The 56,504-nt window shown below is 68.6% G+C and carries 56 protein-coding genes (2 of these 56 only partly in view); 22 read left to right on the top strand and 34 right to left on the bottom strand.

What is annotated here, in order from left to right; genetic code table 11:
• On the top strand, positions 1–533 hold the 3' portion of the coding sequence (locus K2R93_13395; GenBank protein MBY0490830.1) for an Ig-like domain-containing protein. 2,413 nt of this gene lie to the left of the window's left edge; only the last 533 of its 2,946 coding nucleotides appear in the window; its start codon lies beyond the left edge, outside the window; the stop codon is at positions 531–533.
• A gap of 6 nt (positions 534–539) precedes the next feature.
• Here the strand turns inward: K2R93_13395 and K2R93_13400 are convergent, their stop codons facing one another.
• From K2R93_13400 to K2R93_13420, 5 genes are all read right to left on the bottom strand, one after another.
• Positions 540–1,190, bottom strand: coding sequence for a hypothetical protein (locus tag K2R93_13400; protein MBY0490831.1), 651 nt, complete (start codon positions 1,188–1,190; stop codon positions 540–542).
• Positions 1,191–1,273: 83 nt separating this feature from the next.
• The gene (locus tag K2R93_13405) at positions 1,274–1,888 is read right to left on the bottom strand and encodes a UbiX family flavin prenyltransferase (protein MBY0490832.1); all 615 of its coding nucleotides are present in this window, start codon (positions 1,886–1,888) and stop codon (positions 1,274–1,276) included.
• Positions 1,885–2,853 (bottom strand): putative 4-hydroxybenzoate polyprenyltransferase, encoded by a 969-nt coding sequence (gene ubiA, locus K2R93_13410; protein ID MBY0490833.1) that lies wholly within the window; start codon positions 2,851–2,853, stop codon positions 1,885–1,887. Before ubiA ends, K2R93_13405 begins: the two co-directional genes overlap by 4 nt.
• Positions 2,850–4,340 (bottom strand): menaquinone biosynthesis decarboxylase, encoded by a 1,491-nt coding sequence (locus K2R93_13415; GenBank protein MBY0490834.1) that lies wholly within the window; start codon positions 4,338–4,340, stop codon positions 2,850–2,852. The genes ubiA and K2R93_13415 overlap by 4 nt, the downstream gene beginning before the upstream one ends.
• A 28-nt stretch (positions 4,341–4,368) precedes the next feature.
• The gene (locus K2R93_13420; protein MBY0490835.1) at positions 4,369–5,157 is read right to left on the bottom strand and encodes a ubiquinone/menaquinone biosynthesis methyltransferase; all 789 of its coding nucleotides are present in this window, start codon (positions 5,155–5,157) and stop codon (positions 4,369–4,371) included.
• 120 nt (positions 5,158–5,277) lie between these two features.
• Here K2R93_13420 and K2R93_13425 point away from each other — a divergent pair, with 120 nt between their 5' ends.
• The 4 genes from K2R93_13425 (at position 5,278) to K2R93_13440 (ending at position 7,261) form a co-directional block, all read left to right on the top strand.
• A complete protein-coding gene (locus tag K2R93_13425) occupies positions 5,278–5,514 on the top strand; it encodes a hypothetical protein (GenBank protein MBY0490836.1) in 237 nt (78 codons plus the stop codon).
• Positions 5,515–5,880, top strand: coding sequence for a sigma-70 family RNA polymerase sigma factor (locus K2R93_13430; GenBank protein MBY0490837.1), 366 nt, complete (start codon positions 5,515–5,517; stop codon positions 5,878–5,880).
• A 72-nt stretch (positions 5,881–5,952) separates the two neighbouring features.
• Entirely contained in the window at positions 5,953–6,540 is a 588-nt protein-coding gene (locus K2R93_13435) for a hypothetical protein (protein ID MBY0490838.1), read from the top strand.
• Between the two features lie 13 nt (positions 6,541–6,553).
• On the top strand, positions 6,554–7,261 hold the full coding sequence (locus K2R93_13440; GenBank protein ID MBY0490839.1) for a hypothetical protein: 708 nt from the start codon (positions 6,554–6,556) through the stop codon (positions 7,259–7,261).
• 23 nt (positions 7,262–7,284) lie between these two features.
• On the opposite strand, the gene K2R93_13445 is transcribed toward K2R93_13440, so the two are convergent.
• From K2R93_13445 to K2R93_13455, 3 genes are read right to left on the bottom strand one after another with little or no spacing between them, the layout of a single operon-like run.
• Complete coding sequence (locus tag K2R93_13445) at positions 7,285–8,037, bottom strand: SAM-dependent chlorinase/fluorinase (GenBank protein ID MBY0490840.1); 753 nt, start codon at positions 8,035–8,037, stop codon at positions 7,285–7,287.
• Positions 8,038–8,051: 14 nt separating this feature from the next.
• Positions 8,052–9,413, bottom strand: coding sequence for an MATE family efflux transporter (locus tag K2R93_13450; protein ID MBY0490841.1), 1,362 nt, complete (start codon positions 9,411–9,413; stop codon positions 8,052–8,054).
• The gene (locus K2R93_13455; GenBank protein ID MBY0490842.1) at positions 9,394–10,542 is read right to left on the bottom strand and encodes an Mrp/NBP35 family ATP-binding protein; all 1,149 of its coding nucleotides are present in this window, start codon (positions 10,540–10,542) and stop codon (positions 9,394–9,396) included. The genes K2R93_13450 and K2R93_13455 overlap by 20 nt, the downstream gene beginning before the upstream one ends.
• A gap of 238 nt (positions 10,543–10,780) precedes the next feature.
• Here K2R93_13455 and K2R93_13460 point away from each other — a divergent pair, with 238 nt between their 5' ends.
• Genes K2R93_13460 through K2R93_13470 form a run of 3 tightly spaced genes read left to right on the top strand, consistent with a single transcriptional unit; the run spans position 10,781 to position 12,849 of the window.
• On the top strand, positions 10,781–11,146 hold the full coding sequence (locus K2R93_13460; protein ID MBY0490843.1) for a hypothetical protein: 366 nt from the start codon (positions 10,781–10,783) through the stop codon (positions 11,144–11,146).
• Positions 11,147–11,152: 6 nt separating this feature from the next.
• Positions 11,153–11,662 (top strand): hypothetical protein, encoded by a 510-nt coding sequence (locus K2R93_13465; GenBank protein ID MBY0490844.1) that lies wholly within the window; start codon positions 11,153–11,155, stop codon positions 11,660–11,662.
• A 32-nt stretch (positions 11,663–11,694) separates the two neighbouring features.
• Positions 11,695–12,849: a hypothetical protein gene (locus K2R93_13470; protein ID MBY0490845.1), complete on the top strand. Its 1,155-nt coding sequence runs from the start codon at positions 11,695–11,697 to the stop codon at positions 12,847–12,849.
• On the opposite strand, the gene K2R93_13475 is transcribed toward K2R93_13470, so the two are convergent.
• From K2R93_13475 to K2R93_13515, 9 genes are all read right to left on the bottom strand, one after another.
• Positions 12,776–13,810 carry a bifunctional oligoribonuclease/PAP phosphatase NrnA gene (locus K2R93_13475; protein ID MBY0490846.1) on the bottom strand — a complete coding sequence of 345 codons (1,035 nt, stop codon included), beginning with the start codon at positions 13,808–13,810 and terminating at the stop codon, positions 12,776–12,778. The genes K2R93_13470 and K2R93_13475 overlap by 74 nt on opposite strands.
• Entirely contained in the window at positions 13,810–15,375 is a 1,566-nt protein-coding gene (locus tag K2R93_13480) for an amino acid permease (protein MBY0490847.1), read from the bottom strand. The genes K2R93_13475 and K2R93_13480 overlap by 1 nt, the downstream gene beginning before the upstream one ends.
• 268 nt (positions 15,376–15,643) lie before the next feature.
• A complete protein-coding gene (gene guaB, locus K2R93_13485; GenBank protein MBY0490848.1) occupies positions 15,644–17,131 on the bottom strand; it encodes an IMP dehydrogenase in 1,488 nt (495 codons plus the stop codon).
• A gap of 88 nt (positions 17,132–17,219) precedes the next feature.
• Complete coding sequence (locus tag K2R93_13490; GenBank protein MBY0490849.1) at positions 17,220–17,618, bottom strand: DUF1232 domain-containing protein; 399 nt, start codon at positions 17,616–17,618, stop codon at positions 17,220–17,222.
• Positions 17,608–18,063 (bottom strand): DUF2281 domain-containing protein, encoded by a 456-nt coding sequence (locus tag K2R93_13495; GenBank protein ID MBY0490850.1) that lies wholly within the window; start codon positions 18,061–18,063, stop codon positions 17,608–17,610. Before K2R93_13495 ends, K2R93_13490 begins: the two co-directional genes overlap by 11 nt.
• A gap of 30 nt (positions 18,064–18,093) precedes the next feature.
• On the bottom strand, positions 18,094–19,092 hold the full coding sequence (locus tag K2R93_13500) for a hypothetical protein (GenBank protein MBY0490851.1): 999 nt from the start codon (positions 19,090–19,092) through the stop codon (positions 18,094–18,096).
• Between the two features lie 7 nt (positions 19,093–19,099).
• Positions 19,100–20,017, bottom strand: a complete 918-nt coding sequence (locus K2R93_13505) for a hypothetical protein (GenBank protein MBY0490852.1) — start codon at positions 20,015–20,017, stop codon at positions 19,100–19,102.
• Positions 20,018–20,252: 235 nt separating this feature from the next.
• Positions 20,253–21,131, bottom strand: coding sequence for a L,D-transpeptidase (locus K2R93_13510; protein ID MBY0490853.1), 879 nt, complete (start codon positions 21,129–21,131; stop codon positions 20,253–20,255).
• On the bottom strand, positions 21,131–21,799 hold the full coding sequence (locus K2R93_13515) for a hypothetical protein (protein MBY0490854.1): 669 nt from the start codon (positions 21,797–21,799) through the stop codon (positions 21,131–21,133). Before K2R93_13515 ends, K2R93_13510 begins: the two co-directional genes overlap by 1 nt.
• 100 nt (positions 21,800–21,899) lie before the next feature.
• Between K2R93_13515 and gpmI the strand changes: the two genes are divergently transcribed.
• The 8 genes from gpmI to K2R93_13555 all read left to right on the top strand — a co-directional run bounded on the left by gpmI (position 21,900) and on the right by K2R93_13555 (position 31,576).
• Complete coding sequence (gene gpmI, locus K2R93_13520) at positions 21,900–23,471, top strand: 2,3-bisphosphoglycerate-independent phosphoglycerate mutase (GenBank protein ID MBY0490855.1); 1,572 nt, start codon at positions 21,900–21,902, stop codon at positions 23,469–23,471.
• A 5-nt stretch (positions 23,472–23,476) separates the two neighbouring features.
• On the top strand, positions 23,477–24,175 hold the full coding sequence (locus K2R93_13525; GenBank protein MBY0490856.1) for a hypothetical protein: 699 nt from the start codon (positions 23,477–23,479) through the stop codon (positions 24,173–24,175).
• A gap of 4 nt (positions 24,176–24,179) precedes the next feature.
• Entirely contained in the window at positions 24,180–24,608 is a 429-nt protein-coding gene (locus tag K2R93_13530) for a 6-carboxytetrahydropterin synthase (GenBank protein MBY0490857.1), read from the top strand.
• Entirely contained in the window at positions 24,605–26,188 is a 1,584-nt protein-coding gene (gene dacB, locus K2R93_13535; GenBank protein MBY0490858.1) for a D-alanyl-D-alanine carboxypeptidase/D-alanyl-D-alanine-endopeptidase, read from the top strand. Before K2R93_13530 ends, dacB begins: the two co-directional genes overlap by 4 nt.
• Before the next feature lie 10 nt (positions 26,189–26,198).
• The gene (locus K2R93_13540) at positions 26,199–27,482 is read left to right on the top strand and encodes a molybdopterin molybdotransferase MoeA (protein MBY0490859.1); all 1,284 of its coding nucleotides are present in this window, start codon (positions 26,199–26,201) and stop codon (positions 27,480–27,482) included.
• Positions 27,479–28,213: a methyltransferase domain-containing protein gene (locus K2R93_13545; protein MBY0490860.1), complete on the top strand. Its 735-nt coding sequence runs from the start codon at positions 27,479–27,481 to the stop codon at positions 28,211–28,213. Before K2R93_13540 ends, K2R93_13545 begins: the two co-directional genes overlap by 4 nt.
• Before the next feature lie 150 nt (positions 28,214–28,363).
• Positions 28,364–28,807, top strand: a complete 444-nt coding sequence (locus tag K2R93_13550; GenBank protein MBY0490861.1) for a hypothetical protein — start codon at positions 28,364–28,366, stop codon at positions 28,805–28,807.
• 54 nt (positions 28,808–28,861) lie between these two features.
• A complete protein-coding gene (locus tag K2R93_13555) occupies positions 28,862–31,576 on the top strand; it encodes a glycoside hydrolase family 3 C-terminal domain-containing protein (GenBank protein ID MBY0490862.1) in 2,715 nt (904 codons plus the stop codon).
• Between the two features lie 135 nt (positions 31,577–31,711).
• Here K2R93_13555 and K2R93_13560 read toward each other — a convergent pair whose 3' ends face one another.
• The 7 genes from K2R93_13560 to K2R93_13590 all read right to left on the bottom strand — a co-directional run bounded on the left by K2R93_13560 (position 31,712) and on the right by K2R93_13590 (position 38,682).
• Positions 31,712–33,763, bottom strand: coding sequence for a (Fe-S)-binding protein (locus tag K2R93_13560; GenBank protein MBY0490863.1), 2,052 nt, complete (start codon positions 33,761–33,763; stop codon positions 31,712–31,714).
• 10 nt (positions 33,764–33,773) lie between these two features.
• The gene (locus tag K2R93_13565; GenBank protein ID MBY0490864.1) at positions 33,774–34,763 is read right to left on the bottom strand and encodes an electron transfer flavoprotein subunit alpha/FixB family protein; all 990 of its coding nucleotides are present in this window, start codon (positions 34,761–34,763) and stop codon (positions 33,774–33,776) included.
• Between the two features lie 3 nt (positions 34,764–34,766).
• Positions 34,767–35,522 carry an electron transfer flavoprotein subunit beta/FixA family protein gene (locus tag K2R93_13570; GenBank protein MBY0490865.1) on the bottom strand — a complete coding sequence of 252 codons (756 nt, stop codon included), beginning with the start codon at positions 35,520–35,522 and terminating at the stop codon, positions 34,767–34,769.
• 212 nt (positions 35,523–35,734) lie between these two features.
• Entirely contained in the window at positions 35,735–36,973 is a 1,239-nt protein-coding gene (locus K2R93_13575) for an acyl-CoA dehydrogenase family protein (protein MBY0490866.1), read from the bottom strand.
• A 623-nt stretch (positions 36,974–37,596) separates the two neighbouring features.
• The gene (locus K2R93_13580; GenBank protein ID MBY0490867.1) at positions 37,597–37,752 is read right to left on the bottom strand and encodes a hypothetical protein; all 156 of its coding nucleotides are present in this window, start codon (positions 37,750–37,752) and stop codon (positions 37,597–37,599) included.
• Positions 37,753–37,764: 12 nt separating this feature from the next.
• Positions 37,765–38,178 (bottom strand): hypothetical protein, encoded by a 414-nt coding sequence (locus K2R93_13585; protein ID MBY0490868.1) that lies wholly within the window; start codon positions 38,176–38,178, stop codon positions 37,765–37,767.
• 39 nt (positions 38,179–38,217) lie between these two features.
• Positions 38,218–38,682: a hypothetical protein gene (locus tag K2R93_13590; protein MBY0490869.1), complete on the bottom strand. Its 465-nt coding sequence runs from the start codon at positions 38,680–38,682 to the stop codon at positions 38,218–38,220.
• A 185-nt stretch (positions 38,683–38,867) separates the two neighbouring features.
• Here K2R93_13590 and K2R93_13595 point away from each other — a divergent pair, with 185 nt between their 5' ends.
• Complete coding sequence (locus tag K2R93_13595; GenBank protein ID MBY0490870.1) at positions 38,868–40,097, top strand: hypothetical protein; 1,230 nt, start codon at positions 38,868–38,870, stop codon at positions 40,095–40,097.
• A gap of 67 nt (positions 40,098–40,164) precedes the next feature.
• Here K2R93_13595 and K2R93_13600 read toward each other — a convergent pair whose 3' ends face one another.
• From K2R93_13600 to K2R93_13610, 3 genes are read right to left on the bottom strand one after another with little or no spacing between them, the layout of a single operon-like run.
• A complete protein-coding gene (locus K2R93_13600; protein MBY0490871.1) occupies positions 40,165–40,998 on the bottom strand; it encodes a SprT-like domain-containing protein in 834 nt (277 codons plus the stop codon).
• A 20-nt stretch (positions 40,999–41,018) separates the two neighbouring features.
• Positions 41,019–41,702, bottom strand: a complete 684-nt coding sequence (locus K2R93_13605) for a dienelactone hydrolase family protein (protein MBY0490872.1) — start codon at positions 41,700–41,702, stop codon at positions 41,019–41,021.
• Complete coding sequence (locus K2R93_13610; GenBank protein MBY0490873.1) at positions 41,699–42,784, bottom strand: VOC family protein; 1,086 nt, start codon at positions 42,782–42,784, stop codon at positions 41,699–41,701. Before K2R93_13610 ends, K2R93_13605 begins: the two co-directional genes overlap by 4 nt.
• A 99-nt stretch (positions 42,785–42,883) precedes the next feature.
• Between K2R93_13610 and K2R93_13615 the strand changes: the two genes are divergently transcribed.
• The gene (locus K2R93_13615; protein MBY0490874.1) at positions 42,884–44,752 is read left to right on the top strand and encodes a serine/threonine protein kinase; all 1,869 of its coding nucleotides are present in this window, start codon (positions 42,884–42,886) and stop codon (positions 44,750–44,752) included.
• Here the strand turns inward: K2R93_13615 and K2R93_13620 are convergent.
• Both K2R93_13620 and K2R93_13625 read right to left on the bottom strand, forming a co-directional pair.
• Positions 44,730–45,584, bottom strand: a complete 855-nt coding sequence (locus tag K2R93_13620; protein ID MBY0490875.1) for a metallophosphoesterase — start codon at positions 45,582–45,584, stop codon at positions 44,730–44,732. The two genes, K2R93_13615 and K2R93_13620, sit on opposite strands and share 23 nt — an antisense overlap.
• Positions 45,577–46,590, bottom strand: coding sequence for an NAD-dependent isocitrate dehydrogenase (locus tag K2R93_13625; protein MBY0490876.1), 1,014 nt, complete (start codon positions 46,588–46,590; stop codon positions 45,577–45,579). Before K2R93_13625 ends, K2R93_13620 begins: the two co-directional genes overlap by 8 nt.
• A gap of 117 nt (positions 46,591–46,707) precedes the next feature.
• Here K2R93_13625 and K2R93_13630 point away from each other — a divergent pair, with 117 nt between their 5' ends.
• Positions 46,708–48,813 carry a carbon starvation protein A gene (locus K2R93_13630; protein ID MBY0490877.1) on the top strand — a complete coding sequence of 702 codons (2,106 nt, stop codon included), beginning with the start codon at positions 46,708–46,710 and terminating at the stop codon, positions 48,811–48,813.
• 1 nt (position 48,814) lies between these two features.
• Positions 48,815–49,003 (top strand): YbdD/YjiX family protein, encoded by a 189-nt coding sequence (locus K2R93_13635; protein ID MBY0490878.1) that lies wholly within the window; start codon positions 48,815–48,817, stop codon positions 49,001–49,003.
• A gap of 63 nt (positions 49,004–49,066) precedes the next feature.
• Here K2R93_13635 and K2R93_13640 read toward each other — a convergent pair whose 3' ends face one another.
• Positions 49,067–50,266 carry an MFS transporter gene (locus K2R93_13640; GenBank protein MBY0490879.1) on the bottom strand — a complete coding sequence of 400 codons (1,200 nt, stop codon included), beginning with the start codon at positions 50,264–50,266 and terminating at the stop codon, positions 49,067–49,069.
• Between K2R93_13640 and K2R93_13645 the strand changes: the two genes are divergently transcribed.
• Complete coding sequence (locus K2R93_13645) at positions 50,260–51,465, top strand: M20/M25/M40 family metallo-hydrolase (protein ID MBY0490880.1); 1,206 nt, start codon at positions 50,260–50,262, stop codon at positions 51,463–51,465. The two genes, K2R93_13640 and K2R93_13645, sit on opposite strands and share 7 nt — an antisense overlap.
• Positions 51,466–51,623: 158 nt before the next feature.
• On the top strand, positions 51,624–52,028 hold the full coding sequence (locus tag K2R93_13650; GenBank protein ID MBY0490881.1) for a GxxExxY protein: 405 nt from the start codon (positions 51,624–51,626) through the stop codon (positions 52,026–52,028).
• On the opposite strand, the gene K2R93_13655 is transcribed toward K2R93_13650, so the two are convergent.
• The 4 genes in view from K2R93_13655 to K2R93_13670 are tightly spaced (each overlapping or abutting the next) and all read right to left on the bottom strand, a layout consistent with a single transcriptional unit that may run on beyond the window.
• Positions 52,025–53,395, bottom strand: coding sequence for a hypothetical protein (locus K2R93_13655; GenBank protein ID MBY0490882.1), 1,371 nt, complete (start codon positions 53,393–53,395; stop codon positions 52,025–52,027). The two genes, K2R93_13650 and K2R93_13655, sit on opposite strands and share 4 nt — an antisense overlap.
• Positions 53,392–54,201, bottom strand: coding sequence for a nucleotidyltransferase family protein (locus tag K2R93_13660; GenBank protein ID MBY0490883.1), 810 nt, complete (start codon positions 54,199–54,201; stop codon positions 53,392–53,394). Before K2R93_13660 ends, K2R93_13655 begins: the two co-directional genes overlap by 4 nt.
• Positions 54,198–55,589, bottom strand: a complete 1,392-nt coding sequence (locus K2R93_13665; protein MBY0490884.1) for a Gfo/Idh/MocA family oxidoreductase — start codon at positions 55,587–55,589, stop codon at positions 54,198–54,200. Before K2R93_13665 ends, K2R93_13660 begins: the two co-directional genes overlap by 4 nt.
• On the bottom strand, positions 55,586–56,504 hold the 3' portion of the coding sequence (locus K2R93_13670) for an NTP transferase domain-containing protein (GenBank protein MBY0490885.1). 71 nt of this gene lie beyond the right edge of the window; 919 of the gene's 990 nt are visible here — the last part of the coding sequence; its start codon lies beyond the right edge, outside the window — the gene reads right to left on this strand; it ends in the stop codon at positions 55,586–55,588. Before K2R93_13670 ends, K2R93_13665 begins: the two co-directional genes overlap by 4 nt.

Here is a 56,504-nt window from a genome sequence, read left to right on the forward strand (position 1 = left end):
TCAACGGCACCTCCTGGCAGGCGTCACCGACGCTGACCGGCTTTCTGCCAAGCCGCATTGATGGCGTGTCGCCCACGTTTGCCATGGCGTCCGGCATCACCAGTGGGAGCGGCGCCATCTACCGGTGGGATGGCACCACCTGGACACGCATGACCACGCCGCCCACGTCTATCGCCTTCACCGGGTTGCGCGTTTTGTCGCCGGCGCTCGCGTTCGCGGTCTCCGGCCCCAACGCCTACCGGTGGGACGGCACCGCGTGGACCCTGATGCCCGCCTCGGGAGCGCTGGTCGGTGCGGGGACGCTTCGCACCGTTGCCGCCCTCTCGGCCAGTGATGTCTACGTCGTGACGAGCAGCGGTCGGTTGCTCCGCTTCAACGGCACGACCTGGTTCACGCAGGAGATCTTCCCGTCGCAGCCCACGACGTTTGTCCCCTACGCTGCCTTCGGGATGGTGAATGGCTTGGGCGTCGTGGCGGGCTACGGCGGCACGCTGTACGTGGGCCGCCCCGGCGCCATGGTTCGCCAGCGGTAGTCGGCGTCAGCGCTGCCGCCGCCGCTCCAACTCGGCACGCGCGCCTTCCGCGTCGCGCGTGCCGGGAAAGCGCTCCACCAGGCGGCGCATCTCGCTCAACGCGCGTGGTTCATCGCGCAGCGCCCCAAAGTAGAGATCGATGAGGCGCTGGGTGGCGAAGAGTTCGTCCCCCCGCGACACGCCCGGCGTCTGGCGCAGGCGGATCAGCAACTCGCGGGCGCGCTCGGGGCGACCGTCGCGCCCCAGATGCAGGTCCGCCTCTCGGCGCAACAACTCTGGCGTCGCCCCGTGCTGGTCACGAAGCGCGTCGAAGGCCGCCATGGAGCCCTCGATATCGCCCTGCGTGAAGAGGGCCTCGGCGCCTGATGTCGGGATCGTCACCGGCCCACCCGACGGCGGATGCAGCAGCGAATGCGCCACCGTCTCCGTCCCGGAAAGCACGGTCCAGATGAACACCACCACAAAGGCCGCCAACGGCGGCGCCGCGAGGAAGGCCACCATCATCCGTTGACTGCGCGGCACGCCCAGCACGCGCACCGCGACGTCCATCACCAGAAAGGCGAGGACGCACACGATCGCAAACATCACCGCGCCGTTGACCCACTTCCGGCGGCGCTGACGGGCAATCTGATGTTCGAGGAGAGCGAGATCGAGCATGAGGCGGGGCGGGATGGTCCGCCTGTCAGACGGCCCGGCGCCCTCGCGGGATACATGACAGCGCAGGAATGTGCGCGGCCATGCTACTCCGTGGGGGTGTCCTCGCCCCAGCGGTGCCCGACGGTGTGATCGAGCCCGAGATGATCGAGCACCCGCGCGACGATGAAGTCCACCAAATCTTCGATGCGCGTGGGCTGATGGTAGAACCCGGGCGCGGCCGGAATCACCGTGGCGCCCGCGCGCGTGATCTGCGTCAGGTTCTCCAGATGGATCAGCGACAGCGGTGTTTCACGTGGCACAACGATCAGGGGTCGCCGCTCCTTGAGCGCCACGTCCGCCGCCCGCTCGACCAGTGAGCGCGAGGTGCCGTGCGCGATCGCACTGACGGTCCCCATGGAGCACGGGCACACCACCATCCCGCTGCTGCGCGCCGACCCGCTCGCCGGCTTCGCCCCGCGGTCGTTGTCGTCGAAGACGGTGACGCACCGATCCCACGCCTCGGCGCCGACATGCGCCTTGAGCTCGTCGAGGTTCGCAATCCGGCTCTCGGTCCGCAGCAGGCGCCACCCATGGCTCGACACGATCAGCCAGGTGGGGACCTGCAGCTCCACCAGCGCCTGCAGCAGGCGCACGGCATACGGCGCCCCCGAGGCCCCGGTAATCGCCACCACGACCGGATAGCGCGTCGTCGCACTCACGGGGTGCCCCCTCCGAGGAGCAGCCGCGCGCCAAGCACGGCAGCCAGAAAGACCATCGAGATCACGCCGTTCATCGTGAAGAACGCCGCGTCCACCTTGGACAGGTCGTCGGCCTTCACCAGGCGATGCTCCCAGAGCAGCAGGACGGCCACCGCTGCCACCGCCGCCCACAGCACCCCGTTCACCAACGGCGTCACCTCACCCATGGGCTGCGCGGCAATCACCGCCGAGAAGCAGAGCACCGACAGCACATGGTGCGCACGGGCAATCGTGATGGCGCGCGGCACGCCGAACGTGCTCGGCACACTGTGCAGCCCGTGCTGCCGGTCGAACTCGGCGTCCTGCAGCGCATAGATCATGTCAAAACCACCGCTCCAGCTGGCGACGGCCAACGCCAGCACGCAGAGCAGCCACCACGGCTGGCTCCAGTGCCCCGCGACCGCGAGATACCCACCCACCGGGGCAATCGCCAGCCCGAGCCCCAGCCACAGGTGCGACCAGCGGGTGAAACGCTTGGTGTAGCTGTACCCCAGCACCCAGAACAGCGCGACCGGCGACAGCGCAAAGCACAGCGGGTTGATCATGTACGACGCGAGCAGGAACAGCGCGCTCGTGACCAGAATGCTGGCACGCGCCTGACCGAGCGTCAGCGCGCCGCGCGGGATCTCGCGCATCGCGGTGCGCGGGTTCTTGGCATCGACATCGCGATCCACGAGCCGGTTGAACGCCATCGCGGCAAAGCGTGCGCTGGTGAAGGCGAGCAGCACCCACCCGACCAGCGCCGGCGTCACCGGCGACGTGACACTCGCAAAGAGCACCCCCACCAGGGTGAACGGCATCGCGAACACCGTGTGCGGCAGCTTGACGAAGTTCGCCAGCCGCACCGGGAGCGAATCGCCGCTCACCAGCTGCCCATCCACCGCGCCCTTGGGGGGCGTGTAGGACCCGCGCGGCGTCGGACTCACCACTGCGGCACCGGCGGCAACCCGAGGCTCGCCCACTTGGCGTCAACCGCGCGCTTGGTGGCCTCATCCATCTCGATCACCTTGGGCCACGCGCGGGTGAAGCCTTCCTCCGGCCACTTCCGCGTCGCGTCGATCCCCATCTTGCTGCCGTACGTGAACGCGCGACTGGCATGGTCGAGCACATCCACCGGCCCCATGGTGAAGCGCACGTCGCGCTGCGGGTCCATGTTGTTGAGCGCCACCCACCACGCCTCCACCGGGTTGCGCACATTGATCTCCTTGTCGACCACCACCAGCACCTTGGCGAGCGACATGAGCCCCTGCCCCCACAAGGCGTGCATCACCTTGTCGGCGTGGCCCGGGTACTTCTTGTCGATGCTCACGAACACGAGGTTGTGGAACCCACCCTCGGCCGGCATGTGGTAGTCCACAATCTCCGGCGTGGTGAGCTTGAGCAGCGGCAGGAAGATCCGCTCGGTAGCATGGCCGAGGTAGAAGTCTTCCATCGGCGGGCGCCCCACGATGGTTGTGGCGTACACCGCATTCTTGCGCATCGTCACCGCTGTGACGTGCACCTTGGGATAGAGATCGGCCTCGGAGTAGAACCCCGTGTGATCGCCAAACGGGCCTTCCACGATGAGCGCTTCGGCGGGATCGATGTAGCCTTCGATCACGAACTCGGCGTCGGCCGGGACTTCGAGATCGTTCGTGACCGCCTTCGCCAACCGCACCGGCTCACGCCGGAGGAAACCGGCGAACAGGAACTCGTCGATGTTCGGCGGCAGCGGCGCGCTCGCCGAGTACATGCTCGCCGGGTCCGACCCGACGACGATGCACACCGGCATCTTCTCGCCCCGCTCGGCCATCTGCCGCAGATGCTCGGCGCCCGTCTTGTGGCGCTGCCAGTGCATGGCCACGTGCTTCTTGTCGAGCTGCTGCACGCGGTACATGCCCACGTTGCGAATACCGCGCGCCGGGTCCTTGGAGATCACGGCCGTCATGGTGATGTACGGCCCGCCGTCTTCCGGCCAGCAGTGCAGCACGGGGATGCGGTCGAGATCGATCTCGTCGCCACGCCAGACGATTTCCTGACAGGCGGGCGTGCCGCCTTTCGTGCGCGGCGGGAACTTGGAGATCTCGAGCAGGCGCGGCAGCAGCGACAGCTTGCCGACGAATCCGTCGGGGACCTTGAGGTCCATCAGCTGCGTGATACGGTCGCCGATCTCATCGAGCTTCTCGACACCAAGGGCGAGCGCCATGCGGCGCATCGAGCCGAAGATGTTGATGGCGACCGGGTACGGCGAGATGGAGCCGTCACGGAGCACCGGCTTCTCGAAGAGCAGCGCCTTGCCGCCGCCCGGCATCTTGGACACCCGATCGGCGATCTCGGTGAGTTCGAGATGCACCTTGACCGGCTGCGTGATGCGATGGAGTTCGCCGATCCGTTCGACGGCGGCGAGAAAATCCGAAAGAGTATCGAGAGCCATTGCTGAGTAACCGCGCGCGACGCTGCCGCTAGACGGTCGCGACGTGAATCGCCGCGATCCCGAAGGTGAGGCGCTGCCACTGCACGGTGCGGAAGCCTGCCTGGCGCAGCCGATCGGCGAGCGCCTCCTCCGTGGGGAACTTGGCCACGGAGAGCGGCAGATAGGTGTACGCCGAGCCATGACCGCTCACGAGGCGACCGATCAGGGGCAGGACGTTGTGGAAGTACGCGTGATAGAGCGCCCGCACGATGGCGAACCGTGGCGTCGAGAACTCGAGGATGACGAAACGCGCGCCCGGCGTGAGCACACGCCGCACCTCGCGCAGCCCGGCGTCGAGATCAGCCACATTGCGGATGCCGAAAGCCACAATGGCCCCATCGAGCGTCGCGTTCCCAAACGGCAGCGCGAGCGCGTCGGCGCCCACCGGGGCGAGCACCGCCCGCGGCGCCTTGCCGGCCCCGTGCTGCAGCATGGGCACGGCGAAATCGGCGCCGGCCACGAACCCCGTAAAGCCGCGTTGCCGCACGAGCGTCGCGCCCACGTCGAGCGTGCCGGCGCACAGGTCGAGATAGGTACCGGCCGGCCGCGCCGTCCAGCCGAGGGCCGCGAGCGCCTTCTTCCGCCAGCGCTTGTCGATGTTCATCGACAGCACATGGTTGAGCAGGTCATAGCGCGGCGCGATGTCCGAGAACATCTGCTGCACGTACTCGCGCTTGCCCGTCCCGTCGGCCGCCTGGGCCGCGACGGCGAGCGCGTCGGGACCCGCGCCGGAGCGCTCGGGCGTCGTCGCCCCCGGGGCGTCGATGGTGCTTGGCATCCTCAAAGATCACCGGAATGGGTGACGGCGAGCAAGGCGAATCCCGAACCCCGATCAGTCCGGAACTCGGGCCGTCTGGCTGGTTTGCCCCTGTCCACGCCGCTAGCTTTGCCCCAGCGCATGCCGACTCTCGACGAGCTGGGAACCCTTCCCGATGCCGATGTTGTCCGCCTCGCCCAGCAGGGGCGCGAGCTCGCGTTTCGTGAGCTCGTGCGTCGCTACGAGCGGCCGGTGTTCTCGCTCATCTACCGCATGGTGCGCGACCGCGAGACGTCGGAAGACCTCGCGCAGGATGCCTTCATCAAGGTCCTGAACCACATCGACAAGTACAGCCCCGAGTTCAAGTTCTCGAGCTGACTGTTCAAGATCGCCAATAACGTCGCCATCGATCATCTCCGTCGGCGGCGGCTCGACACGATCTCCATCGACGGCAGCCCGCACGCGGCCACGGCGTCCGAGGTCGAGGCCAGCAGCATCGACCTCGAAGCCGACCAGGAGAACGCCCTCGAGGAGCTCGAATCGCGCGAGCTGGGGTCGGCCATCGAAAAGGCCATTGCCAAGCTCCGCCCCGAGTATCGGGCGTGCATCATGCTGCGTCATGTGGAAGGGCGAGCCTACGAGGAAATCGCGGCCACCCTCGACTTGCCGCTGGGCACGGTGAAGACGTACATCCACCGGGCCCGGCACGAGCTGCGGAAGGCGCTGGAGCCCCTCCGCGAATGATGAAACGCTCACCAAATCCCCTGAAACACCGCCCACAGCCGCTGCGTAGTGCCACCATGGAGGCTCCCCATCATGCAGGATAGACACCTCAGACCGGACGAAATCGAGCTCCTCCTCGATGGCGAGGAAGGCTTCGGCGTGGCGCCCCTCAGGGCTCACGTCCGTTCGTGTTTGGAGTGCCAGACCGAGCTGGAGAGCGCCCGGGAGCTCATGCTGGCGCTGGACACGCTCCCCGACTTTGCCCCCTCGGCGGGCTTCGCCGACCGGGTCATGAGTCAGGTGCAGGTGTTTGAGCCCTGGCACGCGGCCGCGACCCGCGCCGTCGAGAGCTACGTCCCGGCGTCACGCCCCGCGCGCGTGGCCGCGGGCATCGGTGCCGCATTGACCGCCGGCCTGGGGACTGCGGCCGCCACCTGGGCGGTGGCCCGCGCCGACATGGGGCTGGTCCTCGCCTCGCTCGGCCTCGAGCGCTTCCGCGAACAGGTTGTCGCCGCCGGCAGCGACCTGATGGCCACCGTACTGGGCCAGCCGGGGCTCGACGCCCTGCGCGCCAGCACGCCCGAGACCATGGCCCTCGCCCTCGGCGGCTTTGTGGCCGCGGCCGGCCTGGGCGTCGTGGGAATCCGGGCGCTCGCCACGGCCTCGCGCCGCACGAGCTGACGGAGGGCATGCCATGCTGACGACCCTCTACGCCATCACCGGGGTTTTCGGCATCGGCCTGCTGATCGGGGTCGTGGTGCTCATGACCGCCGAAGAGGCACTGCTCGCCGTGGCCAAGACCGCCGCCCGCGATGTGTCGGGCAGCTTCTGGGCCGGCATCCTCTGGCAGCTCCTGGCCGCCCCCCTGCTGGCGGTCCTTCTGCTCGCCTGCGCCATCACCATCATCGGCCTGCTGGCCACCCCCATCGTGGCGCTGGCCTGGGCACTGGCCTATGCCGGGGCGTTCACGCTCGGCATCCTGGCCGTGGCCATGGTCATCGGCCGAGCGCTGGCCGGGCGCGGCTCGGGCCAGAACGAGCGCAACGCGGCGCTCCGCGGCCTGACCGTCGGGCTCGCCGCGCTCAGCCTGGTGTGGTTTGGGACCGCCGCCGCTGCCCCGATCCCGCTGGCCGGGGGCATCGCCCGCCTGATCGCCGTCGCCTTTACCTGGGCCGTCGGCACGGTTGGTCTGGGCGCGGTGGTGAAGTCGCGCATTGGCGTCGCCAAGCTCAGCGTGCAGTTCGGGCGCTTCAAGGGCGCTCGCTGGGGTGCCGCCAGCACCACCACCACGATGGAAGCGCCGGCCCCAAGCTGGCAGACGCCGACGCCGGTCCAAGGCGTCGTGGCGGCCCGTCGGCCGGTCAGCACCAACAGCGGCACCGGCTCGGGCGCCGACCTCTAAGCGCCCCCCTGCACGCCCCGCGCTCAGCGCGGGCGCAGCACCACCGACGCCCCGCGCGTGAGCCCAAGCGCGATCGCGGCGTTCCCCTCGCGCATCGCCAGTTCGACAAAGCCGTTCGATCCGACGAGCGCAATCAGCGCCCCCGTCTCGGCGTCTCCGTACGTGCGCACCATCGGCGCGCGTCGCCCCGCCACCTCGATCACGCCGCCATCGCGCACCGCGAGATTCGTGATCGCGTTGCCGAAACGATCAATCGTGAGCACTTCGCCGTGCAGCGACCCGTCGGCGTGCCGCTGTGGCTGCGGCGTCCGCAATCGCAGCGCGCTCATATAGGGATCCCCCACGCTCTCGAGCGGCGCGCCCATCGCCAACTCGGCGGCCACGGGGGCAAAGACATCGCGGCCATGAAACGTCGCCGAGGCCTGTGCATCAACCGGCAGGGCGACCACGCGCGCATCGAGCGTGAAGAGCGCCGGTGAGAGCACCCCGTTATCGGGACCCACCAGAAAGCGCCCGTCACTTTCGACGGCGATCGCCGCGCGCCCGGTACCGACACCCGGATCGACCACGACGAGATGCACGGTCCCGGCGGGAAAGCGCCGCCAATAACGCGCCACCGCGAGCCGCGCCGCCGCCACATCCTGCGGCGGGATCTCATGCGACAGATCGATCAGCGGCACCTGAGGCGCGCGCGACACGAGCACGCCCTTGAGCTCGGCCACGTAGCCGTCGGCCGTGCCGAAGTCGGTAAGCAGGGTGATCGCCGGTGCGGTCATGGGCGAAACGTGCGTCAGACCTGCGACCGACGCCAGCGGCCCCACGCCCAGAGCGCGGCCATCACGATTCCGCGCGCCGCCGCCGTCAGGGCAATCGTCCACCACAACCCGGTCGTGCCCCACCGCGCCGCGGCCCAGGCGCCAACCGGCAGCCGCAACGCGGTCAGTGCCGTACTCAGCACCATCGGCACGAAGGTCCACCCCGCGCCACCCATCGCACTCTCGAGCACCACCTCGGCGCCCAGAAACAGCTGCGAGAACGCCGCGATGCGCAGATAATGCGCCGCCTCGGCGACGACGGCCGGATCGGTGGAAAAGATGCCCGCGAGCTGCGTCGGAAAGACATAGGTGACCGCGGCCATGACCGCGCCAATTGCGCTCACCACGGCCATGCCGGCCCATCCCGCGCGAATGGCGCGTCGTTCATCACCGGCGCCAAGGCTCTGCCCCACGATCGCCGCCGTGGCCGCGCCCATTCCGACGCTCACGACGTACACCACGCTCTCCACGCGAAAGCCGAGGCCGAGCGCCGCGAGCGCCGGCGTACCGAACTGCGTGGTGATGCGCGTCAGCCAGACGTAGATCGCACTGAACGCCACGCCGGTGGCTGCCGCCGGCGCGCCGATCCGCGCGATGGTCAGCAACGACGACCAGCGCGGTGCGCGCCACGCGATCATTGCGCGCTGATGCAACCACCACACGCCCACCACACACGCGAGCGCACGCGGCACGAGCGTGGCCAGTGCCGCGCCGCGCACCCCAAGCGCCGGGATGGGCCCGAAGCCGCGAATGAGTATGGGGTCGAGGATGAGCCCCAATACCGTCGTCACCGCGAGGATCACGAGCGGCGAGCGCGTGTCGCCCTTGCCGCGGAAGGTCGCGTCAACAGCAAAGAAGCCGAACACGAGCGGCATCCCCAGCAGGTAGAGCCCGAGGTACGTCTGCCCGATGGCACTCACGCCGGCGCTCGTCTCCTCGAGCGCAAAGAGTGCGCGCACCACGAAGGGCGCCGCGGCCGCGATACACGCGCCGAGTCCCAGTGCCAGCCAGAGCCCCTCGCTCGCCGCATGTGCCGCTTCGTGTGGGCGCCGCTCACCATGACGCCGCGCGACGATGGCATCGAGACCGATCGACACCATCTCGCCGATCGAAATCACCAGCCAGATCCAGAACACGGCCCCCGTGACCGCCGCCAGCGACTCGGCGCCCAACGACCGCCCGATCCAGAAGGTGTCGATGTTGTGAAAGGCCGTCATCAGCAGGTTCGCGATGACGGCCGGAAGCGCCACGCGGCGAATCGTCAGCGAAAGCGGTTCGCCAACGAGTTCGCCGCGTGGGGCATCGAGCGGTTCGTGATCAGCCGTAGCGTTCGTCAAGACGCTGCATCACACGTTCCGCGACCTGCGCGATGGCCTTGGCCGCGCGCGAGTCGGGCTGCGCATCCACGATGGGGCGACCGGTGTCCCCCCCCTCCTGAATGCGCGGATCGAGCGGCACCTGCCCGAGCAGCGGCAAGTCGCACTCCTTGGCGAGGCGCTCACCGCCGCCGCTCCCGAAGATGGCGATCGGCTTGCCGGTCTCGGGGTTCTCGAAGTACGACATGTTCTCCACGATGCCGAGCACCGGCACCGCCGTGCGCTCGAACATCTTCACGCCACGCAGCGCATCACCAACGGCCACCTGCTGCGGCGTCGTCACCACGACCGCGCCATGCACCTGCGTGGCCTGCACGAGCGACAGCTGCGCGTCACCGGTGCCCGGCGGCATGTCCACGAGGAAGTAGTCGAGCTGCCCCCAGTTCACATCGCGCAGGAACTGCGTGATGATCTTCATCACGATGGGGCCACGCCAGATCGCCGGCTGCTCCTTCTCGATGAGGAAGCCGAGCGAGATGACCTTCACGCCGTACGCTTCGAGCGGAATGATCTTCTCGTCGCGCACGGCGGGCGCCGCATCGACGCCCAGCATGAGCGGGAGATTCGGGCCGTAGATGTCGGCGTCCATGATGCCGACCCGCTTGCCGGCCTTGGCGAGCGCCACCGCGAGATTCACGGCGACGGTGCTCTTCCCGACGCCGCCCTTGCCCGACGAGACGGCGATGATGCGGCCGAGGTTCGGGTACTGCACCGGCTCGGGGACCTTGGGCGGCGCCTTGGCTGGCGCCGCATCCATCACGGGCAGCGCGCGGCCGAAGCCACCAGCCGCGGGAGCCTTCGGTTGGTTCATGGGAGAAGGCGCCTGACGCGCCGGTGTGGGTTCGGATTGCGCCGGGTCGCGGACATCGACGCGCACATCGGTCACGCCGGCCAGCGCCTCGACGGCCTGACGGACGTCGCGCACCAGCGTGGCGTCGTCCTCGGGCGCGAGGAGCAGCGTGAGGCGGACCTTGCCGTCAACGGTGGTAGCGATATCGCGCACCTGCTCGGCGGCCATCACATCGGCGCCGGTGCGCGGGTTGCGGACAGCGGCGAGCGCGCCGGTGATCCGCTCCATCAGGGGCTGCATTGGATCTCTGCGTTACGGGGTCTGGGACAACCCCTGAAAGCTAGGCGGGGGTGGGAGGGTCTCCAAGGCGACCCGCCGGGCCGCGTTGGAACGGCCCAATGCCCGACGGAACGATGACACGTCGGTGACGCCCCCGCGGTACTGTGGCCCCGTCGGTGCTGGCGCCTGCGGGCGACCACCGGCCGGCCGCGCGGCGGGGGCCGCGCGCCTTTTCACGGATAGATGAGAGGAGCACACCATGACCACCCGGATTCCACGCCTGGCCACTGCCGTCTTCGCGGTCCTGTTCGCCCTGGCCACCGTCAACGTCGCCACCGCCCGCGCCGACGAGGGTGACCCGATCTCGACCACCTGCGGGGCCGGTACCCTCACCGAGTGCGGCAAGGCGCCCCAGCAGCAGTGCGACTGGAGCATTGACTTCAGCTACGCCGGCGGCTGGAACATCACGCTGCGCATCAGCCGCACGAACTGCCGCACCATCGGCGAAGTGCCGATCTACAAGGATCGCAATGCGTCGTCCGCGCTGAGCGGCTCGTGCACGCTGCTCTCGCCGTTCCTGGGCATGCCCGCCGGCTCGGGCTGCTCGCTCGACGACGAGACCTGACCGCCGATGCGCCGTTTCCTCATCGGGAGCGGCGCAGGGCTCTCGGTGCTGCTCGCGAGTGCCGCCATCGATCACTCGCGAGTCGCACCCTCGAGCGCCCTGCGTAGCGCCAGCGCCGACACCCGCACCGTCCTCACCGGCGAGCCGCTAAGGGCCGCGATGCTGCTGCAGCGCAGCGATTGCAGCGGCAATCTGCGGATGTTCGACCTGCTGCACCGGCGCGGGGTCGGCGAGCGCGTCCGGCTGGGGGTGATCTGGTATGTCGGCGATCCCCGCGATTCCACGATCATCCGCCGTCTGCTGCCCGCCTGGACGCGCCACGCAGACCTCAAGCCGGCCCCCCGCGCGGTCATCCGCGAACTCGCGACGCTGGGTCATCGCAGCACCCCGGTCGTGATCATGTACGACCAGGAGGGGCGCGTGCGGCTCACGTCGCAGAGCCCGCGCTCCCCGCGCGAGTTCGCCGGGCTGCGGCGCGCCATCGAAGGGCTGACCTGGATCGAGCAGATCGAGTAATGCGCACCTCTCCACCTTCCACACACGGACCCATGCCATCGTCTCGGTTCCGCCTGCGCATCGCCCTCGCGGGGCTCCTCGTGCCGGCACTCTGCACGGCCCAAGCGGCGCGCACCTTCGCCACCGATTCGCTGTGGCGTCGCGTGTTCTCCATTGGCGCCGAGAAGGAGTCGGAGACCTTTGTGGAGCCGCGACAAATTGTCGTGACGTCGGGGCTCGTCGCGGTGCTCGATCTGGGCACGCGTGAAGTGCGCGGTTTTGATGCCCGCACGGGTCGCCCTCGTTTCGTCCTGAAGGCCACCGGCAACGGCCCGGGCGAGTTCAAGCGCCCGTCGCTGCTGCTGCCCACGCCCTGGGGCTTCGCCGTGGTGGACCAATCCACCGCCCGCCTCACCGGCTATCGCGCCACTGGATCCATGCACTGGGACATCATCCTGCCGGATCTCTTCCGGGTCTCGCACGCCTGCGTCCGCCCGGATGGCCGCATCCTCGTGGCGTATGAGCGGAGTGATTCGGCACTGGTCGTCCTCGATACGGCCGGCCGGCGCGTGAGCACCTTCAACGCCGACTGGCGGCCAGCGAGACACGCGACCGAGTCATTCGCGCACCGCGCGTTTCTCAGTGCCGCGGACGGTAGCGGCGCCTGCGCGCTCGTGCGCTTCTTTGGCGCCGACTGGGCGCTGGTGCGGCCGGATACACGCGCGGTGGCCATGCACCCGCTGATCGAGCGCGGCCCTGAGCCGGTCGTGAAGGTGGTGGAACGGGTGCGAGAGCGCACGCTTACGCAGGTCATCATCGAGGCGCCGCAGACGTCGGAGTCACGTCCGATCGCGCGCGGCATCGCCATCCGCGGCGACACGGTACTGATCTTCGGCTCGGAGACGGCGCGTGATGCCTTTCGCCTCGTGGACTACTATGACCGGCTCAGCGGGCGGTATCTCTACAGCCGGCGCTTGCCGCTGGTGCTCCATGCGGTCACGGTCGGCGACGACGGCACCTTCTACGGCACGGTCATCGCCGAAAACACACAGGCGCTCGTGGCATTCCGCCCCGAGCGCCTCACGAAGGATCTGCAGCGGGAGCTCGATCGCGCCCGCGCCCCAACGCCGTCGGTTACGCCCCCGACGCGAGATACTGTCGCGCGTCGTGCACCACCTGCGAGCGGACGTCCGCGAGGGCGCCCGTAAGCAGTGCGCCGCTGGCCTTGGCGTGGCCGCCGCCGCCGTAGCGGCGGGCGAACTGCTGCACATCCACCTGCCCGGTGCTGCGGAAGCTCACCTTGACCTTGCCGTGGCCGAGGTCGCGGAAGAAGAGCGCGAGGCGAGTGCCGGAGATCGATCGCGGGTGTTCGACGATGCCGTCGAGATCTTCGCTCGTGACCTTGAAGCGTTCCATGGCATCGGCATCCACGGAGATCCATGACAGGCCGATGCTGCTATCGACTTCGAGGGTCTCGAGTGCGGAGCGCAGCAGCTGCAGGCGTCCGACGCTCACCTGGGCGTAGATGCGGCGGTACATCTCCTCGGGGTCAACGCCGGCCGACAGGAGATGGGAGGCCACGGCGTGGGCGCGCGGGGAGGTATTGCTGTAGCGGAAGCTGCCGGTATCGGTGAGGATCGCGGCGTAGAGCGACTGGGCGATCGCCGGCGTGATCTCGAGGTCGAGCGCCATGGCGATGTCGTACACGAGCTCACCGGTGGCGCAGGCAGCGGTGTCGGTCACCGCGAGCGTGCCGACCGGTTCATCGCCGGCCACGTGGTGATCGATCACCGAGATCGGCACGGTCAGCGCGCGCACGCGGTCGGCGAGCTGACCGAGCCGGCGGACATCGTTGATATCGAGCACCACGAGGGCGTCGATATCATCGAGGGCCGCGGCGCCCTGGGCGGTGGCGTCGTGCACGTCATCGCCCAGGAGGAACTGGAACATCGCCGGCCACGGCGTGGGATTCACGATGCGGCACGTGATCCCCCGCTGGGCGAGGAGGCGGGCGAGTGCGGTTTCCGAACCGCACCCGTCGCCATCAGCATTGATGTGGGTGGAGAGCGCCACGGTCATCCCGGGGCGCAGCGCGTCGGCCCAGCTGCGAATTGCTGCCCGACGCGCATCCGATGCGCTCAGCAGCCCATCGGCCACCCCTGTACCCATTACCGGCCCGATTCCTTCTTGCCGATCGTGGAGTTCTTCATGCCATAGATGAAGTACGTCGTCATGCCGATCGCCGTCCACGCGGCCAGGAGCATCCACGTGAGCTTCGGCAGCTGGTACATCATGTACAGCGTCGCGCCGGCGCCCAGGATCGGCACGAGCGGCACGAGCGGGGTGCGGAACGGGCGCTCGAGTTCCGGCGAGCGCTTGCGGAGGACCATCACGCCAATGCAGACCGTGGCGAACGCGGCGAGCGTGCCGCCCGACACGAGCTCACCGAGGAGGCCGAGCGGGAAGAAGCCGGCGATGACGATGGCGATGATGCCGACGATCCAGGTCGAGGCGGCCGGCGTCTGATAGCGCGGGTGCACCTTGGCGAAGATCTTCGGCAGCAGGCCGTCGCGCGACATCGTGTAGAAGATGCGCGGCTGGCCCATGAGCATGACGAGCACGACCGACGACAGACCCGCGACGGCGCCGATGTTCACGAGGTACTCGAGCCACTTGAGCTGCGGCACCGCTTCGAGCGCGGCCGACACCGGGTGCGCGACGCCAAGCGCCGTGTACTTGGTGAGGCCCGTCATGACCAGCGACATCAGGATGTAGAGCACCGTGCAGATCAGCAGCGACGAGATCATGCCGATCGGCAGGTCGCGCTGCGGGTTCTTCGCTTCCTGCGCAGCGGTGGAGACGGCGTCGAAGCCGATGTAGGCGAAGAAGACGACCGGGGCCGCGCGGAGCACGCCGGCCACGCCGTACTTCGTGCTGCCGTCGGGGTTGGTGACCATCTCCGGGATGAACGGCGTCCAGTTCTCGCGGTTCACGTACATGAACCCGAAGCCGATCACGAGGAGCACGATGACCATCTTGATGGCGACGATGATGTTGTTGAGCGTCGCCGATTCCTGCACACCACGCACGAGGAGCATCGTGAGCGCGAGGATGAGCAGCACGGCCGGGAGGTTGATCAGGCCGTTGACCACATTGCCACCGGCGGCCGTGCACGCATCACGCGTGGCATACGCTGCCTTGCTCACCGCATCCACCAGGGTGGCGCCGCTGGCGTCCACGCAGGTGAAGGCGCGCACCACCGTGTGGCCGCCTTCCACGCCGAGTGGCGCGCTGGCGAAGGCCGCCGGAATGTGGATCCCCACCTCGTTCAGCATCGCGCTGAAATACCCCGACCAGCCCACGCTCACGGTCGACGCCGCGAACAGGTACTCGAGGATCAGGTTCCAGCCGATGAACCACGCCACGCCTTCACCCATGGTCGCGTAGCTGTACGTGTACGCGGACCCGGCGATCGGGATCATGCTCGCGAACTCCGCGTAGCACAGACCGGCGAAGAGGCACGCCAGGCCGGCCAGCACGAAGGAGAGCGAGACGCCCGGGCCGGCGAAATTCGCGGCCGCGGTACCCGTCAGCACGAAGATGCCGGCGCCGATGATGGCACCGATGCCGAGCATCGTGAGGTTCAGCGCGCCGAGTGTGCGCTTGAGGCCACCCTCGGAGCTGTCCGCTTCTGCGCGGAGCGCTGCGATAGACTTCTTGGACCAGATTCCCATCGGTCGGGGGGTGAGGTCGAGGTTTGGCGCACCCCGGGGAATGAACGGGCGCGCGGGGGGACGGTCGGACGGAACAATACGCTATGGACAGCCTTCGCGCTGCTCTTGTCCGAACCTTCTGACAGTCTGGACGGCGCCCGGGATGCCAGCCCGCGCGATTTCCACGCCGGGAGCTCCCCGGAGCACGCGCCGAGGTGAGACGTGAGGGCGACACGCCAAGGGCCGGCCACCCGATGCGGGATGGCCGGCCCCTGTGTGACCGCGCCGGTTACACCGAGTAGTTCGGCGCCTCGCGGGTGATCGTCACATCGTGCGGATGCGACTCGCGCAGGCCGGCCGTGGTGATGCGCACGAACTCGGCTTCCGTGCGGAGCTGGTCGATATTGGCGCAGCCCACGTACCCCATACCGCTCCGCAGGCCGCCGATCATCTGGAAGAGCACATCGCCCACCGGGCCCTTGTAGGGGACCCGTCCCTCGATGCCTTCGGGGACCAGCTTCTTGGGGCCCATCTCGCCGTCCTGGAAGTAGCGGTCGGCGGAGCCGTCCTGCATGGCGGACAGCGAGCCCATGCCGCGGATCATCTTGAAGCGGCGCCCTTCGAGCAGGAACGACTCGCCCGGGCTTTCCTCGGTCCCGGCGAGCATCGAGCCCATCATCACGCTGGAGGCCCCGGCGGCGAGCGCCTTCACGATGTCGCCCGAGTACTTGATGCCGCCGTCGGCGATGACCGGCACGTCGCCGGCGCCTTCCACGGCGTCCATCACGGCGGCGATCTGCGGCACGCCGACACCCGTGACGACGCGCGTCGTGCAGATCGAGCCCGGCCCGACGCCCACCTTCACGGCGTCCACGCCGCGCGCGACCAGGGCGGCCGCGCCCTCGCGCGTGGCGACATTGCCGGCGATCAGCTGCACGTCCGGGAATGCCTCGCGCACCTTGGCCGTGGCCTGCAGCACCCCTTCGCTATGGCCGTGCGCGGTGTCGATGATGAGCACGTCCACGCCGGCCTGCACCAGCGCGCGCGCGCGGTCGAGATAGTCACCGCCGGCGCCGATGGCCGCCGCGACGCGCAGGCGACCGTACTGATCCTTGTTGGCGTCGGGGTACTGCCGCCGCTTGTGGATGTCCTTGACGGTGATGAGCCCCTTGAGCGTGCCGTCGGCATCGACCACCGGGAGCTTCTCGATGCGATGCTTGGCGAGGATCCGTTCGGCCTCGTCGAGCGTCGTCCCGAGCGGCGCCGTCACCAGTCCTTCACTCGTCATCACCTCGGCGAGCGGCTGATCCAGATTGCGCTCGAACTGCAGGTCGCGATTGGTGAGGATGCCGACCAGCTTGCCGGTCACATCCACGATCGGCACGCCCGAGATCTTGAAGCGCATCATCAGCGCGACCGCTTCGCGGAGCGAGGCGGCGGGAGAGAGCGTGATCGGATTGAGGATCATGCCGCTTTCGCTGCGCTTCACGCGATCGACTTCGGCGGCCTGCCGATCGACCGACATGTTCTTGTGCAGCACGCCGATCGCCCCGTAGCGCGCCATGGCGATGGCCATTTCGCTTTCGGTGACGGTGTCCATGGCCGCGGAGGCGAGCGGCACATTGAGCGTGATCCCGCGCGTGAAGCGCGACGACAGGCTGACGTCCTTGGGGTGGACCAGCGAATGGCGAGGCGCCAGCAGGACGTCGTCGAACGTCAGGGCAATGCCTTCGCGAATGCGGCGCGCGCCGCCAGTAGGGCTTGTCGAGGGTGCCATCCTGAAATGTACTATCAGGAGGACGTCGGTTCCAGCGGAGGCGGCGATCCGATCCGGTCCGGACCGCCGGGTGCCGGCAGCCCGTGCCTCAGGCGCGGGCGAGGCGCCGGATGCGCCGCCGCAGCGCGGGCGGCAGGAAATAGCTGGCCGCCGAGAGCACGCGCATCAGCCCCGAGGTCTCGAGCTCCGCCGGGTCGCCGCGCCAGTGATCGAGGAGCACCGCGTGGCCGGCCCGATCGATCAGCCGCTGCAGCGCGAGGACGATCAGGAACAGATCGTCCACTTCCCCGAGGAACGGAATCACATCGGGGATGAAGTCGAGCGGCGAGATGACGTACGCCAGCGCGCCAAGGACGAGCAGGCGGTCGGTCCGCGACACCCGGTCATCGCGAAACAGGCCGAAGAGCAGCCGGATGTAGTTCGGGATGAGGCGGATGGCGTGCATCACCGCCCGCCGCATCCCGCGGCGCGGGCCGTCAGACGCCATGGGTGGGCGGCGCGGTCGGGGGCGCGGTGGGGGGCGGCGTTGCCGGAGCAGCGGAAGGCGTGGTGGCCGTGGCCGCTGCGGCCGGTGCGACCGCCGCGCCCGCCGCTTCGGCCGGCGTGGGCGCGCCGATCTGATCGGCCGCGGTCTTCGCCGCCGTCACCACGTCGGTGGCGACCGTCTTGGTCGTCTCGGCGACGTTCGTCAGCACGCCCATGGCCTTGTTCAGAAAGCCCATCGCCTCGGAGACGGTGCTCACCGCCAGTCCACCGGCGCGCAGCTTGTCCTCCACCCCATCGGCGAAGCGCTGGAAGACGTTGGTCACGGGCGCCGGCTTTTCGGCGTACTTCGTCTCCAGGAACTCGACGTAGTCGAGCACCTGATAGAGCCGCTCATCGGAGAGCGTGTCGAGTTTGCGATTGATGCGGTCGCGGACGTACGGATTCATCGGGGCTTCCTCCTGGCACGCCCTACGCGCTCAGCCGCGCCAGCGTTTCCGTTCGCCGCGCGCGTCGATATGGCAATATGGCGTGGCAAACCGCCGGCTGCTGTAGACCCCGAGCCCACCGGCGAGTTCCGGGTGGAGACGCTCCACCCAATCCACCGCCTGTTCGACACGGTAGGCATCGAAGATGGTCAGGCGGCCGTCGCCATCGGCGTCGATCGCCACGTCGGCGGCGTCGCCATAGAGATGGCGCGAATCGCGCGCCGACCCTTCCACGGTGGCATTGTGCAGCGGCGTGCGGAACCCGCTGTGCACCTCGAGATCGAACTCCATCGCCTCTTCACCCCGGCGCCGCGCCAGCTCGCGCATGACGAGCTCGATCTTGTCGAGGACGCGCGGGTCGATCGCGACATACCGCGGCCAGACCGTCTGCTGATCGTGGGTGACGAAGTCGCGCACCTTGAGATGCTTGGTGAGCGGCAGATCGAGATTGGCCTCATTCACCTCGGCGAACCCGGCCGGCTTTTCGCCCTGCTCATCGGAGCTCCACTCGGCGGGATAATGCCCGATCTGGTAGCCGTTGAGCGTGGTGCCCAGCTTGAGTTCGAAGGGCACCAGTACCGCGAGGCGCGGCTCGGTGATGCGCTGATGAATGCCGCCCCGCTTGAGCACGAGCTCGTAGAAGCCCGGCGTGAGCGGCGCGAGCAGCGTATCGCTGTCGAGCGGACGGGAGACATCGCCCGATGCATTCGACCCGACCGCCACCCACTGATAGGTAAAGCCAGCCCGGGCACTGGGGAGCGCCGCGCGCACGCGCACCGGGAACGCCACGCGCTCACCGGCGCGCACGAACTGCATCGCCACGTCGCCGCTCAGACCGCGCGTTTCGGGCGAGGCCTCGACGCGGGGCACGGCGCCCTTGGAGCTTTCGGCCGACGAGTCGGCCATCAGCTCGCCCGGCGGCTGATAGATGAGGGCCGCCGTGATGGCGGCGAGCCCCGAGAGTACGATGGCGGTGCGACGCTGAATCATGCGGACCTCACAGCTCGCCCCATCGCGCGCGGGTGCCCCGCACGTCGATGTGCACGAAGGGTCCATGCGCCGAGGTCGCCTTGTAGATCCCGACGCCGCCGGTCAGCTCCGGATGCGCCTGCTCGACGCGCTCCGCGGCCTGCGCCAGCACACGCGCATCGCGCGTATCCACGCGGCCATCGCGATTGAGATCGCTCATCCAATCGCGCGTGCCGTTCACGACATACACATCGGCCGCATCGCCATACTGATGGCGGCTGTCCTGCACGCGACCGCCGGCGCCCACGCCCTGGGCGTTGTACTGCGGCGTGCGGAACCCCGACATCACGCGGAGTGCACGCGCCGGAATACCCATGTCGCGCAGCTCGTCGAGCACCAGCTCCAGCTTGTCCACGAGCGGTTCACGCAGCACCAGATACTTGGGCCAGACGTGCGCCTGATCGTGCGTGAGAAAATCGCGCAGACGGAAATGCTCCGAGATCGGCGTATCCTGATTCCCCGACGTGACCTCAAGGAAGCCTTCCGGATTGCCATAGGCGTCAGAACGGATGCCCCGCTGTTCGGCGGGAAAGAACCCGATCCGATAGCTGCCGATGCGCCCGCCGACCTTATCGGCAAAGGGGCGCATGGTGATGAAGTGGAACGCGCCCGTCGAATCGCCCGCGGCGTACACACCGGCACGGACGGCGGCGCTGTCGCCGAACAGTTCGCGCAGGATCGGCAGCCCCCTGGCCACCCGCGGGCTCACGAAACGGGCGCGGAGTTTGCGGCTCGCGCCACGCAGGGAGTCGAGCAGCGGCATCGACGTCCGCGCCGCGACGGCGCGCGTCGCGACGGGGGCCGGGCGGCTCGCCGGGACCGGACGCGCAAACGCGACCAGCGCGGCGCTGGCCAGAAGGCCAGCCACGATGGTCAGACGCGGCATGCGAACACGGGGCGAACGGCCCCCGGGGGTTTCAGAAGAACGCTGGGTCACGGACTCGGGTGTGGCGCGCGATCGGTGCCTCGGACAACCGGCATCGGGTACCCCCTACAGACGATCGAGCGACAAGCGGGGAAATATAGCCGCACAGCCCCCGGAGTCACAGCGCCGGCACAGGGCGAAACTCTATGCCGGGCTGCGATTTAGGTCACGTTTGTGATGCACCGAGACGGGTTCATCAGTAGATGAAAACCGGGGTCCCCACAGCGACCAGGTCGTACAGCCGTTCGATGTCAGGGTTCCGCAGCCGGACGCACCCGTGGCTGACCGCCTGCCCCACGCTCGCCGGGTTGTTCGTCCCGTGCAGCGCGTAGCCGTCGCCCAGGTACAGGCGGCGGGTGCCCAGGACGTCCCCGTACTTCCGCTGATTTGTTCCGTATGGCGGAATGACGATCTGGCCATCGGCCACGATCTCCCGGCCATCGGATGCCGACAGCGGCTGCACCGACCCGTCCTTCCCGAGCCGGACCACGTCGTTCCCCCGCACCGTGAGCTGGGAGCCGTCGCGGAGCCGGATGGCCTGCCCGCGCACGAGCTGCGTGACGCCCAGGCGCCGTTTGTTGGCCTGCTCCTGATAGTGCCAGTCGGGCGGAATCCACGCCGGCGCCGAGTCGCGTCGCTGCACCACGAGCCGCCCCCGCGGCGTTTCGAAGCGGAGCACCTGGCTGTTCCCCTTCACCACGAGCTGCTTGCCGGAACCGGTCGCGACCGGGGCCGTGAACAGCACGCTGTCGCCCTGCTTGTACCAGAGGCGGCGCTCGGCGATGGACACCACGATGTACGGCATGTTCGCATTGGCCGGAGCCGCGGTGGCCCCCAGCACCGCGCGCAGGCTGTCGGCATCGCTGCCGGCCTGCAGGACGGCCTGCTCCAGCGCCTCGGTGTTGTCATTGTAGACCAGACGCGCGACGTCGCGCTGGAAGCGCACGCGGACGGTCAGGAAGAGCAACCACGCCGTGAGCGCAGCGACCACCAGATTTGCGGCGAGCAGCCACAGCGGGGCGCGCCACCAGCCGCGGCGTTTGGCCGGCGGCATCGAGAGCGGAGAGGTGGTCATCAGAAGAAGTACACCCGCGTGCCGGCCATCAGGTTCTCCCGAATGGCGCGCAGATCACGGGCCGCGAGCCGAATGGCGCCGGGCATCACATAGGCGCTGTCGGCGAGGGGCCCCGCCGAGGGGCGCGCGTAGAGCAGCGTACCGCCGGTGGTGACGATCGCAGCCGGGCCCGTCCACCCGGCCCCGGCGCGTTCGCTGGCGACCGGGAGTCCCCGGTCGGTCCATACCCACGCCGGGAGCGTGTATCGGTCCGAGTCACCCAGCAGCCGTTCGATCGAACGCACGCCCCGTGGGACGACCATGTGCACGGTATCCGGCGGGGTGCCCACCCGGCGCTCCGGCCCGATCTCGGCGGGCATGACCCGCAACCGGGCGGCACCGCGCTCGAGGGCGACATAGCCCGAGTCGGTGTTCACGGCCAGATGAATGGCGTCATCTCCCTGGGACTGCCGCCGCATCAGCTCCAGCATGACGGCGGCTTTGTCGTTGTCGGCGGCCACGATGGCGTCGGCCCGCTGCCGCTCCATGGCGGTCATGCCGGCGCGCAGCCGCTCGATCTCCTCGCGATAGCGGGCGCGCCGCCAGAGGAGCAGCCCGTCGGCGACGAGCAGCACGAGGAGACTGACGGCGAGGATGACGCTCCGCCGCCGGAACCGGAAACGGCTCATGCGCCCCGCCGGGACTTTGCCAGCACCCGCGGGTATGGCCCGTGAGCCCGGATGATTCCGCTAGATTGCTGCATCCTGACGTCCCTCACCCTGGAGACCGATGTCTGCTCGTCCATCGCGCGCCGTGGCCCTGATCATCCTGGACGGATGGGGCTATCGCGAGGAGCGCGACGCCAACGCCATTCTGCTGGCCAACACGCCGAATTGGAACCGTATCTGGAGTCACGAATCCCGAACGCTGCTGACCGCCTCCGGTCGCGCGGTGGGATTACCGGACGGCCAGATGGGGAACAGCGAAGTCGGTCACCTCAATCTGGGCGCCGGGCGCGTCGTGATGCAGGATCTGGTCCGCATCGGCGCCGCGATCGAATCCGGTGCGTTCTACAGCAACCCGACCCTGGTCGCCGCGTGCCGGCACGCCAAGGACAACGGCGGCACCCTGCACCTCGTGGGGCTGCTCGGCGATGGCGGGGTGCACGCGTTCGACCAGCATCTGTTTGCGCTGGTGGATCTCGCCGTGCGCCAGCAGGTGCCACGCATCGTGCTGCATGCGCTGCTCGATGGGCGCGACACGCCGCCCACCAGCGCGATGGGATTCCTCAACGAGACGTTGGTCCATCTCGCGGGGAAGGCGCAGCTGGCGTCGGTGTCGGGGCGGTACTTCGGCATGGATCGCGACAACCGGTGGGAGCGCACGGGGCGCTGGTACCGTGCGGCCGTGTTGGGTGACGCGCCGATCGAGACCGACGCCCTCGCGGCGCTGCAGCACTCGTACGATGCCGGGATCACCGACGAGTTCGTGCAGCCGTACGTGATGGCCGGCCCGGACGGGCGGGCGCTCGCGCCCATGAAGGACGGCGATGCGATCATCTGCTTCAACTTCCGCAGCGATCGCATGCGGCAGTCGCTGCGGGCCCTCGCGATGCCGGACTTCAGCGGCTTCGACACCGGACCGCGCCCGCAGGTGGCCATCACCACGATGACCAACTACGACGACGCGTTCCCCTTCCCGGTCGCGTTCGCGCCGCAGTCGATGCAGAACCTCGTGGGCGAAGTGATCGCCAACGCCGGGCTCACGCAGCTGCGTACGGCGGAGACGGAGAAGTACCCGCACGTCACGTTCTTCTTCAATGGCGGGCGTGATGAACCGTTCGCCGGTGAAGATCGGCGCATGGTGGCGAGTCCGAAGGTCGCGACGTACGACCTGCAGCCGGAGATGAGCGCCAGCGGTGTCTGCGACATTCTCTGCGACGCGCTCGCCAATCGCACGCACGACTTCATGCTCTGCAATTTTGCCAACACCGACATGGTGGGGCATACGGGCTCGCTGCCGGCGGCGATCAAGGCGGCCGAAACCGTGGACGCGTGTCTCGGACGCATCCTCGCAGCGGCCCAGCAGGGGGGCGCGCGGCTGATCATCACCGCGGATCACGGCAACGCCGATGTGATGGTGGATCCGCTCACGCACCAGCCGCACACCGCGCACACCACCAACCCGGTCCCACTCGTCGTGCTCGATCCCGACGCGACGGTGCCGTTGCGCGCGGGTGGGGCGTTGTGCGACGTCGGCCCGACGGCGCTCGCGCTGCTTGGCCTTCCCCTTCCTGCCGACATCACCGGTCGCGACCTGCGCGATCTCACGCCTTCGGCTTCCGCCCCGGTCTCTGCCTGATGCCCGTGTCCTTGCCTTCGTTCCGTCGTGTCGCTGCCGCGACGCTGCTTCTCGCTCCGGTGGTGGTTCGCGCCCAGGTCGGGCATGCGCCGTCGAAGAGTCCGTACGAGGACTACGCCGTCTTTCAGACGCTCACGCTCTCGGCGGGCCAGTTGCTGCTCGGCAAGGATCCCGCCGGTGTCGCCCCCAAGGATGGCCCGCTGGCAATGGTGCGCTACGACATCCGCGTCGGCGGCCCGGCCGGCCTGTTCGTGCGCTACATCGGCGCCCCGTCCGAACGCAATGAGCTCAAGCCGGGCAACCCGCGCGCCACGCGCGTGGTGGCCACGCCGAGTGTCTTCACGCAGGTGATCGATGGCGGGCTCAATCTCGATCTGACCGGCAAGAAGACCTATCGCCGCTTCCTCCCGAGCGTCTTCGCCGGCGTCGGCATGGCCAGTGACTTCGCCAAGGCCGACAGCGGCCAGTATTCGTTCGGCTCGAACTTCTCGTTCACCTACGGCGGCGTCCTGCGCTACATCCCGCGTCATGGCCCGCAGCTGCGCCTGGACGTGTCGAATGTGTTCTGGAAGTACCAGTACCCGGACACCTATTACGTGAAGGCCTCCGATACGACCTCGGTGCTGACGCTCACCCGGCAGCGCAGCGCGTGGCGCCCCAACAAGGTCGTTTCGCTCGGCATCACCTTCCCCATCTTCCGCTAGGCGCATGCCGCGCACGTCGCTCACGCGCCGCGTCACCTTCGCGGCCGCGCATCGCTACCGTCGCCCCGACTGGAGCGATCAGGAGAATGCCGACGTGTTCGGCGCCTGTGCCCACCCGCATTACCACGGCCACACGTACGTCTGTGATGTGACGGTGGCCGGGCCGGTCGATGAAGAGACCGGCTTTCTGGTGGATCTCGGCTTCCTCGATCGCGTGCTCGCCAAGGAAGTCCGGGAGCGCTTCGATCACCGGAACATCAATCTCGATGTGCCGGAGTTTGCCGACGGGAAGCTGATTCCAACGGGGGAGAATCTCGCGCGCTTCATCTGCGAGCGCGTGCAGGCGGCGTTGGCGCACACCACGGCGCGGGTCGTGAAGGTGAACCTCGCCGAAGACAGCACGTTGTCGAGCGCCTATGAGGTGGACGCGTGATGCGAGTGGTCCGCCGGCCCCTGTACATCGCCGCGGCGCTGCTGAGCGCGGCGTGCGCTCGCGCGTCCGCACCGGTGGCCACGGTCCCCGCGCAGCAACCGGAGCCGGCGCCGCCTCCCGTCAATCCCTCGCCGGTGGTGGTGGCCGCCCCGACCACAAAGGCGCTGGTGCAGGCGTTCGTGGATTCGGTGAAGGCCGCGCCGATGTGGCGCAACGCGCGATGGGGCATGCTCGTGGTGGACCCGGTGCGTGGCGACACGCTCGTGGCACTCGATGCCGATCGGATCTTCATGCCGGCGTCGAATCAGAAGCTGCTCACGGCGGCGATTGCGATGGAACGGTTGGGGCCCGACTTCCGCTGGCGCACGCCGGTGCTGCTCGCGGGCCGCGCGCGTGGCACCGTCTGGCAGGGCGATCTGCTGGTGGTGGGGAGCGGCGATCCGAGCGTCAGTGACACCCTGCAGGGCGGGCGCGCCGCGCAGGCGTTCGCGCCGGTGATCGCGGCGCTCCGAGCGCGCGGCATCACGCGGATTGCCGGTCGGCTGCGCGCCGAGGGCGATGCCTTTCCCGGCGCCACGACCGGGTTCGGGTGGGCCTTCGATGATTTCGATGAGGAGTACAGCGCCCCTGTAGACGAGCTGACCTTCAACGAAGGCGAGCTCACGTTGCGCATCCGGGCGGCCGCGAAGGCTGGCAAACCGGTGACCGTCGAACGCGCGCCCACGGCGCGCTATCCGCGCCTGCGTATCGACGCCGTGACACGCGATTCGATCGCCGGCAGCGAGCGGCCGGAGCCGATTCGCGCGGCGTACGACAGCCTCGGCGAAACGCTCGTGATCAGCGGGTCGCTGCGGCTGGGCGACAGCGTGGTAACCACGGTGTCGTATCGCCATCCGAACGACGCGTATCTGGCCGCGTTGCAGGAAGCGCTGGCCGACAGCGGTATCGTGGTGCAGCAGCGCCCGCTCGCCGTGCGCGACACGGCAAAGCGCGCGGCCGATACGCTGGTCGTGCTGCAGTCGGCGTCGTTCGCCGATGTGCTGCGCCGCATGCAGAAGCCCTCGCAGAATCAGATCGCCGAGCTCTTCTTCCGCACGAGCGGCCGCGTAGCGTCGGGGAGTGGGTCGGTGGACAGCGCGCGCGCCGTGGCGGCCCGCACGCTGGCTGGCTGGGGCGTGACCGGCGCCGATGCGGCCTATCGGGACGGGAGCGGCCTCTCGCGGCACGACTACGTGTCGCCGCGGGCGATCGTGAAGGTGCTGGATGCGATGCGCCGCTCGCCGCACTTCGCGGTGTATCGTGATGCGCTGCCGATCGCCGGGGTCGATGGCACGATCCGCAACCGGATGAAGGGCACGCCGGCGCAGGGGAACGCGCGCGGCAAGACCGGGACCCTCGACAAGGCGCGCTCGCTGTCGGGCTATGTGACCACGGCCGATCAGCAGCTGGTGCTCTTCTCCCTGCTCTGCAACAACTACACGGTGCCGACGCGGGAAGTGGAGCGGGTGCAGGACGCGCTTGTCACGATGCTGGCGGGTCGCTCGCTGGGCGTGCAGGCCGTGAACGCGCCGGCCAAGTGAGCAGCCGTCGATGAGCGCGCCGGCGCGCAGCCTGAGCTACGACGAGGCGCTCGCGGCGATTCTCGATCAGGTGCCGCGGCGCACACCGGCCCTGGAGTTCGTGCCGCTGGAGCAGGCGCTAGGGCGCGCGCTCGCGCAGGACATTACGAGTCGGGTGGCCCTGCCGCCCTGGGACAATGCCGGTATGGACGGCATCGCCACTCGGCGCGCCGATGTGGTGGGGGCTCGTGCCGATGCCCCGCGGGTGTTGCCGCTGATTGGTGCGAGTGTGGCGGGGAGTGATCCGACGCAGCTCCCGTGGGTGCAGCCGGGCACCGCGATGCGCATCATGACCGGCGCGCCGATGCCCCCGGGCGCGGATGTCGTGATTCGCGTGGAGGACACGCGGCGTGAGGGCGACACCGTCGTGGTGCTCGATGATCGGGACGCGCAAGGTCGCGCCAACGTGCGCCCGCGCGGCGAGGATATCGAGCCCGGCCGTGTGGTGTTCACCGCCGGCACGTCGCTTCGCGCCTCGCATCTGGGGGCCTTGGCGGCGATCGGGCTGGCGGCGGTGCCGGTCTATCGCCGGCCGCGGGTGACGATCGTATCGAGCGGCGACGAACTGGTGCTTCTCGACCGCTTCGACGAAGTGGAGACCGGGTCGCGCATCGTGGCGTCGAGCAGCTACGCGCTGCCGGCGTTGCTGCGCAGTGCAGGCGCCGACGTAACCATGGCGCCGCTGGTGCCGGACACGTTGGAGGCCCTCACCGACGCGCTGCGCGCCGCGGTGGCGTCCTGCGACCTGCTGATCACGACCGGCGGCGTGTCGGTCGGGGAGCACGACTACACGCGCGACGCTCTGGCGGCGATCGGCGGTGTGCAGCGGTTCTGGCGGGCCCGCATCCGCCCCGGCGGCCCGATCGGCACCGGAATGATCGGCGAGGTGCCGTGGATCGGCCTTCCGGGCAATCCAGTGTCCACCATGGTGACCGGCTCGCTCTTCGCCTGGCCGCTCATCCGCCAGCTCGGTGGCCATGCCACGGTGTGTCACGTGAAACTCCCGGTGCGCATGTGCGATGCCGCCGAAACGCCGGCGCCGCTGACGTACTTTCTGCGTGTCGCCCTGTCGGCCGGCGCCGATGGCGTGCTGGAAGCGCGCCTCTCCGGCGGTCAGGGCTCCAACCTGCTGCGTTCCATGGCGCTGGCGGATGCGCTGCTCGTCGTCCCCGAGTCGCAGTCCCGCGTTGACCCCGAGAGTCTGATGCACGCCATCCTGTTGCCCGATGCGCCACCGCTCGTGGCCCGCGCATGACCGACGCGACGCCGTCCCTGCCGAGCTACGCGCATCTGGCCGACCTGCACGGTGAGGCCCTCGACGCCGCTCTCGCGCGGGGCTTCACCGTGGCGACCGAGGAGGTCACGATCGGCGTGGGTCCGACGGCGCGCACCGTCGTGCTGCACAAGCCACAGAATGCGGATCATCTGATCACCGAATCCGACTACGTGGTTGACGAGCGCCTGCCCTATTGGGCCGATCTCTGGCCGTCGGCGCGGGTGCTGGCGCATGCGCTGCTCGCGGAGGCCGGGGCCGGGCGCCGCCTGCTCGAACTCGGCTGCGGGCTCGGGCTCGACACCGTCGCCGCCATGGCGGCGGGCTTCACCGTCACGGCGACCGACTACTACGAGCAGGCCATCCACATGACGCGCGCCAATGCCGCGCGGAACCTGGGGCTCGAACCGGCGGTGCGGATGGTGAACTGGCGCCATTGGCCCGAGGACCTGGGGCAGTTCGATGTGGTGATCGCCGCCGATGTGCTCTACGAGAAGGAGTACGCGACGCTCGTGGCCCAGTGCCTGGCCCGCGCGCTCGCGCCCGATGGCGAAGCGATCATTGCCGATCCGGGGCGACTGGCACTGCCCGCCTTTCGTGACGCCCTCCCCACGAACGGGCTCGAGCTGGTGCGCACCGACACCGTGCCCTACAGCGACCATGTGGTGAAGCAGCAGGTCCAGCTCCTGCGCATCCGCCACGCGCACCGCTGACCTGTCGCGGCGGCGCGGCGGGGGCGCGGGACGGCCCCGGCAGCCGTGGGCGTGCGACAGCACCTGTCGCCCCTGGTCCACAGTTTTCGGTGTCCGACGGGGGATTTTCCTACGGTTCAGGCTGGCACGACCCTTTCAGTAGGAAGGGGCATGCGTCAGCCCATTCGTCGGACCTCATGGCTTCGTGCCCCGCTCGTCGTGGTGGCGATGTTCCTGCTCGCCCTGCTGGCCCTCTACCCGGCCGCGACCGTGCGCGCCCAGGCGGCGCCGGTGGCCACCGCCGCGCGGCCGGATACGGTTGATGGCGAAGTGTCCGACGTGGTGCTCAAGGGGAAGCAGCTCGAAGTCGTGTACCGCAACACCGGCACGGTAGCCACCGCGCTGCTCGGTGAGCTGCAGGTGCGCACCGAAGACGACTCCCTCGTGGCGACCGTGCCGATCGTGGAGTCGGTGCGGATTGAAGCCGGCAAGCGTCAGGTCTTCCGCGTGCCGATGCCCACGCTGCCGCCGGGCAAGTACACGCTCTACGCAGTGATGGACTTCGGCGGCGCCGAGCTGACGGCCGCACAGGCGGCGCTGGAGATCCGGAAGTAGTTCGGCGGGGGGCGGTCCGGTTGGCACCACTGCCACCGGGCGGTAGCCTTGGGCATGCCTTTCCGTGCCCTGCCCCGCATCCTGCTGCTCGCCAGTCTCGCCTGCCCCGCGATCGTCGCCGCGCAGGGAACCACGCTCCCGCGTGACACGACGTCGCGCCCGCCCGCGGATGCGCCGTATCGCTCGTCGCGCCTGAGCGCCGCGGCGCGCGCGCAGGACCTGCTGCCGCGCATGACGCTCGCCGAGAAGTTCTGGCAGCTGTTCATGATTCCCGGCGATCGCGACGACGCGTCGCACGACTACAGCGCCGGCTCCTTCGGCCTGCAGATCAACCTCCCCGCCGGGATGCGCGCCGACGCCGCGCGATCCGACACCCTGGCCGCCGATCGCGTCGCGCGAGCGCACACGCAGCGGATCAATGCGCTACAGCACTACTTCGTCGATTCGACGCGCCTGGGCATCCCGCTGCTCCCGTTCGAAGAAACGTTGCACGGCCTTGGCCGCGAAGGGGCCACGACCTTCCCGCAGGCCATCGCGCTCGCGGCCACGTGGGACACCGCCCTCGTCGCCCGCGTGGCCGGCGCCATCGCCGACGAAGCCCGCAGTCGCGGGATCCGCATGTCGCTGTCGCCGGTGATCAACATCGCGAACGACGTGCGTTGGGGGCGCGTGGAGGAGACGTACGGTGAGGATCCCTACCTCACCTCCGCCATGGGGCGCGCGTATATCGGCACGCTCGAACGTCGCGGTGTTGTGGCGACGCCCAAGCACTTCATCGCCAATGTCGGTGAGGGCGGGCGCGACAGCTACCCGATCGAATTCAGCGAGCGCCTGCTGCGCGAGCGCTACTTCCCGCCCTTCGAAAGCGCCGTGCACGACGCGGGCGCGCGGAGCGTGATGAGCGCCTACAACTCGGTGGACGGCTCGCCGGCCACGCAGAATGCGGCGCTGCTCACGAGCTGGCTCAAGCGCGAGTGGCGCTTTCCGGGGTTCGTGATCTCCGATGCCGCCGCGACCGGCGGCGCCACCGTGCTGCATCACACCGAAGCGAGCACCGCCACGGCGACCCGGCACGCACTGGAAGCCGGACTCGATGTGATCTTCCAGTCGAGCTACGAGCAGCACCGGCCGTACCTCAATGCCTTCCGGAACGCCGGGATCGCACCGCAGATCATCGACAGTGCGGTAGCGCGCGTCCTGCGCGTGAAGTTTGCGCTCGGTCTCTTCGATGCACCGTATGCGGATCCCGACTCTGCGGCGGCCGCCGCGCGCTCCCCGGCCCATGTGGCGCTGGCGCGCGAAGCGGCCGCGAAATCGCTGGTGCTGTTACGCAATGCCCGCGGCCGGCTGCCGTTGGCGCCGACTGTACGCCGCATTGCCGTGATCGGGGGCGATGCCACCGAAGCGCGCGCCGGTGGGTATTCGCCACCGGGCGCGCGCCTGGTGAGCATCGCCGACGGTCTCCGTGCGGGCGCGCCGGCCGGCAGCACGGTGCGCGTGCTGCGCGGGGTTCCACGGCTCGCGCGCGATCTCGCGGTGATTCCGGCCGCCCAGTTCCGCACGCAGCGTGACGGGAAGTCGGTCGCCGGACTCACCGGGGAGTACTGGCCGAACATCACGCGCGATGGCGCGGTTACGCTCACGCGGGTGGACGCGAACGTGGACTTCCAGTGGACACTCAATTCCCCCGGGCGCGGCATTCCGTACGACTGGTACTCGGCGCGATGGACCGGCACGCTCACGGTCCCGGCGACGGGTGCCCGAACGATCGCCGTGGAAGGGAACGACGGCTATCGCCTCTGGATCGACGACACGCTGCGCATTGATCGCTGGCAGAAGGCGAGCTACGGCACGCAGCGCGCGCGCCTCGCCCTGCGCGGCGGCAGCACGCATCGGGTACGCCTCGAGTACTTCGAAGCCACCGGCAATGCCCGCCTCAAGCTGCTGTGGGATGCCGGCGTCACCGATACGCAGGAGCGCGATATCGCCGAGGCCGTGGCCGCCGCGCGCTCGAGTCAGGTGGCGATCGTCGTGGCGGGCATCGAGGAGGGGGAGTTTCGGGATCGCGCCAAGCTCGGCCTCCCCGGTCGCCAGGAGGAGCTGATCCGGCGCGTGGCGGCGACCGGTACGCCGACCGTGGTTGTGCTGGTGGGCGGCAGCGCCATCACGATGCCCTGGCTCGAGCAGGTCGATGCCGTGGTGGATGTGTGGTATCCCGGTCAGGCCGGCGGCCATGCGGTGGCCGACATCCTCTTCGGCCGCGTGATTCCTGCGGGTCGCCTGCCGCTCACCTTCCCCATGCACGAAGGGCAAGTGCCGCTCTACTACGCGCACAAGCCCACGGGGCGCGGAGACGACTACCTCGATCTCACCGGGCATCCGCTCTTTCCGTTCGGCCACGGCTTGAGCTACACCACGTTTGCCTATCGTGAGCTGGCCGTGGATGTCCGCCCCAAGGGCGACGCGGTGGCACTCCGCGTGACCTTTACCGTCACCAACACCGGGCGCCTCGCGGGCGATGAGGTGGTACAGCTCTACCTGCACGACGTGCTGGCCAGTGTGGCGCGGCCGGTGCAGGAGCTGATGGGCTTCGCCCGCCTCTCGCTCGCGCCGGGCGCGACACAGCGCGTGTCGTTCGACGTGCGACGTGATCAGCTGCGCTTTCTTGATGCGTCGATGCGGCTCGTGGATGAGCCGGGGACGTGGCGCATCATGGTGGGGGCGTCGAGCCGGGATATTCGGCTGCGGCAGGACGTCGCGCTGCCTTGAGTGGGGTTGAGCTGATCGCACAGAGGGCACAGAGTCACAGAGAACACTGAGGCGCGCTCCGGATGGTTTCGGAGCGCGCCTCAGTGTTCTCTGTGACTCTGTGTGCTCTGTGCGAGCAGTTCCCAGCAAGTCTTCTCAGCTCACCGCAGCCGGCTGCGAGACAAGCCGCGCCGCCACCACCTCGGAGATATCGAGCACCGGCACCTCCTTCCCTGCGCCAGTGACGCCGTCGGTGATCATCGTCATGCAGAACGGACACGCCACCGCGATCTGATCGGCACCCGTGGCCAGGAGCTCCTCGGTGCGCTCGACGTTCACGCGCTTGCCGGTGTTCTCCTCCATCCACATGCGGCCACCGCCGGCGCCACAGCACAGGCCGCGGCTCTTGGTGCGCGCAGGCTCCACGAGTTCCACGACCGGCAGCGCCTTGCGGAGCGTATTGCGCGGGGCGTCGTAGACGTCGTTGTAGCGGCCGAGGTAGCACGAGTCGTGGTACGCCACCTTGAGGCGCTGGCCATGCTCGGTATCGAGCGGCACGCGACCGGACTCCAGCAGGCGCTCGATGTACTCGGTGTGGTGAATGACTTCGTAGTGCCCGCCGAGGTCCGGGAACTCCTTCCCCATCTGATGGAAGCAGTGCGGACAGAAGGTCACCACGGTCTTCACGTCGTAGCCGTTGAGCGTTTCGATCACGCCCTTGGCGAGCATCTGATACAGATACTCGTTGCCCATACGGCGCGCCGGATCCCCATGGCAGGTCTCTTCCTGGCCGAGGATGGCAAACTTCACATCGGCCGCCTGCAGAATGCGGGCGAAGGCCACCGTGATCTTCTTGGCGCGATCGTCGAACGAGCCGGCGCAGCCCACCCAGAACAGGATGTCGGGCTTCTCGCCACTCGCCGCCATTTCCGCCATGGTGGGGATGTTCATCCCCTCCGCCCACTTCTCGCGATCGGAGGCGCTGAACGCCCAGGGGCTGCCGTTGCGCTCGAGGCTCGTGAGCGCCGGCTGAATCTCCTCCGGGAAGCGCGACTCCATGAGCACCAGGTCGCGACGCAGCTCGTTGATGATCTCGAGCTGGTCGATGCTCACCGGGCACTCCATCACGCAGGCGCGGCATGAGGTGCAGGCCCACAGCTCCTCTTCGGTGATCCAGCTGTCGAGCAGCTTCTTGTCGAGGACCGCCGTCTGCTCTTCCGTGGCCGTCCCACCCGCCGCCGCGACGGCGTCGAGCACGCTCGCCTTCTCGGTGAGGCGCGCGCGCGTCTTCACCACGATCATGCGCGGCGACAGCATCTTGCCGGTGATGTTCGCCGGGCACGCCGCCGTGCAGCGGCCGCACTCCGTGCAGGAGTAGCCATCGAGCAGGTTCTTCCACGACAGATGCTCGACATCCGACGCGCCGAACTGCTCGGCGTCTTCGGCCTCGAGATCCATCGGCTTCATGGCGCCCACGCGCCCCGGGCCGCTCGTGTTCGAGAACCAGACGTTGATGAGCGACGTCAGCACGTGCAGGTGCTTCGACTTGGGCAGGTGGTTCAGGAACCACAGAATGCCCAGGGCGTGCAGCCACCAGCTCACCCGCGCCATCACCTCGGCGGTCTCGGCGCTCATGCCGCTGAAGAGCGGCAGGAGCAGGCCGCTGATCACATGGCCGCTATGATTGGCGCCGGGCTGCATCCCTTCGCCAACGAAGAGGAGCAGCAGCGTGATCATCAGCCCGGCAATGACGCTCAGGATGAGGACCGCCTCGCCGCTGTGCACCGCGTCCACCGTGAAGCGGCGCGGCTTGATCACCAGCCGGCGGTACAGCAGGTACCCCACCGGCAGGAGCACGAAGACGGCGAAGATCTCCTGCGAAAACACGAACATCGTGTACAGCACGTCCGGCAGGAGCATGCTCCAGGTGAAGGGCGTGTACAGCCCCTGGATCATGATCTCCACGGTACCGAGGCCCAGCACGCAGAAGCCCCAGAACACCAGCGCGTGCATCATGCCGCCCAGCGGATCGCGCAGGATCTTGGTCTGCGCGAGCCCGATCAGCAGGAAGTTCCGGGTGCGAACATCCGGGTGATCGGTGCGATTCTCCGGCTTCGCCAGCTTGAGCCAGCGGACCAGCCGCTGCGCCTGCTGTGAGAACATCCACAGGGCGCCGGCGAGGATCACCGCAAAGACGGCATTCTGCACACCCATCCGGTCAGCCCTGTGCCTTGGCGGCCTTCACCGCGGCGGTCAGCGCCGGCATGATCTCGAACACGTCGCCCACGATGCCATAGTCGGCGACCTTGAAGATGGGCGCGTCCTTGTCCTTGTTGATCGCGACGATCGTCTTGGACGTGCGCATGCCGGCGAGATGCTGAATGGCGCCGGAGATGCCGACCGCGATGTACAGGTTCGGGCTCACATTGCGCCCGGTCTGTCCGATCTGATCCGAGTGCGGACGCCAGCCTTCATCGGTCACCGCACGCGTCGCACCGACCGCCGCGTTGCCGAACGCTTCCGCGAGGTCTTCACACAGCTTGAAGTTCTCGGCGGCCTTGAGCCCACGGCCACCAGCCACGACCACCGGCGCGTCGCCGAGATCGATCTTGCCGGTGTTCCCCTGCTTGAGCTCCACCACCTTCACGCGCGACGCCGACGGATCGGTAGCCGACGTGATGGCTTCCGTTGCCAGCGGCTTCGCCGCAGCGGCCGGCTGGAACGCCGACGGACGCACCGAGAGAATCGCCGGCGTGCCCGCGAGGGCCAGCGTGGCGATCGTCTTGCCGTTCATGTTGAAGTGCTGGCCGTGCACGACCCCGCCCTCCACCGTGAACCCGGTGAGATCGGCCGCGAGCCCCACGCCACACTTGGCGGCCACACGCGGCGAGAGATCACGTCCCTGCGCGGTCGCACTGAACAGCGCGTACCCGTAGGTGCCGCTGCCGAGCCGCTGCGCGAGCGTCGCGGCGAGCGCTTCCGGGTTGTACTGCGTGAAGCCGGCATGTTCGAGCACGAGCACACTGTCCGCGCCATGCTCGGCGAGTGCACCGGCCTTGGCCGAGATGCCCGCCGCACCAGCGAGCACGGCGTGCACACTGCCGCCACCCGAGAGATCAGCGAGCGCACGCGCCGCCGTCACCGCCTCGAGCGCCACCTTGCGCAGCTCACCGCCACGCACTTCTGCGAATACGAGAACGTTGGCCATGGGTCAGAGCACCTTCGCTTCGGTCTGGAGGAGGCGGACGAGCTCCGGCACCGCGGCCGCGCTGTCACCCAGAATGCGACCCGCCGCGCGCTCCGGCGGCAGCGCCATCTTGGCCACCGTCACCTTCGCGTCGCCGAGCTGCGCCGGCTTCACATCGAGTTGCTTCTTCTTGGCGGCCATGATCCCCTTGAGGCTGGGGAGGCGTTCCTTGTTGAGCCCGTCGTCGATCGTGAGCAGCGCAGGGAGCGGGAACTCCACCACTTCGCTGGCCCCTTCGAGCGCGCGTTCCGCGCGACCGCTGGTGCCGCTGATCTCGAGCTTGAAGACGTTCGTCACGCACGGCAGGTCGAGGAGCTCCGCGACCATCGGGCCCGTCATCTGATTCATCGAATCGATGGCGATGCGCCCGAAGAGCACGAGATCGTAGCCGCCGTCCTTGAGCTCGGCCGCCAGGGCGCGGGCGATGGACAGGCCATCGGCCGGCACGGCCGCCGCCTGCAGCAGCACGCCGCGATCGGCACCCATCGCGAGCGCCTTGCGGATCTGCTCCTGCGCCGCGTCGGGGCCGAGGCAAATCGCCACCACCTCACCGGCGTTGTTGTTCTTTTCCTTGAGCTGCAGGGCCGCTTCAATGGCCCACAGGTCGAAGTCGTTGACGTCGTACTTGAGCCCCGTTTCGTCCACACGCGTGCCATCGGCCGCGATCGCGAACTTGGTTTCCATCACGGGGACGCGCTTGATGCACACGGCGATCTTCACCGCGGTCGCTCCGTCAGAAGTCAGGTGGGAAAGGAACTGCCGAGGGGAAGCTAGGGAGGGGTACGGGCCGCCACAATGCGACGGTGCCGTCATATTTGCAAATCCGGACGACCCCTGTCGAAGGGACCGTCCGGATTTCTCAGAACTTAACTAACCCCTGGCCCGCCATCAATAACGAGCGGGCCAGATCCAGCGTTGGCCCGCGGCGGGGCTCACTTGAAGGCGTTCAGGCCGGTGAGCGCCTGGCCCAGGATGAGCGAGTGCACGTCGTGGGTGCCTTCGTACGTGTAGACGCTCTCCAGGTTCGCCATGTGGCGCATCGCCGAGTACTCGGCCAGGATGCCGTTGCCGCCCAGCAGGCGCCGCGTCTCGCGGGCGCAGTTGGTCGCGATATCCACGTTGTTGCGCTTGGCCAGCGACACCTGCACCGGCGTGAAGTTGCCGGCATCCTTGAGGCGCCCGAGGTGCAGCGACACCAGCTGCCCCTTGGTGATCTCGGTCAGCATGTCGGCGAGACGCACCTGCTGGATCTGGAAGCCGCCGATCGGCTTGTCGAACATCACGCGGCTCTTCGCATAGCTCACCGCTTCCTCGAGGCACGCCATCGCGGCGCCGAGGACGCCCCAGCTGATGCCGTACCGCGCCTGCGTCAGGCACATGAGCGGGCTCTTGAGCCCCTTCGAGTTGGGGAGAATGGCATCGGCCGGCACGTGCACGTCGGTGAGCACGAGCTCCGACGTATCGCTCGCGCGGAGGGAGAGCTTCCCCTTCTGGTCGCGGGCCTGGAAGCCGGGCGTGTTGGTCGGCACGACGAAGCCGCGAATCGACGTGTCGTCGGTGCTGTCGCCAGTCTTGGCCCAGACGATCGCGATGTCGGCCTTGGAGCCGTTCGTGATCCACATCTTGGCGCCGTTGATGATCCAGCTGCCATCCGCCTGCTCGCGGGCGCGCGTAATCATGCCCGAGGGATTGGAGCCGAAGTCGGGCTCGGTGAGGCCGAAGCAGCCGATCAACTCGGCCTTCGCCAGCTTGGGGAGCAGGGTGCGTCGCTGCTCCTCGCTGCCGAACGCAAAGATCGGATACATGACCAGGGCGCCCTGCACCGATGCGAACGAGCGGATGCCCGAGTCACCGCGCTCGAGCTCCTGCATGATCAGGCCGTAGGCCACGCTCGACAGCCCGGCGCACCCGTACTCCTCGGGGAGGTTCGCTCCGAGGACGCCGAGTTCGGCGAGCTCGGGGATCAGCTCATCCGGGAAGCGCCCCTGCACGTAGCAGTCGCCGATGATCGGCAGGACCTTCTCGTTGACGAACGCGCGGATGGTGTCGCGAATCGCGCGCTCTTCTTCCGTGAGGGCCGCATCGATGTTGAAGAGATCGCCCGGATGCGCGGTCAGTTCGACCGAGGGGAGCGCCGGAACAGCGGCGGCAGTGAGAGCGTCGGTGGCCATGGTCGGAGCAGCAGAGGGAACGGGGCGACATGCCCCGGCATGATCTCAAAAATGTAGTCGGCGCGTATGGCTGTGCTCGTCTACCGAGCCGGAATTCGGCGAAAGACGGGGGTAATTCCACCCTTATGAACAGCCGAATCGAACCGCACATTATCGCACGTTCATTTCGTCCGCCACGGCTTTGGGCGGACCTCGTGCTCCTTTTTGCGGATTGTTGCCATGCTCACCGTTCCCCGCGCACTGATGCGCCACCGAGCGCCGCGCCTCCAGGCGCCGCGCTCACGAATGCTCCCCACCCTGCGAACCTCGCGGCGCTGGCTCGCAGCGCTGGGCGCGGCGCTGCTCACGGCGTGTGGCGGCGGGAGCGATGCCGGCCCCACGAATACCACGCAGGGGAGCATCAGCATCAGTGGCTCCGGAAGCACGTCGCTGACCATGGTGCGCGGTTCCACGCAAACGTCCACCATCACGATCATCCGTTCGAACTACACCGGACCGGTGACGCTCGCGGTCCAGGGGCTGCCGACGGGCGTGACGGTGGACTTTGCCCCGGCCACCGTGCCGAGTGGGTCCACGTCGAGCACGATCACGGTGACGGTTGGCGCCACCGCAACGCCGGGGACTTACACGATCACGGCGACGGCGAGCGGCACGGGGATCGCCACGGCATCGCTCCCGTTCACGCTCACCATTCCCGCGCCGACGATCACGGTGACCGCCGGGAGCGGCACGAGTTCCGTCACACAGGGGCAGACCGCCTCGGTCCCCATCACGATCACGCGTGGCGGCGGCTACACCGATGCCGTCACACTCACCACGGGACAGTTGCCCACCGGCATCACGGCGGCGTTTGCGCCGGCCAGCCTGGGCACCGGCGTCACGGCCAGCACGCTGACGTTCACCGCGGCGACCAACGCCACCCCCGGGACGTATCCGGTGGTGGTGACGGCGGCCGGCACCGGCGTCACCTCGCAAACGGCGACGGTGAATCTGACGGTGACGGCGTCGAGCACGCCCACGATCTCGGTGTCGGCCGCGCCGGCGGCGTTGTCGGTGCAGGCGGGGCAGAACGGCACCAGCACCATTACGATCACGCGCAGTGGCGGCTTTGCCGGTGATGCAGCGCTGACGGTTACGGGCGCGCCCACGGGTACCACGGCGACGCTGTCGCCAACGACCCTCTCGGCGCCGAACACCGGGAGCACGCTGACCCTCGCCGTGGGGGCGAACACGACGCCGGGGCTCTACAACCTCACGGTGACGGCCGCAGGGACAGGAGTGGCGAACGCCACGGCCACCGTCGCGCTCACCGTGACCGCCGCGCCGTCGATCACCATCTCCACGGCGCCGAACGCGGTCACGCTCGCGCAGGGCGCCAGTACCACCAGCACCATCACGCTCGCGCGCACGAACTTCACCGGTGACGTGGCGCTGGCGGCGACGAATCTGCCGACGGGCGTGACGGCCGCCTTCGCGCCAGCCACGCTCAGCGGCGCCACGCTCCAGAGCACGCTGACGCTCACCGCCGCGGCGGGTGCGACCCTTGGCGCGCAGACCATCACCGTGACCGCGACCGGCACGGGTGTGAGCAGTGCGACGGCGACGATCGGTACGACCGTCACCGCGGCGCAGGGCTTCTCGCTCGCCGCCACCGCCGCGAGCGCGGCGCAGGGGGGCAACGCGACCAGCACCGTCACGATCACGCGCACAGGTGGCTACGCGGGCGCGGTGACGCTGTCGGCGAGCGGACTGCCGAGCGGCGTGACGGCGAGCTTCGCGCCGAACAACACCACCGGGAACAGCTCCACGCTCACGCTGGCCGTGGCGGGCGGAGCCACCGCCGGTTCCTTCCCGATCACCGTGAGCGGCGCCGGCGCGGGGCTGACGGGGGACGGTGTCGACCTCGCTCACCCTGACCGTCACCGCGAGTGGCGGCGGATCGGGCAATGTGAACTGGACGTTCTGCGCGAGCGATCGCTTCCCGACCTGGTTCGCGGTGCAGAATGGCACGAGCGGGAGCTGGACCACCATCACGCCCACCGGCAGCAGCACGCGCGTGTACAACTTCTCGGTGTCGTCGGTGGGTGGCGTGGCCTATGCCATCGCGCGAAGCGGCGGCGGGACGGATGTCACCGTGCAGTACGGCACCGCCACCGAGTTCACCAACTCCGGCGCGCAGGAGTGCACCACGAACAAGGCGCGTCAGAATCTGACCGGTACGGTCGCCGGGTTGGCCCTCGGCACCAACACGGCGACGATCGCCCTCGGCAACGTGAGCGCGTCACCGAGCGCCAACGGCCCGTACACCATCACCAACGGTCCACTCGGCACAACCGATCTGGTGGCAGTGCGCAGCGCGATCAATCTCACGACCTTCACCTCCCAGCCCGACCGCGTAGTGTTCCGGCGGAATGTGAATTACACCTCCACCATTCCGGCCATCGACTTCGGCACGGAAGGCGTGGCCCCGGCAAGCGGGACGTACACGATCACCAACCTCGCGGGCGAGAACTTCACGCAGGCCGCGGCGATCTTCACCACGGCGAACGGGTCGGCCGGATCCTTCTCGTCCGTGAGCATCAGTGGCGCGGCGGCGCTTACGGTGTACGGCATCCCGAACAGCCTGCTGACCTCAGGCGATCAGCATCTGGTTACGGTGTCGGCGATGAACTCGTCGGGCTCGACCATCAGCTCCTATCGCTCGGTCCTGCTCTACAATCAGCAGATCGCGAACCGGTCCGTCACGCTCGGGGCCGCGGCACCGGCGCTCACGCCCGCGTCACTCGGGTCCTCTCCCTACGTGCGGTTCAGCGCGTCCGGCACCTGGAGCAGCGAGTATGGCGACGCGCTGGGCATCGGATACACCCAGTCGACCACGGGTAGCAATTCGTGGACGGTCACGATGACGCGCGGCTACACCGGCGCCTCGAGCAGCTGGACGATGACCCTCCCCGATTTCAGCGGCGTGAGCGGATTCCAGACGAGCTGGGGACTGGCGTCGTCGAGCACCAACTGGGCGTTCACGCAGACCGGCATCGTGAACGGCTTCAACAGTGGGACTGGCAAGTTCGATGAAGGCGCGCTCGTGAAGCTCGCGTCGCGCAGTGGCACCGTCTCACCGTAACACCGGAGAGCGGAGTCACGACCACGGCGCCGTCATCCTTCGGGATGGCGGCGCCGTGTGCATTGGATCAGACGATCTGCCGGCGCTTGCGTTCGAGCGGCGTCACGTCACGTCGTGCCGCGGGGGTAATCCCCACCTCGCGGCACTTCGCACGAAAATCGGGGCCGTGATCGACGGGGCGCCCGGTCTCGTGTTGCCACTGATGCACCATCTCGTGCAGCAAGGTATGCATCGCCTCGCGCCAGCCGTGCTTGGCAATGTGCTTGCGCGACATGACGATCTCGGACGGCGTATGCCGCGATCCGGGATCGAAATGGCCGAGCCGCGTGGCCATGCGTCCCGACAGACGAATCGGGATGGCGCGCAGCGCGTTGCTGAACCACTCGGCGTTGAGCTGCCGATGCGCTTCCGTGAGCTGGGCGATCAGCGCGACGTCGCCCGGACGGGCCGGTTCATCGCGACGCGCCGCCGGCGCCCGCTCCACGTCGTGCGCCAGGATGACGTCCTTGGCCGCTGCCCGTTCGTGCTTGTTGCGCGCCACCGCAAAGGCCACGATGGCGCGCAGCACCGATTCAGGCGCTTCGGCGTACCCTTCGTGCACCCGCAGCGTTCGACCGATGAGCGACACCATCACCGTGCGCGTGCGCATCAGGACGAGCGTCTCCACACCGCGCAGCCCCATCTCCTGCAGGCGGCTGAAGAGCACCGCCGTGCGCGCGCGGATGGCGGTGCGGCCGATGGCCCGACGTTCGTCCGGCGCTTCGCGCGGTGGCGGCGTGACGACCAGCGACGGCGCTGGTGCGGATGGCGCGGCCGACGACGTGGCGGGAGACGCAGAGGCCGGCGCCGCGAGCGGCGCCTCCTCGAACCCGAACAACCCGAGCTGCATCTCAATCGCCATGGCGGCGAAAGATGACGGGGTTACGCCACGGCAGCAACCACCGCCGCCACCATGGCGGTGAGGCGTTCGATCTCGTCGCCCACGATGTCGTGGCCGACGCCCGGATAGAGTTGCAGATCGACCGCGGCGCCGAGTGCGGTGAACACCTCAGCGCTCTGCCTCACGCGTGCCTCCGGGATGTGCAGATCGCTGGTCCCGCAGGCGAGCAACACGGGCGTGCCCGCGAGCGAACCGGCGGGTGGTGCGTGCAGCCACCGGGCCGCTTCGTCATCGCTCCCGATCAGCGCGCCGGCGAAGGCCGCTACGCCGCCAAAGCGCGCACCGGCCTGGGCCTGTCGCGCGACGTATTCGAGCGTGAGACAGGCGCCCTGCGAAAAGCCCACGAGGATGACGCGCTCACGTGGAATGCCGGCCGCGGTCGCCAGCGCCACGGCCGCCTCCACGCGCTCGAGGGCGCTCGAGAGCCAGGGCTCGTTGCGCGGCATGGGCGCGAGAAACCGATCGGGATACCAGCTCTGCCCCGCCGCCACGGGCGCGATCAGCGCCGCGCCCGTGGCTTTCGCCGCGCGGGCAATGGGGAGCATCCCCGACGCGCTCCCACCGCGCCCGTGCGTCAGCACGAGCGCGTGGGAGGCCTCGGTCAGTGGTACACCGGCCAGCAGCGGGACCTCCTGCGCATGCGGGCCACTCGGCGAGGCACTCATACGGCCACCATCCACTCAGGACGCGTCAGGGTTGGGAGGCGGCGCTCGATCTCGGCCCGCTGCGCCTCGAGCCACGGCGGCAGCCGCAGCGTGGAGCCGGTCGTCGCCACCGGTTCATCCACCAGGAAGCCGGGGCCCATCGTGGCCAGCTCGACGATGTGCCCATCGGGATCGCGGGTGTAGATGCTCTGGAAGTACACGCGGTCCATCACCGCCGACACCCGATGACCGGCGTCGAGCAGCCGATCCCGCATCGCGAGTTGGATCTCGGGCGTGGCGACGGCGAGGGCGTAGTGATGACCCTGCCCCGTGCCCATCTGCGCGCGCCGTTCCGTGGCGGGGCGCTCGAGATACGTCACGAGCGAACCCGGGCGGGCATCGGCACTGCCCCACGACCAGTGCCGCGTGCCGGGGTCATCAAAGTTTTCGGTCTTCTTCACGAGCGTCATGCCGAGCGTGTCACGCAGGAACGCGTCGGTCCGTTCGAGATCCGTGGTCATGGCGGTGAGATGATGCAACCCGCGCGTGAGCGCCATGGCGGCGTCGATCGTGGTGACCGGCTCCGGCCAGGTGAGCGCCGCGATCGCCGCTTCGTCGCGCCCGCCCTTCACCAGCTCACGGGGCGGCGTGCGATGCGGTAGCGCGTCGTTCACGACGCCGACCGCCTCATTGTAGAGCATCCCCGGCCCGTCGGTCGCGATCTCGATGATCACGCCATCGGGATCACGGAAGTAGATGCTCGTGAAGTACTGCCGATCGTACGGGCCGATGATGCGGATGCCGAGATCGGTCAGCCGGCGCTTCCAGCGCAGCAGCGCGTCCCGATCGGCGACGCGCAGCGCGAGATGATGGGTGCCGCCGATCCCGGTCCGGCCGCGCGGCGCGGTCGGCCATTCGAAGAACGTGACGACCGTCCCCGCGCCACCGATCTCGTCGGCGAAGTACAGGTGATAGCTCCCCGGGTCATCGAAGTTGACCGTCGTCTTGACCAGCCGCAGCCCAAGGACGCGGGTGTAGAAGTCCACCGTCCGCTGCGCATTGGCGGCAACGAGGGTGATGTGATGCAGACCGAGAATGGACACGGGGTCCTCCTGCCCGTCGCGCGGGCGTTTATATCTTAGCACTAAGATACTATTTCCCTGAGGAACCGCAAGCCTATTCCGGATAGTTTTCGTCCCATTATGCCCGCCTCATCTCCCGCCGCCCTGCCCGCCGGTCTCGCCGCCCAGTTCGACGTTGTCCGCCTGCTTGGCGCCGGCGGGATGGGCGCCGTCTGGCTCGTCCGCGATCGGTTTCTCGATCGCCTCGTCGCCCTCAAGGTACTGCTCGCCGATCAGGCCAACGCCGAGGAGCGGGAGCGCTTCCTTCGCGAAGCGCGCACGAGCGCGCGCCTCGAGCACCCGCACATCATCGATGTATATCGGGCCGACGAGACCGACGGCGTGGTGTGGTTCACGATGCGGTACATCAACGGCGAGTCGCTGGGCGACCGCCTCCGCGAGCGTGGGCGACTCGCCGTCTCGGATGTCGTGCGCATCCTGCGAGAGGTGTCGTGGGGGCTCGCCTACGCGCACGCGCGCCAGGTGGTGCACCGCGACATCAAGCCCGACAACATCCTCCTCGATCGGGAGTCGGGGCGTGCCGTCGTGACCGACTTCGGGATCGCCCGCGATGCGAGCGATGCCAACGGCCTCACCCAGATGGGCAACGTGCTGGGCTCGGTGCACTACATGAGCCCCGAGCAGGCCTCGGGCGAAGCCCTCGACGGCCGCAGCGACATCTATGCGCTCGGCTGCGTGGGCTTTCACGCGCTGAGCGGCACGCCGCCCTTCGACGGCTCGGCGCAGAGCGTACTCGTGGCCCATGTCACCCGCCCCGCCCCGTCGCTCGCGACGATCGCCGAGCACGTGCCGGAGAGCGTGGTGGCCGTGATCGAGAAGTGTCTCGCCAAGGATCCGGCGCAACGCTATCCCACCGCCGACGCCGTGGCCGCCGCGCTTGATGCGGCGCTGCGTGATGCGGAGGCCACCGAGCAGGCCGCGGCCGATGCCGCCCCCGGCGGCGTGCTGAGCGAAGACGATGCGCTGGCAGTGTGGCAGCGCGCCGCGCAGCTGCAGGCGGAAGCGGCGCATCGCATGGAGCGGTCGGCGGCATTGCGGAGCGCGAATACCGGAGCGCACGCGCGCGTGTCTGCGGGCGCCAGCAACAGCGCCGCCGTGGTCGATACCGGACAGTATCGCGTCCGCGATGTCGAGGCCGCGGCGGTGGAAGCCGGGATCTCGCGACAGTACGTCGCGCTGGCGCTCGCCGAGATCAAGGCGCGGAGCGCGAGTGGTCAGGTCATCCGCGCCAGCAGTGAGGCCGAAGATCGTCGCCTGACCTTGTTCATGGGGACGCCGGACCGCGCGTTGTCGGTCAGCCGCGTCATTCCCGGCACCCCGAAGGACGTGCTCGCGGCGCTGGGTCAGGTGTTCACGACGCATCCCGCGAAGCTGGCGCTGCTCGATACGGTGAATGGGCATCCGCTCGACGGCGGCATCATGCGATTCCGGATGCCGAGGTTCAAGGAGGCCTATGTCAATCCCTTCGTCATGGCCGACAAGGACAAGGCGTTGGCCATGCGACTCGAGCAGATCGAGCTCTACGATCTCAACGTCACGCTGCAGCCGCGCGGCACGGCCGCCGCGCCGATGTGCGAAGTGGTGATCACCGGTGACCTGCGCCCCGGGCTTCGCACCAACCTCAAGCTCGATCTCGCGATGATGGCGGGGTCGGCGCTGATCGCCGGCGTGGGTGGGGCGAGTGCCGTCGCCAAGTACCTCGCGCCGGGACCGGTGGCGACCGCCGCCCTCGCGGCGCTCGGCGCGGTCATGGGCGCTGGCGCCTGCTTCCTCTGGTATCGCGGCCTCTTCCGCAGCGCGCTGGAGCATGCCCAACGCGAGATGGGCACGCTGCTGCAGACCATCGAACAGCAGTTGGCGACGCAGCGGCTCTTCCGCGGCGAGACCGCGGCGCTGCCGGCTGCGCCTACGACGAGCGGCGCGCGGTAGCGGTCGTCGGGCCCGGCGCAAAACGTCGGGTCGCGGCGTCATAGACCCAGGCGGTCGCGGTGACGGCCCCGTCGCGCTGCTCAATGACGTTGAGGGCACTGGGGCGGTGCCCCCGCATGCGGCTCGAGAGCGTGTTGGCCGCACTGAGCAGGAAGCGGCCGGTGCGCCGTTCGACCACCTCGATGCGCTCTTCGTGATCGTGTCCGGTGCACACCACGTCCACCGGCATCGCCGCGATGGCGTCGAGCGCCGCCTCGGGGCGCTTGAGCCCCCAGCGGCGCGACAGGCGCCCCTTCACCACGTTGTGGTGCACGACGAGCAGCCGGAGATCGCCCGCCGGGCTGGCCGCGAGCCGCGCCTGCGCATCGGCCAGCTGCGCGGCGGTGAGCCCGCCCTTCACGCGCCAGTCACGCGGATACCACGTGAGCGCGGGCGGGTTCGTGCCCCACGCCGAGTTGAGCCCCACGATGGAGACGCCGGGGACGCGCAGCGTGGGCTCGGTCTCCGGATGGATGTGGGCCCGGTAGCCCGCATGCACCTTCGTGAAGTCACCGTAGCCGAACGGCGCATGCCACCATGCGGCATCGTGATTCCCCGGTACCGTCAGCACGGGAGCGACGGCGCGAAACTGATCCACGATGGCGCGCGCGGCGACGAACTCCACATCGCGCGCACGCTGCGAGAAGTCACCCGACAGCACGATCGCGCTCCACGAGCCGGCCCGTGCGACGTCCAGAGCCGCGTTGACGTGCGCCTCACGGAACGGGTGCCCGCAGTGAATATCGGAGACGTGCAGGATGCGCACGCCGCCGGTTGGCGGGGTATCAGCCAAGGTTCGCGATCACTTCATCGGTGAACGCATCGGTGCCGGCGGTGCCGCCGAGATCGCGCGTGAGCACCTTTCCCTCGCGAATCGTGCGCTCGAACGCCGAGCGGATGCGATGCGCCCGCTCGGTGTCGCCGATGTGCTCGAGCATCATGCACGCCGCGAGCACGAGCGCGCCGGGGTTCGCGATGTTCTTGCCGGCGATATCGGGGGCGGTGCCGTGCACGGCTTCGAAGATCGCGGCCGTCTTGCCGATATTGGCCCCGGGCGCGAGCCCCAGCCCGCCCACGAGCCCCGAGATCTCGTCGGAGAGAATGTCGCCGAACAGGTTCGTCGTCACCACGACATCGAACTGCTCGGGGCGCATGACGAGGTGCATCGCCATGGCGTCGATGATCCGCTCTTCGAATTGGATGCGCCCTTCGTACTCGCGGGCCACCATGCGGCCGACGTCGAGGAACAGCCCCTGCGAGAACTTGAGGATGTTCGCCTTGTGGACCAGCGTGACCTTCTTGCGGCCATGCGCCAGCGCATACTCGAAGGCGTAGCGCACGATGCGCTCCGACCCTTCGCGCGTGATGATGGCCACCGACTCGGCCGCCGCCTTGGGGTCATCGCCGATGCGGACGTAGTGCTCGACCCCGATGTAGAGCCCCTCGGTGTTCTCGCGCACGAGCACGATGTCGATGTTCTCGAAGCGCCCGGGAACGATCGTGTAGGCCGGCCGCACGTTCGCGTAGAGATCGAAGGTCTTGCGCAGCGCCACGTTGATGGAGCGGAACCCTTCCCCGACCGGCGTTTCGAGCGGCCCCTTGAGGGCCACGCGGGTCCGCTTGATGGAATCGAGGGTGGCGTCGGGGATGGGGTCGTTCCACCGGGCGACACCGGCCATGCCGGCGACCTGGCGGTCCCATTCGATGTCGGCGCCGGCAGCGGCCAGGATGCGGACGGTGGCTTCGGCGATCGACGGGCCGATGCCATCGCCGGGGATCAGGGTCACGGGAGTGGGCATCCCTCATGATAGCCACCTGCGCGGGGGCTTTCAGCGGGTCCCGGGGCGCCGGGCGGGACAACGCCCCCCTCGGGGTCCGCGTTCATTGACAACGGCCGGTTCCGGAGCGCATATCGGCTGTCCCACCTCCTTTCCCACCTCGGCGTCCCCCGCGTGCTCAAAGTCCTTCCCTGGCTCGGTGTCGCCGCCCTTGGCGCCGGCGCCCTCGCGACGGTGGCCCTGTCTCAGGGCGAATCCATCAGTGCGGCCTGGCTGCTCGTCGCCGCCGTCTGCACGTACATGATCGGCTACCGGTTCTACAGCCGCATCATCTCCCACGACATCTTCGGCCTCGATGCCAAGCGGGCCACCCCCGCCGAGCGACTCGACGACGGCCGCGATTTCGTCCCCACGAACAAGTGGGTGACGTTCGGTCACCACTTCGCCGCCATTGCCGGCCCCGGTCCGCTGGTTGGTCCCACCCTCGCGGCCCAGTTCGGCTTCCTCCCGGGTGCCCTCTGGATCCTGGTCGGGGTGGTGCTCGGTGGCGCCGTGCAGGACTTCGTGATCCTCTGCGCCTCCATGCGCCGCGACGGCAAGTCGCTCGGCCAGATGGCCAAGGAGGAGATCGGTACGCTGGCCGGTGCCACCGCGCTCATCTCGGTACTCGGCATCATGATCATCCTGATCTCGGTGCTGGCGCTCATCGTGGTGAATGCGCTGCGCGACAGCCCCTGGGGCGTCGTGACGATCGGCCTGACGATCCCCATCGCGCTGCTGATGGGCGTCTACATGCGGTGGATCCGCCCCGGTGCCGTGTTAGAGACGACGGCGATGGGCCTCGTGCTGCTCGCCCTCTCGCTGTACGCCGGCAAGTGGGTGTCGGAGAGCCCCACGTGGGCGCCGGTGTTCACGCTCAGCGCCACGACGATCTCGCTCGGTGTGATGGGCTACGGCTTCCTGGCCTCGGTGCTCCCGGTGTGGCTGCTGCTCGCGCCGCGCGACTATCTCTCGGCGTTCGTGAAGATCGGCGTGGTGATCGCGCTGGCAGCCGGCATTCTGATCGTGCTGCCGCCGCTCGAGATGCCGCGCGTGACCAAGTTCATCGACGGCACGGGCCCGGTGTTCGCCGGCAAGCTCTTCCCGTTTGTGTTCGTGACGATTGCCTGCGGGGCCATCTCGGGCTTCCACTCGCTGGTGTCCTCGGGCACGACGCCCAAGATCATCCGCCGCGAGCCCGATGCACGGCTCGTGGGGTATGGCTCGATGCTCACCGAGTCGCTGGTGGCCACCATGGCGCTCATCGCCGCCTGCGTGCTGACCCCGGGCATCTACTTCGCCATCAACTCGCCGGCGGGTGTCATCGGTACAACGGCGGCGGGCGCGGCGGATGTGATCAACAACTGGGCGCTCTTCAAGCCCATCACGGGCGCCGAGCTCGAGCTGCTGGCCCAACAGGTGGGTGAGCATTCGCTGCTGTCGCGCACGGGCGGTGCCCCGTCGCTGGCGGTGGGCATGGCGCACCTCTTCGCGCAGGCGATGGGCGGCCCGGGCGCGATGGCGCTCTGGTACCACTTCGCCATCATGTTCGAGGCGCTGTTCATCCTCACCACGCTCGACGCCGGCACGCGCGTCGGCCGCTTCATGCTGCAGGACATGCTGGGCAACGTCTGGAAGCCGCTGGGCCGCGTGTCGTCCACGCCGGCGAGCATCTTCACGAGCGCGCTCTTCGTGTGCATGTGGGGCTACTTCCTCTACCAGGGCGTCACCGACCCCCTCGGCGGCATCAACTCGCTCTGGCCGCTCTTCGGCATCTCGAACCAGCTGCTCGCCACGGTGGCGCTCTGCGTGGGCACCACGATCATCATCAAGATGGGCAAGCAGAAGTACGCGTACGTGACGCTCATTCCGATGGTGTGGCTGGTGATCGTGACGATGACGGCCGGTATCACCAAGGTCTTCTCGAGCGACCCGAAGATGGGCTTCCTGGCCCATGCGCGCGTCCTGGGTGAGCAGATCGCCAGCAACACGCTGCCGGCGAACATCAAGTCGGTGGAAGCCGCGCAGCGGATGATCTTCAACGACCGGCTCGACGCCGGCGTGGCGATCTTCTTCCTGATCTCCGTCGTGGTGATCCTGACGGCGTCGATCAACGAGTGGCTCAAGGTCACCAGCGGCAAGAAGGCGGCGCAGACCAGCGAGTCGCCGTTCGTGCTCACCCAGCTCCGCGAGGAGGCGGCCTGACATGACGTGGCGTGAACGTCTGCGCCGAGTGGCGGTGATCGTGCGTCGCATCATGGGCGCGCCGGATTACGACACCTACCTCGCGCACATGCGCGCGAACTATCCCGGATGCACACCGCTGGATCAGCAGACGTTCGCGCACGAGCGGTGGAAAGCCAAGTACACCCGGGCGGGACACCGCTGCTGTTAAGAAACCCACAACCCACGACCAAAAACACGAAACCCTAAACTGATCGGTTTAGGGTTTCGTGTTCTAGGTCGTGGGTTGTGGGTGACCGGCGGCTATTCGGACGGTTGCCATCCATACCGCCGCCAGGGCCAGCGACGCGCCCATGCTGAAGGCGGCCGCCGAGTTCCAGCGTGTCCACACCGCCCCGAAGAGCACGCTCGCCGGCAGTGCGGCGGCGCCGATGAGACCCTGGTACCAACCGAAGGCGGTGCCGCGATGGGTGGGGCCGACGACGTCGGCGATGAAGGCCTTCTCGGTGCCCTCGGTGAGGCCGAAGACGAAGCCGTAGACGGTGAAGAGCGCCCAGGCGTGCCAGGTGCTCGTGGCGAGCGCGAACCCGGCGTAGACGGCCGCGTAGAGCAGCCAGCCGCTCACGATGAGGGGCTTTCGCCCCACGCGATCGCTGAGGGCGCCGCCGGGGGTGCTCGACGCGCTCTTCACCACGTGCAGCGCGACCCAGAGCAACGGGATGAGCGGCGTCGGCACGCCGAGCTGCGAGGCGCGCAGCAGCAGAAAGGCGTCGGTGGAGTTGCCGAGGGTGAAGAGCACCACCGGGCCGACCACGTGCCAGAACGCGCGTGGCAGGGGCGTCGCGGGCTTCTCCCGTGGCTCGCGCACGACGAAGGTGCGACCGGGCGATTCGGCCACGAAGCGGAGCGCCACCAGCACGGCGAACACTCCCGGGACCGCCGCGACCCAGAAGACCTGACGGAGGGGGAGGTGCCACCAATTCAGACAGGCGAGGGCGATCAGCGGCCCCACCACGGCGCCGAAGTGATCGGAGGCGCGATGGAAGCCGTAGGCCCGCCCCCGATGCTCGGGCTCGGTGGATTCACCGATCAGCGCATCGCGGGGCGCCCCGCGGATCCCCTTGCCGACACGGTCGATGAGGCGGATCATGAGGACCTGCCCGCCGGTCTGCGCCACGGCCACCAGGGGGCGGACCAACGAGGCGATGCTGTAGCCGGCCACGATGAGCGGCTTGCGCCGCGCCGCACGGTCTGACCACCATCCGCTGGCGAGCTTCAGAAAAGACGCCACGGCCTCGGCCGCGCCTTCGATCACCCCGACCATCTGCACCGACGTGCCCAGCGTCCCGACCAAGAAGAGCGGCAGCAGCGGCGCGATGATTTCGCTCGAGGCGTCGGTGAGCAGGCTCACCGCCGAGAGCGCCAGCACGTTCCGCGACGGCCGCCAGCGCGTGGGAGGAGTGGGTGATGTCACCTGAAGTGCTGGCAGCGCCCGGTCGTGGCGCCGATCCGGAGTGGCAAACCACTCTGTACGGCGCGTGGCGGAAACGTCGGGCGTGGGTGCTCGACGAGCAGGTGGCGCTGGCCGATGTGCCGGCGCCCACCGGGAACGAAAGCGCCCGGGCCGATCACCTGCAACGGCGATTCCACCACATCACGGGGCTCGATGTCACGCGCGACGCGGTGGGCAATGTGTGCGCCACCGTGTCACCACGCGTGGTGGACGCCCATCGCGCCGCCCCCGTGGTGTGCCTCGCGCATCTCGACACGGTCTACGCCAATGGCGTCCCCACGCCGATGCATCGTGAGGGGTGGCACGTGCGCGGGGCGGGCATTGGCGACAACGGTCGTGGTCTTGCCGCGCTGCTCACGCTGGCGCACGCGCTCCAGGCGCCATCGATCCGTCAGCGCCTGCAACGCCCGGTGCATCTCGTGGCGACGGTCGGCGAGGAAGGCGAAGGCAATCTGCGTGGCGCGCGCCACTGGTTCGACAGCGCCAGCGAGGCCGGCATCGTCCCGGCCGCCGCGATCGCCATCGATGGTCCGGGCGACGACGCGATCATTCATCACGCGGTCGGCTCACGCCGCCTCCGTATCACGTTGCGCGGACCGGGCGGCCACAGTTGGGTGCAGCAGCAGGTCGCCAACCCGCTGCATGCGCTGGGCGGCCTGCTCACCGCCATCGCCGCCCTCCACGCCGACGGTCAGCGCCGTCCGCACGAGCGCACGACGGTCCAGGTCACGCGCATGCACGGCGGCGAGTGCCTCACGGCGATCCCGCGCGAAGGCTGGCTCGATGTGGACCTGCGTTCCTCGTCGGAAGCGGCGCTGACGCGCGTGCAGCAGGAGCTGGTGCGCCTCGCCCACGCCCATGCGCGGGGGCTCACGATCGCGCTCAGCCCCCTCGGCGACCGCCCCGCGGGCGCACTCGCAGCAGATCACCCCCTCGTGCGACTCGCCGCCGCCTGCACCGAGCGCGTCGGCCGAACGCCACGCGCAGCGATCGCCTCAACCGATGCGAACGTCCCCCTCGCCCGAGGCATCCCCGCCCTCGCCATCGGCGCCGGCGGCACCGGCGGTGGCGCGCATACGGAAGCCGAGTGGTACTCGGACGAGCACGCGGAACTGGGGTTGGAGCGCGTCCTGCGCCTGGTGGTGGCGCTGGCGGCGTAGGATTGAACTGATCGCATCCAAGACATCCAAGAGATCCAAGGCGTTCAAGGGGGCGTCTCGCCATGCTAAGGAGACTTGGATCCCTCGGATGCCTCGGATGTGATCAGTTCAACACCGGCCAGTGACATCGCGATGACGCGAAGGCATAGCCTGAGAGCATGTCCTCCGCCAATTCCCTGATCGAGCTCGTCACTCGCATCGCCATTGATGTGCACAAGGAGCTCGGCCCTTCACTGCTCGAGTCTACCTACGAAGCCATTTTTGTAGACGAGCTCCGACTCGCTGGTTGCCAGGTCGCCACCCAGGTCCTGCTTGCGGTCCCATATAAGGGACGGGTCTACCAGCAGGCGTACCGGCTCGACATGCTCCTCGAGAACCAACTGGTGGTCGAGCTCAAGTGCACTGAGCGAGTGGCGCCGATCCACAGCCGCCAGGTCCTCACCTACCTGCGCTGCCTCAAGCTGCGGCACGGGCTTGTTGTGAACATGGGGCTCGAGCGGGCCATTGATGGCATTGATCGCGTGGTGAACTTCCGCGTGCCGCCTGAGCCGGGCGACAGCTAGTCGACGACTTCGAACGCCGGGGGTGAGGGGCGGGTTACGAAGAAGAGGGCGCGCTGCGAGGCGTTGGCGTGGGTGCGGAGGTACTTCTCACGCCAGCGGGCGGCGAACTTCTCGGCGTCGTCGGTGCGGATCATGGCCCACACGCTCCCGCCAAAGCCGGCGCCGAAGGCGCTCGCGGCGTCGGCGCCGAGTTCGCGGGCGTAGCGCTGGAGGTGCACCGTTTCGGCGATCTGATTCTCGAGCGCGCGCTCGGCACCCGCCTGCGAGCGATCCACGATGGAACCGAAGGCGGCGATGTCGCCACGATCGAGTGCGTCCGCCGCCGAAGGGACGAGCACAAACGTCTCCTCGAAGAACTGATCGAGGCGCGCCGAGAGATGCGCGACGGTGAAGTCGGCGCTGCCCGCCTGTGCGACGGCGGCCCGCAGCGCGTCCGGCACATCGGTCGGAACCGCCCCGCCGGCGGCGGCGGTGAAGGCTTCACGCAGCGTTCGCGCCGGTGGCCCCGCGTGCTGGTTCCATGCGTCCACGATGCGATGCGCCGTGCGCGCGACGCGGTTGTAGCGCTCCTTGGCCGCGCCCGTCTTGGCGGCCACGACGCCGCTCACGCCGACGACGAAGGCGTGCGTCTCCGGCCAGGGGGCACTGCGCTCGTAGCGTACCGGCGCCCACGAGAACACATCGAGCCGCCCCTGATCGCTGCACAGGATGGCCGTCTGATCCTGTGCCCCGCCGAGCGTGCCCACGCCCTTCTCGCCACCGAGCACGCCGTAGTCGTTGCCATTCTCGAGTGCGCCCACGTAGCCGGCGAGCGCGGCGCGGTCCACGATGGCCTGCGGCCAGAGGGGATGCGCCTCGAGCTGAGACACCGCCGTGAACGCGAGCGTGAGCCCGACCGTCAGCGCGCTCGAACTCGAGACGCCGGCGGCCGGCGGCAGGTTGCTGGCGAGCGCGACATCCATGCCCTGCACCGCGTCGCCGAAGTTGCGGACCAGGCGATTGATGACGGTGCGCGGGTACACCGACCACGGGATATGCCCCTTCGACGGCTGATGCAGCGACAGCTGCAGCGCCTCACGACGGCGCGCGTCACGCAACACCACCGTGCGGTCGTCACGTGCCCGCGCCACGATGGCGATGCCCCGCTCCACCGTGCACAAAAGCGAGCGACCACCGGCGTAGTCCACATGCTTGCCGAGCACTTCGATGCGGCCGGGGACGATCCACGTGCGGCGCGCGTCGGCGGGGACGCCGGCTTCATCGAGCGCGCCGTGTGCCTCGGCCGCCAGCGCGCGATACGCCTCGAGCACCGCCGGCGGGAAGCCGGCGTGCTCGAGCGGTTGACGCACCAGCGTGGGGCTGATCACAGCCGCGGCTCGATGGATTCGAGCCGCGCGACGACTCCCGCGATATCCGAGCGGCGACTCAGATCGAGCACTGCCGCCGCCATCCGCACCGCGCGCACCGGCACGCCTTCGCGCACCGCCATCCCTACCGCCTCGGGGAGTTCGTACTCGCCGCGCACACTGATCGGCACATGTCGGCAGGCACTCACGAGTGCCGGCGTGATGGCCCACAGATTCATCCCGACCCATCGTGCGGCTTCGCTCGCCAGGTCGAGCGCGTCACCCGGCTTCTCGACAATGCCGGTGAGCCAACCAGCGTCACTCACCGACAGCACGGCAAACGCCCGCACGCGCTCCGGGTCGATGTTGCCGCCTTCGACGAGCGCGTGGCGATCGAAGGCGATCGTACCGGCCGTCGCTTCGGCGGCCAGACGCCGGTAGGCCTCGACGGGGTAGTAGTTGTCGGCGTTGAGCACCAAGAAGGCTTCGTCGCCGATATGCTCGGCGGCGGTCACGACCGCATTCGCCGTCCCGATGGGCGTGGGCTGCACCGCGAACGAGATGCGCACCCGTTCGGTGGTGACGCCCTGCGTGAAATGCTCGCGGATGGCGTCGTGATCGGGGCCGATCACGAGTACGATGTGCTCGAGGCCGGCATCGGCGAGCGCGGAGATCACGTACTCCAGAAACGGGCGCTTGATGGGAATCATCCCCTTCACGCCGCTGGCCGCCACCTTCGCCTGGGTATCGTCGAGCTGCGCCGCGTCATCGGCACGGCGCATGCGCGAGCCGAGCCCGGCGGCGAGGATGGCGGCGGTCCGAATCATGGGGCAGCGATGTGGCTCGGCCCCTGCGGGGCGGTAGACGTGCGCCACGCGCCACGCGTGAAGTCGGGGAACTTCACCGGCGCCGAGTCCTTCTTGAGCGAGATCTCACTCAAGGCAAACGGCACACTCCACGCCGCCGCGTCGTACACGTCGAAATCCGGCGCCAGCCCTTGCCGCAGGCACTGCACCAAGCGGTAGGCCATGACGAAGTCCATGCCGCCGTGGCCGCCATTGCGAGCCTGATCGCCGATCGCCGTCCAGAGCGGATGCTCGTACTTCGCCTTGAACTCCGAGAGCGGCGTCCACTTCTCGCCGCCCGGCGCGCCATCGATGTACAGGCGCGGCGGATAGTCGTTGAAGATCGCCTTCGACCCCTGGAGGTTGTTGAGCCGCGAGTACGGGCGCGGGTTCACCACATCATGCTGCAGCAGGATCGTGCGCCCCTTGGCCGTCTTGATCAGCGACGAGTTCATGTCGCCAGCGACGTACTTCTCCTGCCACTTGGGGCTATCCTTGGGCTCGTGGGCTTCACGCCACTCGGTGAGGCCGGCCTCCCCGCTCGACATCGAGACCATGTACTCGAACTTGTCGCCCCGGTGAATGCCCAGATACTGCGCCACCGGCCCGAGCCCATGCGTGGGATAGAAGTTCGCGTTGCGCTGCGTGTGCGGGATGCGGCGCCACAGCCCTTCGTCGCGATTCTCGAAGAGGATCTCGCGCAGATCGTGCAGATACGCCGCTTCGGCGTGCAGCAGCGTGCCGAACACCCCTTCGCGGACCATGCGCAGCACGGTGAGTTCACTGTTGCCGTAGCAGCAGTTCTCCATCATCAGGCAGTGCTTGCGCGTCTTTTCGGACGTCTCGACGAGCTCCCAGCAGTCATCGAGGCTCATCGCGATCGGCACTTCGCTGGCGGCATGCTTGCCCGCGCGCATGGCGGCGAGCACGACCGGCGTATGAAACGGCCACGGCGTGGCGGTATAGACAAAGTCGATGTCGTCGCGCTTGACGAGGCGCTCGTAGTCCCGTTCCCCGTTCGTGTAGAGCTCCGGCGCCTTGCGACCGGCCTTCACACACATCGCCGCCGCCCGCTCGGCCTTGTCCTTCACAATGTCGGCGACGGCCACGATCTCCGTGCCTTCAATGGCGAGCAGCTCGTTGAGCACGCTCCGCCCACGCAAGCCGGTGCCGACGATGGCAAAGCGCACCTTCTCATGCTTCTCGAACGGCACGCCAAGCATGGAGCCGTTGCCGGCCGCGACCGGCGGCGCGAGGTCGACGCGCCAGTCATCTGTGGCCGCCAGCAGGCGCGCCGGCGTGGCCGTGAGGGCCGCGGCCGCGGCGGCGGCGGCACCGCTCAGCAGATCGCGGCGGGAGAGCTCGCTCACGCATCCCCCCGGATTTCGGAGTGGTCGCCGATCGTCATGCGGCCCTTCACCCCCTCGACCACCACGCTGTCGCCGAGGAAGCAGTCATGCAACGTGCTGTTGGTGATCGTCACTTTCTCGCCGGCCACCGTATCGCGCATCGTGCTGTGCTTCACCACGCTGCCGGCGCCCAGGGACACGTTCGGCCCGACCGTCGCGTGCTCGATCGTGCAGCCATCCTCGATGTAGACCGGCTCCACGATCGTGGCGCCCTCACCCAACTGCGCCGGCTTCCGGGCGCGCCCCTTCTCCAGCATGACGCGATTGGTGTCGAGCAGCGTCTCGAGCTGCCCGGCGTCGTACCACCCTTCCACGTCCACGACTTTGATCTTGGCGCCCTTGTCGATCATGTACTGGAAGGCGTCGGTGAGATACCACTCGCCCTTGTTGGGCGCCGTGGTCAGCACATGCGCGATGCCTTCGAGGAGCAGCTGCCAGTTGCGGATGTAGTAGAGGCCGATGTTGGCGCGCTTGGAGATCGGCGTCTTCGGCTTCTCCACGATCTTGGTCATGTGGCCGTTCTCATCGGTCACGACCACACCGAAGCGCTGATAGTCCTCGACTTCCTTGGTCCAGATGATGCCGTCGTCGGTGCTGTCCTTCACGATGCTCAGGTCTGCGTCGAAGATCGTGTCGACGAAGATGATGAGCACCGGGGCGTCGATGTACGGCTTGGCGAGCGCCACCGCGCCGGCGGTGCCATCCTGGACGGCCTGCTCCACGAACACACTGGGAATCGGATAGGTGGCCTTGGCGTACGCCTCGACCTTCTCCTTCAGATGCCCGGTGATGTACACGACCTGCTCGACGTTTCCGAGCTTGAGCACATCGTCCATCACGTAGCTCATGACCGGTCGCCCGGCGACCTTGAGCATG

It is taken from the genome of Gemmatimonadaceae bacterium, from assembly GCA_019752115.1.
GTDB lineage: Bacteria > Gemmatimonadota > Gemmatimonadetes > Gemmatimonadales > Gemmatimonadaceae > Gemmatimonas.

Bases quoted from the DNA above. Each gene is read 5' to 3' on its own strand.
- K2R93_13530 (MBY0490857.1), top strand. From the start codon at position 24,180: ATGCCGCGCACGTCGCTCACGCGCCGCGTCACCTTCGCGGCCGCGCAT.
- K2R93_13505 (MBY0490852.1), bottom strand. From the start codon at position 20,017: ATGCCGCGTCTGACCATCGTGGCTGGCCTTCTGGCCAGCGCCGCGCTG.
- K2R93_13415 (MBY0490834.1), bottom strand. From the start codon at position 4,340: ATGGCTCTCGATACTCTTTCGGATTTTCTCGCCGCCGTCGAACGGATC.
- K2R93_13495 (MBY0490850.1), bottom strand. From the start codon at position 18,063: ATGAATCCGTACGTCCGCGACCGCATCAATCGCAAACTCGACACGCTC.
- K2R93_13605 (MBY0490872.1), bottom strand. From the start codon at position 41,702: ATGAGTGCCTCGCCGAGTGGCCCGCATGCGCAGGAGGTCCCGCTGCTG.
- K2R93_13555 (MBY0490862.1), top strand. From the start codon at position 28,862: ATGCCTTTCCGTGCCCTGCCCCGCATCCTGCTGCTCGCCAGTCTCGCC.
- K2R93_13645 (MBY0490880.1), top strand. From the start codon at position 50,260: ATGTCACCTGAAGTGCTGGCAGCGCCCGGTCGTGGCGCCGATCCGGAG.
- K2R93_13510 (MBY0490853.1), bottom strand. From the start codon at position 21,131: ATGACCACCTCTCCGCTCTCGATGCCGCCGGCCAAACGCCGCGGCTGG.
- K2R93_13440 (MBY0490839.1), top strand. From the start codon at position 6,554: ATGCTGACGACCCTCTACGCCATCACCGGGGTTTTCGGCATCGGCCTG.
- K2R93_13445 (MBY0490840.1), bottom strand. From the start codon at position 8,037: ATGACCGCACCGGCGATCACCCTGCTTACCGACTTCGGCACGGCCGAC.
- K2R93_13480 (MBY0490847.1), bottom strand. From the start codon at position 15,375: ATGGGAATCTGGTCCAAGAAGTCTATCGCAGCGCTCCGCGCAGAAGCG.
- K2R93_13425 (MBY0490836.1), top strand. From the start codon at position 5,278: ATGCCGACTCTCGACGAGCTGGGAACCCTTCCCGATGCCGATGTTGTC.
- K2R93_13420 (MBY0490835.1), bottom strand. From the start codon at position 5,157: ATGCCAAGCACCATCGACGCCCCGGGGGCGACGACGCCCGAGCGCTCC.
- K2R93_13400 (MBY0490831.1), bottom strand. From the start codon at position 1,190: ATGCTCGATCTCGCTCTCCTCGAACATCAGATTGCCCGTCAGCGCCGC.
- K2R93_13540 (MBY0490859.1), top strand. From the start codon at position 26,199: ATGAGCGCGCCGGCGCGCAGCCTGAGCTACGACGAGGCGCTCGCGGCG.
- K2R93_13500 (MBY0490851.1), bottom strand. From the start codon at position 19,092: ATGATTCAGCGTCGCACCGCCATCGTACTCTCGGGGCTCGCCGCCATC.
- K2R93_13635 (MBY0490878.1), top strand. From the start codon at position 48,815: ATGACGTGGCGTGAACGTCTGCGCCGAGTGGCGGTGATCGTGCGTCGC.
- K2R93_13565 (MBY0490864.1), bottom strand. From the start codon at position 34,763: ATGGCCAACGTTCTCGTATTCGCAGAAGTGCGTGGCGGTGAGCTGCGC.
- guaB (MBY0490848.1), bottom strand. From the start codon at position 17,131: ATGGCACCCTCGACAAGCCCTACTGGCGGCGCGCGCCGCATTCGCGAA.
- K2R93_13615 (MBY0490874.1), top strand. From the start codon at position 42,884: ATGCCCGCCTCATCTCCCGCCGCCCTGCCCGCCGGTCTCGCCGCCCAG.
- gpmI (MBY0490855.1), top strand. From the start codon at position 21,900: ATGTCTGCTCGTCCATCGCGCGCCGTGGCCCTGATCATCCTGGACGGA.
- K2R93_13465 (MBY0490844.1), top strand. From the start codon at position 11,153: ATGCGCCGTTTCCTCATCGGGAGCGGCGCAGGGCTCTCGGTGCTGCTC.
- K2R93_13435 (MBY0490838.1), top strand. From the start codon at position 5,953: ATGCAGGATAGACACCTCAGACCGGACGAAATCGAGCTCCTCCTCGAT.
- K2R93_13470 (MBY0490845.1), top strand. From the start codon at position 11,695: ATGCCATCGTCTCGGTTCCGCCTGCGCATCGCCCTCGCGGGGCTCCTC.
- K2R93_13545 (MBY0490860.1), top strand. From the start codon at position 27,479: ATGACCGACGCGACGCCGTCCCTGCCGAGCTACGCGCATCTGGCCGAC.
- K2R93_13475 (MBY0490846.1), bottom strand. From the start codon at position 13,810: ATGGGTACAGGGGTGGCCGATGGGCTGCTGAGCGCATCGGATGCGCGT.
- K2R93_13625 (MBY0490876.1), bottom strand. From the start codon at position 46,590: ATGCCCACTCCCGTGACCCTGATCCCCGGCGATGGCATCGGCCCGTCG.
- K2R93_13460 (MBY0490843.1), top strand. From the start codon at position 10,781: ATGACCACCCGGATTCCACGCCTGGCCACTGCCGTCTTCGCGGTCCTG.
- K2R93_13550 (MBY0490861.1), top strand. From the start codon at position 28,364: ATGCGTCAGCCCATTCGTCGGACCTCATGGCTTCGTGCCCCGCTCGTC.
- K2R93_13600 (MBY0490871.1), bottom strand. From the start codon at position 40,998: ATGGCGATTGAGATGCAGCTCGGGTTGTTCGGGTTCGAGGAGGCGCCG.
- K2R93_13660 (MBY0490883.1), bottom strand. From the start codon at position 54,201: ATGATTCGGACCGCCGCCATCCTCGCCGCCGGGCTCGGCTCGCGCATG.
- K2R93_13490 (MBY0490849.1), bottom strand. From the start codon at position 17,618: ATGGCGTCTGACGGCCCGCGCCGCGGGATGCGGCGGGCGGTGATGCAC.
- K2R93_13650 (MBY0490881.1), top strand. From the start codon at position 51,624: ATGTCCTCCGCCAATTCCCTGATCGAGCTCGTCACTCGCATCGCCATT.
- K2R93_13515 (MBY0490854.1), bottom strand. From the start codon at position 21,799: ATGAGCCGTTTCCGGTTCCGGCGGCGGAGCGTCATCCTCGCCGTCAGT.
- K2R93_13455 (MBY0490842.1), bottom strand. From the start codon at position 10,542: ATGCAGCCCCTGATGGAGCGGATCACCGGCGCGCTCGCCGCTGTCCGC.
- K2R93_13575 (MBY0490866.1), bottom strand. From the start codon at position 36,973: ATGGCCACCGACGCTCTCACTGCCGCCGCTGTTCCGGCGCTCCCCTCG.